General features: G+C 38.0%; 33 protein-coding genes (2 of these 33 cut by a window edge). 11 read left to right on the top strand and 22 right to left on the bottom strand.

The window, feature by feature from the left end:
* The 6 genes from Q4534_RS16405 to Q4534_RS16380 all read left to right on the top strand — a co-directional run.
* Positions 1 to 3062, top strand: the 3' portion of a protein-coding gene (locus Q4534_RS16405; RefSeq protein WP_303614231.1) for a TonB-dependent receptor. The gene continues 334 nt to the left of window position 1, outside the view; 3062 of the gene's 3396 nt are visible here — the last part of the coding sequence; its start codon lies beyond the left edge, outside the window; its stop codon occupies positions 3060 to 3062.
* Positions 3063 to 3100: 38 nt separating this feature from the next.
* Positions 3101 to 4876, top strand: a complete 1776-nt coding sequence (locus Q4534_RS16400; protein WP_303614230.1) for a RagB/SusD family nutrient uptake outer membrane protein — start codon at positions 3101 to 3103, stop codon at positions 4874 to 4876.
* Positions 4877 to 6029: 1153 nt separating this feature from the next.
* The gene (locus Q4534_RS16395) at positions 6030 to 8675 is read left to right on the top strand and encodes a PQQ-dependent sugar dehydrogenase (RefSeq protein WP_303614229.1); all 2646 of its coding nucleotides are present in this window, start codon (positions 6030 to 6032) and stop codon (positions 8673 to 8675) included.
* Between the two features lie 24 nt (positions 8676 to 8699).
* The gene (locus Q4534_RS16390) at positions 8700 to 10229 is read left to right on the top strand and encodes a BNR-4 repeat-containing protein (protein ID WP_303614228.1); all 1530 of its coding nucleotides are present in this window, start codon (positions 8700 to 8702) and stop codon (positions 10227 to 10229) included.
* A gap of 296 nt (positions 10230 to 10525) precedes the next feature.
* Positions 10526 to 11815, top strand: coding sequence for an exo-alpha-sialidase (locus tag Q4534_RS16385; RefSeq protein ID WP_303614227.1), 1290 nt, complete (start codon positions 10526 to 10528; stop codon positions 11813 to 11815).
* A gap of 151 nt (positions 11816 to 11966) precedes the next feature.
* Complete coding sequence (locus Q4534_RS16380) at positions 11967 to 13112, top strand: sialidase family protein (protein WP_303614226.1); 1146 nt, start codon at positions 11967 to 11969, stop codon at positions 13110 to 13112.
* Positions 13113 to 13402: 290 nt separating this feature from the next.
* Here the strand turns inward: Q4534_RS16380 and Q4534_RS16375 are convergent, their stop codons facing one another.
* The 5 genes from Q4534_RS16375 to Q4534_RS16355 form a co-directional block, all read right to left on the bottom strand.
* Positions 13403 to 15085 (bottom strand): sulfatase, encoded by a 1683-nt coding sequence (locus Q4534_RS16375; protein WP_303614225.1) that lies wholly within the window; start codon positions 15083 to 15085, stop codon positions 13403 to 13405.
* A 10-nt stretch (positions 15086 to 15095) separates the two neighbouring features.
* Positions 15096 to 16805 carry a RagB/SusD family nutrient uptake outer membrane protein gene (locus Q4534_RS16370; protein ID WP_303614224.1) on the bottom strand — a complete coding sequence of 570 codons (1710 nt, stop codon included), beginning with the start codon at positions 16803 to 16805 and terminating at the stop codon, positions 15096 to 15098.
* A gap of 13 nt (positions 16806 to 16818) precedes the next feature.
* Positions 16819 to 19716 (bottom strand): TonB-dependent receptor, encoded by a 2898-nt coding sequence (locus Q4534_RS16365; protein WP_303614223.1) that lies wholly within the window; start codon positions 19714 to 19716, stop codon positions 16819 to 16821.
* 352 nt (positions 19717 to 20068) lie between these two features.
* A complete protein-coding gene (locus tag Q4534_RS16360) occupies positions 20069 to 20683 on the bottom strand; it encodes an RNA polymerase sigma factor (RefSeq protein ID WP_303614222.1) in 615 nt (204 codons plus the stop codon).
* A 468-nt stretch (positions 20684 to 21151) separates the two neighbouring features.
* Positions 21152 to 24103 carry an FAD-binding and (Fe-S)-binding domain-containing protein gene (locus tag Q4534_RS16355; RefSeq protein WP_303614221.1) on the bottom strand — a complete coding sequence of 984 codons (2952 nt, stop codon included), beginning with the start codon at positions 24101 to 24103 and terminating at the stop codon, positions 21152 to 21154.
* 132 nt (positions 24104 to 24235) lie between these two features.
* Here Q4534_RS16355 and Q4534_RS16350 point away from each other — a divergent pair, with 132 nt between their 5' ends.
* From Q4534_RS16350 to Q4534_RS16340, 3 genes are read left to right on the top strand one after another with little or no spacing between them, the layout of a single operon-like run.
* The gene (locus Q4534_RS16350) at positions 24236 to 25207 is read left to right on the top strand and encodes a phosphotransferase (protein WP_303614220.1); all 972 of its coding nucleotides are present in this window, start codon (positions 24236 to 24238) and stop codon (positions 25205 to 25207) included.
* Complete coding sequence (locus Q4534_RS16345) at positions 25194 to 26462, top strand: ADP-ribosylglycohydrolase family protein (protein ID WP_303614219.1); 1269 nt, start codon at positions 25194 to 25196, stop codon at positions 26460 to 26462. The genes Q4534_RS16350 and Q4534_RS16345 overlap by 14 nt, the downstream gene beginning before the upstream one ends.
* 43 nt (positions 26463 to 26505) lie before the next feature.
* Positions 26506 to 27381, top strand: coding sequence for a bile acid:sodium symporter family protein (locus tag Q4534_RS16340; protein WP_303614218.1), 876 nt, complete (start codon positions 26506 to 26508; stop codon positions 27379 to 27381).
* 55 nt (positions 27382 to 27436) lie between these two features.
* Here the strand turns inward: Q4534_RS16340 and Q4534_RS16335 are convergent, their stop codons facing one another.
* From Q4534_RS16335 to Q4534_RS16255, 17 genes are all read right to left on the bottom strand, one after another.
* Positions 27437 to 27685 (bottom strand): hypothetical protein, encoded by a 249-nt coding sequence (locus Q4534_RS16335; RefSeq protein WP_303614217.1) that lies wholly within the window; start codon positions 27683 to 27685, stop codon positions 27437 to 27439.
* A gap of 417 nt (positions 27686 to 28102) precedes the next feature.
* On the bottom strand, positions 28103 to 28870 hold the full coding sequence (locus Q4534_RS16330) for a sterol desaturase family protein (RefSeq protein WP_303614216.1): 768 nt from the start codon (positions 28868 to 28870) through the stop codon (positions 28103 to 28105).
* 4 nt (positions 28871 to 28874) lie between these two features.
* The gene (locus Q4534_RS16325) at positions 28875 to 29594 is read right to left on the bottom strand and encodes a hypothetical protein (RefSeq protein WP_303614215.1); all 720 of its coding nucleotides are present in this window, start codon (positions 29592 to 29594) and stop codon (positions 28875 to 28877) included.
* A gap of 91 nt (positions 29595 to 29685) precedes the next feature.
* Positions 29686 to 30273 (bottom strand): Crp/Fnr family transcriptional regulator, encoded by a 588-nt coding sequence (locus Q4534_RS16320; RefSeq protein ID WP_303614214.1) that lies wholly within the window; start codon positions 30271 to 30273, stop codon positions 29686 to 29688.
* Between the two features lie 102 nt (positions 30274 to 30375).
* Positions 30376 to 31011, bottom strand: a complete 636-nt coding sequence (locus Q4534_RS16315) for an MOSC domain-containing protein (protein WP_303614213.1) — start codon at positions 31009 to 31011, stop codon at positions 30376 to 30378.
* Positions 31012 to 31072: 61 nt separating this feature from the next.
* Positions 31073 to 31678: a DapH/DapD/GlmU-related protein gene (locus Q4534_RS16310; RefSeq protein ID WP_303614212.1), complete on the bottom strand. Its 606-nt coding sequence runs from the start codon at positions 31676 to 31678 to the stop codon at positions 31073 to 31075.
* Complete coding sequence (locus Q4534_RS16305) at positions 31675 to 32097, bottom strand: VOC family protein (RefSeq protein WP_303614211.1); 423 nt, start codon at positions 32095 to 32097, stop codon at positions 31675 to 31677. The genes Q4534_RS16310 and Q4534_RS16305 overlap by 4 nt, the downstream gene beginning before the upstream one ends.
* Before the next feature lie 102 nt (positions 32098 to 32199).
* Positions 32200 to 34125 (bottom strand): glycoside hydrolase family 97 protein, encoded by a 1926-nt coding sequence (locus Q4534_RS16300; RefSeq protein ID WP_303614210.1) that lies wholly within the window; start codon positions 34123 to 34125, stop codon positions 32200 to 32202.
* A 192-nt stretch (positions 34126 to 34317) separates the two neighbouring features.
* A complete protein-coding gene (locus Q4534_RS16295) occupies positions 34318 to 35181 on the bottom strand; it encodes a GDSL-type esterase/lipase family protein (protein WP_303614209.1) in 864 nt (287 codons plus the stop codon).
* A gap of 328 nt (positions 35182 to 35509) precedes the next feature.
* On the bottom strand, positions 35510 to 37066 hold the full coding sequence (locus Q4534_RS16290; protein WP_303614208.1) for a RagB/SusD family nutrient uptake outer membrane protein: 1557 nt from the start codon (positions 37064 to 37066) through the stop codon (positions 35510 to 35512).
* 17 nt (positions 37067 to 37083) lie between these two features.
* On the bottom strand, positions 37084 to 40203 hold the full coding sequence (locus tag Q4534_RS16285) for a TonB-dependent receptor (protein WP_303614207.1): 3120 nt from the start codon (positions 40201 to 40203) through the stop codon (positions 37084 to 37086).
* Positions 40204 to 40970: 767 nt separating this feature from the next.
* A complete protein-coding gene (locus Q4534_RS16280; protein WP_303614206.1) occupies positions 40971 to 41378 on the bottom strand; it encodes a GNAT family N-acetyltransferase in 408 nt (135 codons plus the stop codon).
* A gap of 177 nt (positions 41379 to 41555) precedes the next feature.
* On the bottom strand, positions 41556 to 43157 hold the full coding sequence (locus Q4534_RS16275) for a RagB/SusD family nutrient uptake outer membrane protein (RefSeq protein ID WP_303614205.1): 1602 nt from the start codon (positions 43155 to 43157) through the stop codon (positions 41556 to 41558).
* 10 nt (positions 43158 to 43167) lie between these two features.
* Positions 43168 to 46074 (bottom strand): SusC/RagA family TonB-linked outer membrane protein, encoded by a 2907-nt coding sequence (locus Q4534_RS16270; RefSeq protein ID WP_303614204.1) that lies wholly within the window; start codon positions 46072 to 46074, stop codon positions 43168 to 43170.
* A 784-nt stretch (positions 46075 to 46858) separates the two neighbouring features.
* Positions 46859 to 48136: a M14 family zinc carboxypeptidase gene (locus Q4534_RS16265; RefSeq protein ID WP_303614203.1), complete on the bottom strand. Its 1278-nt coding sequence runs from the start codon at positions 48134 to 48136 to the stop codon at positions 46859 to 46861.
* 91 nt (positions 48137 to 48227) lie between these two features.
* A complete protein-coding gene (locus tag Q4534_RS16260) occupies positions 48228 to 49667 on the bottom strand; it encodes a DUF1501 domain-containing protein (protein ID WP_303614202.1) in 1440 nt (479 codons plus the stop codon).
* Positions 49668 to 49671: 4 nt separating this feature from the next.
* A complete protein-coding gene (locus Q4534_RS16255; RefSeq protein ID WP_303614201.1) occupies positions 49672 to 52533 on the bottom strand; it encodes a PSD1 and planctomycete cytochrome C domain-containing protein in 2862 nt (953 codons plus the stop codon).
* Between the two features lie 851 nt (positions 52534 to 53384).
* Here Q4534_RS16255 and Q4534_RS16250 point away from each other — a divergent pair.
* Positions 53385 to 56507: a SusC/RagA family TonB-linked outer membrane protein gene (locus tag Q4534_RS16250; RefSeq protein ID WP_303614200.1), complete on the top strand. Its 3123-nt coding sequence runs from the start codon at positions 53385 to 53387 to the stop codon at positions 56505 to 56507.
* Between the two features lie 24 nt (positions 56508 to 56531).
* Positions 56532 to 57671 carry the 5' portion of a RagB/SusD family nutrient uptake outer membrane protein gene (locus tag Q4534_RS16245; RefSeq protein WP_303614199.1) on the top strand. It continues 705 nt past the right edge of the window, so 1140 of the gene's 1845 nt are visible here — the first part of the coding sequence; the start codon lies at positions 56532 to 56534; its stop codon lies off the right edge, out of view.

Below are 57671 nucleotides of genomic sequence, written 5' to 3'. Positions count from 1 at the left end.
ACCATGGCATAGATGTACTAAAGAAGGAAGGCAAAGGGAAAGTATTAATTTCAAGTCCTGACCCCATTACCATAAGCGGAACAGTCACTGACGAAAATGGCCAGCCCATTCCGGGCGTCACAGTATCTGTTCCGGGCTCCTCTATAGGTACAGCCACCGACATTGACGGGAAATATTCATTATCTCTTCCTGAAGCGTCTACACTGGTATTTTCATTTATAGGTTTCCAGACCCAGACCGTTGAGGTTGGAAATCAGCGTATCGTGGATATTGTTTTAAATGAAGATATGGCTTCATTAGGTGAAGTCGTTGTCGTTGGTTATGGCTCAGTCAAAAAAAGTGATTTGACAGGGTCAATTGCTTCAATTAAATCTGAAGAAATCAAGGGGCTACCTGTTAGGTCAATTGCTGAATCCATCCAAGGTAGGGTGGCCGGTGTTATGGTTAATAAGAGTAGCGGAAGACCGGGTTCAGGATCGGAAATAATCATTAGAGGTGTAGGGTCTATCAATGGTTTAAGCCCTCTATTTGTTGTTGACGGTGTGATTTCAGGTAACTCACCAACTTTCAATCCTCGTGATGTAGAATCAATTGAAATTATAAAGGATGCCAGTGCAGCTGCAATATATGGTGCTCGAGCTGCCGGTGGAGTAGTTTTGGTGACCACCAAAAGAGGATCTTTTGGTCAGAAAAATAAAATTCAATTCACATCAAATACCGGAGTAAGAAAAATTTCTAATTCGTATAAAATGTTAGAAACTGATGATTACATAAGGGCACGTAATGGAATTGGAGATGATTACGATTTATGGGATGATGCTGATCTCCCAAACACCAATTGGTTTGACGAATTATTTGAAACAGGGATTGAACAGTCTTATCTACTTTCCTTGAGTGGTGGAAGTGAAAAAATAAAATACTACCTGTCTAGTGGCTATGAAAAAGAAGAAGGAATACAAAAAGGCAACTATTGGGAAAGGTATTCAATTCGACTAAATGCAGATTATGCAGTGGCCAAAAATGTAACTTTAGGTCATCAACTATATTTAGCTAAAGTGCAACAGGATCCCTATACCATGGCTTTACCTTGGAGGACTTTACCATACATGGATGTCTATAATGATGATGGGACTTTTGCCGCTGTACCTCCTGTAGTTGAATTCTCAGGGGGAAACCCTATTGCAGAACTGGGGTATCGGCATTACAAAAGCAGGAATCTTTCCGTCAATAGTATTTTCTATTTGAATTGGGAAATAATTCCCGGTTTAAATTTTAGAACAACAGGTTCGGGCTCCTTTGGTTCTGGATATAATGACAATTTTAGTGAAGCAAACCTGCTGAGAAGAGCCCAAACAAATGAAAACTACACTAAATCTTTAAATTATTCTGAGTCATATATTTTAAATTCAACATTAACCTATGAACGTGTATTTGGTGAAAAACACGATTTTAAAATCATGGGTGGTTATGAAGTTAGAAACTCTCATGGAGCCAGCCTTGCTTCTCAGGCGACAGGTTTTCCTGTAAGGGTTGCAGAGTCTTTCGCCTTATCCACTAATAATAACAAGACAGCAAGTGGAGGACTATCTTATGGTAGTTTTTTATCTCAATTTGGAAGGCTAAATTATATGTATGATAGTAAATATATTTTAACTGCAAATGTCAGGAGAGATGGATCTCCTAAATTTGGTCCTCAAAACAGATGGGGTGTATTTCCGTCTGTTTCTGCAGGGTGGAAAATAAATGAAGAGCGATTCTTCAATACCAGTTTCTTTGACCTACTGAAGCCAAGAATCAGCTGGGGAATACTCGGTAATGATAGTGCTCTTGGAAACTTCTTGTATCAACCCTCCTACCAGCAGGTTACCATGCATAGTTTCGATGAAATTGGCAGTGTCGGGGGATTTAATTCCATAAGAGTAGTTAATGAAAATATCAAATGGGAAGAGATTCATTCCACAGATATAGGTATTGACATTGCTATCCTGAATGGTAAGGTTACATTCAATGCTGATTACTATTGGAGGAATACCAAAGACATGATCTATAATTTATCCATCCCTTTATCTTCGGGTATTGGAGGAGTCAATAGAAATCCTAGTTTGATGCCGGTAAATATAGGAAGTATTTTGAATCAAGGATGGGAAATAAGTTCTCAATATCGAAATACCTTAGGTGATTTTAATTTTTCATTAGGTGCAAATCTATCCCATAATGAGAATAAGGTACTTGATCTGGGCTTGCCGACAGCCTATATCTATAGCGGGGGGGCTTGGCCGCTTAGTTCAAATTCAAGGCCTTTTATTACAGAAAATGGTCAACCTGTAGGACAATTGTACGGTTTTATTGCCGATGGGATCATTCAAAGCCAAGAAGAAATTGATGGACTGAATCAGACTGCCTCTGAAATTGCAGGTCAAACTGCATTCTATAACCATCAATATACAGGACCCGGAGACCTTAGGTTTCGTGATCTTGATGGTGATGGAAGGATTACCGCAGAAGATAGGACAGTAATAGGAAATCCTTGGCCTAAATTCCAATACGGATTTAACTTATATATGGAGTGGAAAAATTTTGACTTGAATGCTACAATTATAGGAATTGCCGGAAGAGATGTAATGAATGATGTAAAAGCCTTTGAACAAAACTTTCAGCAGGACTTCCAATCAACTTATGATATTTTTAATGCTTCCTATTTTTTAGGAAATGAATTAACGGATCAACCAAGATTAGGGCTTTTCGATCCTTCAGGTTCAGGTGCTTATATAGAAGACCCTAGTAAGAATTATAGGTATTATTCAACTTATTTGGTAGAGGATGGATCTTACATGAAGATCAAAAACATTTCCATCGGTTATACTTTTCCAAAATCAATTCTTAATAGTGTAGGCATGGATAACCTGAGAATATATTTATCCGGTCAAAACCTATTTACCTTCACCAAATTCACCGGACTCGATCCTGAATTTTCCAATGATGTCAAGAATCATGGACAATATAATACATCTACCTATCCTCAGACCCAGTTGATTTCATTTGGATTGGAATTAGGTCTGTAAGTAATAATTAGATTTTATAAATATTAAATCAATAAGATATGAAATATTTTAATAAAAGATATTGGTTACTAGTAATGCTAATCTCTTGCTCACTATTTGGATGTCAGGATTATCTGGAACTTGAAGACAATACTTCAATTTCCGCAGGTTCTTTCCCAACTACGCTGGAGCATGTAGATTTATTAGTAGCCTCAACTTATGGAGTACAGCATGATTGGGGATTTTTAGGTCACTATTGGCATGGATACGGAATTTTTTGTTTTGACCATACCATTGATTTTCAATGGAAAGGGACAGAAAGCTGGATCGGTATGAGCATTGGAATGGCAGAATTAGGTGATTCAAAACTCGTCAATGAATGGCGAGACTTGTACAGAGGGATTTATTATTCTAATAGTGCTTTGGAAGGTATTAGAAGCTATCGCAGTATTGCTCCAGAGTCAGAATTTGAACGATTGGACCAGTATGAAGGAGAAGCATTGTTTATGAGGGGATTCTATTTGTGGCACCTTCAGGTCTTTTACGGTCAACCCAATTTAGATGGAATGGGAGTTCCGGTGATAACCGAAGTACCAGGTTCTCTTGAATCAATGTCTGTGGGAAGGTCATCTACGATGGAAACCTACCAGGCCATGATTGAAGATTTTAAGAATGCTTCCATTCTATTAGAAGGTCAATTGGATAATCATCGGGCCACAGAATGGTCTGCCAAAGCAGCTTTGGCCAAAGTTTATTTATTTGCAGAAAAATACGATAGTGCAAAAGAAGTTTTGGAGGACTGTATCAACAATAGCGGTAAGTCTCTGGTCCCTTTTGATCATTACAAAAATATGTTTAATGGTGATACTCAGTACGAATATAATTCAGAATCATTTTATGAGGTAGGAAACCGAGCTGAGCCGGAAAAAACGAATAATAACGGATCAAGAGTACAAAATACCGGCTCCTCGGTGACGATTCTTTATACTCCTTTTTATATAGATAGTAATAATGAGAGAAGTGCCATGGGTTATAGCAATCAGTATACCCATGACAAGAATTTAAAGCGTTTTGGCTATAATGATCCGGCCCCATTAACGCAAATTGAAGAGGTTAATGGAGAGTATAAGCTATTAGACAGTTATGTCAGCCAACAGATGGATCGTAGAGCTAATGCTGGTAGGCAGGCTGATGGTCCTGATCCACGTCTCTACGTATCTACTTTACAACCTTTCTTTGATTCAGTAAAAGTTTCTGGTGTAGAATATCCTGTAGCACAAGCAGAGTTTGGAAAATGGTGGCAGATGTCCCCTACCACAGGAATTGACCCAGACACATTCTACGGCTGGCCATTGAAGAAAAATCAATTTCTTGGTGGTACCATATGGGAAACTAGGGCAGTAAATGGAGCCAACTTCTATTTTATCCGATTACCGGATATTTATTTGATGTATGCTGAAGTGATTAAAGATTCAAACCCGACTCTTGCTTTAGAATATATTAATAAAGTTCATAGGAGAGCTTACGGGTATGATCCGGACAGCCCTTCTCCTGTTGATTATGTAAGTTTAACTGACAATACCTTGGCGCCGGCGGACGATCATTTGTCAAATAACCCCCTCTTGTATGAAAGGTGGGCGGAGTTTTTTGGTGAAGCAAAATGGTGGGAAGATATCCGTAGATTACGTCTAGGTGATGAAGAATCTGATTTTTATAAGTCTGTTGCCTCTGGAAGGCAGATTGTTTGGCGAGACGAACATTATGCAATGCCCATTCCTCCTCTGGAGTTTGAATCAAATACAAGTGATGAATTGATACAAAACCCAGGTTACTAAGGCTTGCAAAATTCCAAAACTAACACTGTTCCTAAGCATTTGCCTAAAATGGCGATGCTTAGGAACAGGTTAGTTTAAAATACAATCCTTTTACCCCGCTTTAATGATTTCACTCAATCGCTATTCATTGAATTTAACTTACTTTCAACAACATAGCATTACAAAAAAAATAAAATGTTAAAGTTATATTTATAAATTATGCTAATCTATACTTTAAAAACCAAATAATATATCGCACTAATCGATATATTATTTGGTTTAAACCTGTTCATTAGGTCGAATAATGACCAACTGAAATGTAAAACCCAAAATGCCTGAAAAAAGGAACTCACCGAATTATATAAGCAAGAAGAAGCTTAATTCTTCAGTAACCTATTCACTATTGTCTTTGGTAACTACTGAAAGAAAAATAGTTATTCAAGCGAATAAATCTCCATTAATCTTTAATCACGAATCCTATTTCGGGATACCTTTTACCTATAATTTTAGCATTATTTCAGACCCAGTTTTGCTAAAAAAAACCTTGCTGAATGTATTTGTAGGGCTGAGGGAAAGAAAAATAAACTTTAGAATAACGAACGCCATAAAGTTCTACCTCTTCTAGAAATGTATCTAAGCTATATCTGTTTGCCTATAAAAATTTAGAGCTCCAAATGCTACTAAGAGTGTCATTCGAAGACAGGTTTTGCGATAAGGTTGGTAGTGAGTGGTGTAAACACAAGAAAATATAACTTCTTGGGGTCTAAATCAAAATTTGGCTATGGTGAACCTCTCAGCCGAGAAGCAGGGTTGAAAATAACAACAAAGGGACTGCTTTTGAAGTGATTTCATGACGTAATAGAAGGTGATCAATTCCATATTTCGGGTTAATCTCAGCAAGATAAAGGCAGGAGACACTTCATAAATGATTGGGTTATAGAAAAAACAGAATTATGATATTATCGGAATGACTTGGAATGGATAAAAGAGGCTGTAACAACTTTCCTTAAAGACTATTCCAAGTGATGAATTTGATTTATATGATGTTATTAATTTAAGTGTTCACGACCCGGATAATGAGTAATATTTAAGTTGCATAAATCAAATTAATAGTTCAACACCCATTTTTTCTTTATTACTTATCATTAATGATGAATTAATTACTTATAAAAAAATGAAATATATAAATCTTTTCTTATGCCTTATCGCATTGCTTTCTTTTCAGTGCGGTTCACCTAACTCCTACCATGATGAAAAAAAACCAGATATTAACCGGTTCGAAATTGAACTAGTAGCAGAAAATCTCAATCAACCTATGTCCATGGATGTATTGACTGATGGCCGGATTCTGATTGTCGAAAAAGATGGTGCTGTCAAGGTTTTTGATCCCAATTCACAAATTGTAAGTACCGTTGCTCAAATACCGGTAAACAAAAGGTTTAATCAACCATTTACCACTTCAGGTAAGAAATACGATGCCGATGATGGGATGCATGGTGTTGTTTTAGACCCTGATTTTGACAACAATAAATTTGTATACATGTATTATTCACCTGAAGGTGAAAATGCTAAAAGTGTATTGGCAAGGTACACTTGGAAAGAAAATTCTTTGGATTTGAATTCGGGAAAAATCCTACTTGAATGGTCTACGCAAAGAGAAAGGTGCTGCCATTGGGGAGGAGGAATGATATTCGACAAAGAGGGCAATCTACTTATTGCAATTGGTGATAACTCAGGTTTTAATATTAATGATAAAGATGGGGATTCGCGTAGGACTTCCGGAAACTCTAATGACCTAAGAGGATCAATTCTTCGCATAAAACCTGAAGCAGATGGAACCTACTCCATTCCAGAGGGAAATTTATTTTCTAAAGATATGGAAAAAACCAGACCGGAAATCTATATTATGGGTGTCAGAAACCCTTGGAGGCTAACCTTGGACAGTAAAACCGGCTGGTTATACTGGGGAGAAGTTGGACCAAGTACAGATGAATTTAATCGCGCGAAAGAGGCAGGTTATTTTGGATGGCCTTATTTTATAGCCAACAATCAAAAAAATACTGCGATAAAAACTGAATATGATACAATACAAATTGTAAACAATTCTCAATACAATACAGGATTAGTGGAATTGCCTGCTAACCCAATCCCCTCAATTGCTTGGTATGATCGAAATCCATCAGAGTTATTTCCCATTCCGGGAAGCGGAAGCCTTAGTGCTGTCGGGGGACCATTTTATCGAAAAGCGGATTATAAAAATGCTGAAAGATCTTATCCTGCATATTATGACGGCAAATGGTCTGTTACCGACTATGTTAGGGGATGGATTATGGTCATTGAAGTAGATGATGAAGGCAACTATAATTCTATGGAAGAATTTATGCCGGGAGGTACATTTACAGGGATTAATGATATGGACTTTGCTCCCAATGGGGACTTGTATGTTTTGCAGTATGGGCATGACTCTTATGCACCATACGCAAAAGATGCTAAACTATTTAAGATAAAGTACAATGATGGTAATCGCGAACCTATAGCAAAAGCATCAGCTGATAAAATTTCAGGATCTGTTCCACTGAAAGGAAGGTTACTGACCGAAGGTACAATCGATTATGACAATAATATTAGCCATTATAACTGGGTACTAAGCTCAAAAAGTGCAGCACCCATCGAATTTAGTGAACAAAATCCGGATATAAATATTGAGGTTGCCGGAGTGTACCAAGCTATTCTTACCGTCACTGATGAAGAAGGGGCTATCGACCGAGACACCATTGAAATCACAGCAGGCAATGAACCACCCAAAGTATCAATTGAATTTCCTGAATCTAATAGCAGTTTCTATTTCCCTGGTGATGAAGTTAAATATTCGATAAATATTAGTGATGAAGAAAATCAACAAATCGATAATTCAAAAATTAAAATATGGGCAGATTATCTTCCTGAAGGATTTGAATTACAAAACTTTATAACCAAATTAAAGAACTCACCTATTCAATTCTCAGCAAAATCAATATTGGGTAAGCAGCTTATCAATCAAAATAACTGTACACAATGTCATCGTTTAAATCAAAAAGCTGTTGGTCCTTCATTTAATGAAATTTCAAATCATTACAAGGGCAAAGAAGATGTCTATGCACAATTATCCGAGAAGATTATGGGCGGAACTAAAGGGAAATGGGGCCAAGCTGAAATGCCAGCTAACCCTGCTGTAAGTTTAATAGAGGCTAATGCAATTGTTGATTATATATTAAATTCAACTAACACAACTGAAGATATAACCAGCTTGCCACAAAGTGGTACCTTGAAGGTTACAAATAACGATGATGCGGGATACCTTATTTTTAAAGCAAGCTATACAGACGATGGATGGGGGGAAATATCCCCGTTGAAAACTACCACAGTGGTAGGGTTAAAAAACCCAAGAGTTTTCGTTTCAAGTTATGACAGCACGTCAAACATGCGTTTATATACCCCCCACTTTAAACAGCCTAACCATTTAATCCCAAATGGTAAAACTTCCTTTATTGGATTAAATGATACAGATTTAACTTGTATCACCAAGTTAGGTCTAGATATAATAAATTTCACTAAAATAGAAAAATCAAATTGGAAAATATCACTAATAGCAAACTCTCCAAATGGCGAAATTATAGGTTCATCAATGCTTGACAAATTAAACGAAGATGTTGATAAATTTATTAAAATCCCTATCAAATCAACGATAGGAAAGAAGGATTTATTTATTGTAATTGAAAACAATAACTACCAAAAAGGTATGGAAGTGTTTGAAATAAGAAGCGTCAAGTTTTTCAAATAAAATAAACAATAAAAGCCTAATAACATGTTATTAAATTTAAGACCAAAAAGTACTTTCTATAAAAGTATATTTATATTTCATTTATCTATATTATTTTTTATAGGTGGCTTGAATGCTCAAGAAGAAAAGGTTCAATCTGAAAGTAAATTCCTTGACAATCAAAAGTTAGATGGTTATCGTGGAATTTGGTGGTTTCATCGTCCCATGGAAGATCGCCCTCAATCGCCAAGCTATGGTTCTACTGACTTCAAATACTCCGGCCCCCTTTCTTTTGCTTGGCCACATACTGTAGCTCCAATGGCAGTATATGCTCCTGAAGTGAACAAAACTTTCTTCGTATATGGAGGAGATTCAGGTCCGGAGAATAGATATTTACTAGCTATGGTTTCCTACTATGATCACGATAAACATCGTGTACCAAAACCTACTGTGGTTAGAGATCAACGGGGTGTTGATGATCCTCATGACAATCCAAGTATAACGATAGATGATGAAGGCTACTTATGGGTCTTTGTAGCCGGAAGAGCAAGGCATAGACCAGGTCAGATCTTCCGAAGTAATGAGCCCTATTCTATAGATTCTTTCGAACTAATTATTGAGCGAGAACAAACTTATTCACAAATATGGAGAGTTCCTGAAAAAGGCTTCTTTCATCTTTTCACTTTATATACAGGTGGTAGAGAACTTTATTTCGAGACCAATAAAACCGGTAAAGATTGGAAACCAGAACCCGCTAAACAACTTCAAAAAATAGTTGGATTTGGGGGACATTATCAGGTCAGTAGAGTCAAGGGTGATACAATTGGTACGGCCTTCAATTACCACCCGGAAGGAAATGTTGATAGACGTACTAACTTATACTACCTACAGACCACTGATTTTGGAAAAACATGGACTACTGCCGATGGCACTCCGGTTCAAATTCCTCTTGATGACCGTAATAACCCTGCTTTGATTAATGATTATGAAGCTCAAGGTAAAAATGTATATCCCAATCAACTTTTGTTTGACAAAGAAGGGCGACCAGTTATATTGTACATTACATCCTTTGGCGCTGCTCCTGTGCCTCAGAACGCACCTCGGGCATGGAAAATTAGAAGGTGGACAGGTGAAAAATGGGTTTCACAATATGTGACAGTCTCGGATCACGCTTATGACGAAGGTGCTTTTTATATTCATGATGATAGATGGACTCTAATTGCTCCAGCAGTACCAGGTCCACAGCCGGGTTATAATGGTGGAGAAATTGGGATTTTTGAAACAACCGACCCAGGCAATCCGGACAATGATTTTTGGCAATTGAAAAGGCAAGTTACACGTAACAGTCCATTTAATCATGGATATGTACGTAGACCACATAATCCAAAAGATCCATTTTTTGCCATGTGGGCAGATTCAGACCCTAAAAAAAGCTCCATTTCCCGAATCTTTTTTACTAATTCCAGAGGTGATAGAGTTTACATGCTGCCATATGAAATGGATGAAGATTTTGCTGAACCAATTTTGTTGAACCCTCCTACTCCACCTGAAGGAAAAGATACTTTTAAATACTAAGGACTGTTTAAACCTAAAGTAGATTTAATTACCGTAGACTCCTTATTTTACAGAAATGAGGGTCTACGGTTTTTTTGAGCTACGATGTCCCACTCTATTATTATTTTAATACTAGAAGGAAATAGTTCAATAAAACTCGATTTAACAATAAGGACTCAATGGAATCTAATAATGAATTAAACTTCTAGCATATTAATGTTCCGATAATCTATAAACAGAATAGGGACACCTGTGTATTTTTACTTGATTATTACATAAAACATTTACTTATTACTTTTATAAAACCCCCAATTACAATGACGCTTAATAACTATAAAGAAAATAAGGAACCTGCCAATCGAAGAAAATTCATCAAAAACTCTCTTATCGGTGGCATTACATTTTTAAGTTTACCCATCAATCTCATGGGTTTACAACTGTCAAATGACCCTGTAAAGTATAAACTAAACCTTCAAAGCCCAACAAGATATTTTGACGGTGAAAACTGCTTTGTTCACCCTAGAGCCGGTATAATACCTTTAGCAGGAAAGGGGGGGAACCCTAGGGTGGTTATGACTATGACTAGCCAAGATCTTTCCGGAAGTGATGTATTCAAAGCGGCATACGGCATGCAAACCGATGACTTAGGGAAAACATGGACCAACCCCATGGAGCTAAAGGCGCTTGAGCCACGTTATGAAATTATAGATGGGGTAAGGCGCCCCGTTGCAATAAGTGATTTTTGGCCGGCCTGGCATAAAAAGTCCAAAACATTATTGGGTACCGGACATACAGTAGTTTATACACCGGATTGGAAGGTCTCCAATCCCCGACCACGTGATACCTCCTATTCAATTTATGAGCCTGATTATGGCTGGTCAAACTGGAATAAGCTGGAAATGCCTGCACTTGAAAAGTTCGAAGATTGTGGTGCTGGAAGTGTACAACGGTACGACAAATCGGACGGAACTATCTTGCTACCTGTCTATTATCGTTCCCCTGGTAATGGAACAACTAGTTCAGTCACTGTAATCCGCTGTACTTTCTACAATAAAAAACTGCAATTCCTTGAACAAGGAAATGAATTACATATTGATGTGCCTAGGGGTTATGGAGAACCATCACTTACCCATTTTAAAGGTAATTACTATCTGACCTTACGAAACGATAAGCAAGGATATGTCACCAAAGGTGTGGACGGCCTTAATTTTGAAGAGCCCAAACCATGGACCTTTGATGATGGAGAGGCATTGGGGAATTACAATACCCAGCAACATTGGGTGACTCATAGTGATGGGCTTTTTCTAGTTTATACCCGTAGAGGAGCAGATAATGACCATGTTTTCCGCCACCGTGCCCCTTTATTTATGGCTCAGGTGGATCCCAACAGTTTAAGCGTTATTCGAAAAACAGAAAAAATATTGGTACCTGAACGTGGTGCAAGGCTGGGTAATTTTGGAATTACTGATATTAGTCCAAATGAAACATGGGTCACCGTATCCGAATGGATGCAGCCGAGTGGTGTAGAAAAACATGGGAGTGATGGAAGTATATTTATTGCCCGTATTCATTGGGATCAGCCCAATAAATTATTTGAAATATTGTAATCGATTGAATAAAGGTTCATGTGGTTAATATTAACTTTTTATTGATTTCCCTGAGAAAGCAAATCCAATTAAACCAAATTCTTTGCTATAGGAATTTAAATTAAAGAATTGCTACCATGCCTAGCCATTATAAGCCTCTAAGAATAATCCTATGAAAAATTTTATATTGATAATATTGGGATTACTTTTCCTATCATTTATTTGCATCACCAACTCTTGGGGCCAAGCAGGGAAGGATGAATATACTTTTTACACCTCTCCTTCTAAGCAATTTTTAGCTGGTAATGATCATGTTAGCGAAGGTTTCCTTGCTCCATTAAATAATGGAAAAATACTTTTGTTATTTAGACTTGACCCAGGCATTGAAGGCGACCATGTGGGTACTAATGCATATATCGCAAAAATCACCTATGATCCGGAGAAAGACAGTTGGAGCAAGGTAGAAACAGTGTATAACAGTCACCAATACGATGATCGCAATATTCACGGTGGAGTTACTAAGGAAGGCAAAATCGTCGCCTTTTTTCGGAGGTTTGATGGAAACCAAACAGAAGGCCGATATTTTATTTACAGTGATGACCATGGTATTTCTTGGACTGAACCTCAGCAATCACAGGCTTGGACTGATCCTGAACTAAGCAATTTAGAAGGCATTTGGAGTACAGGCCAAATGTTTTACAATCCTGACATCAACCAATATGCGATGGTAGGTTGTAGAAGATTTATAACCTTTAGCCAGGACGGTTCATCTTGGGAATCCTACAATCAGATCACAGATAATGAAGACTTTAAATTAACGGAAGTTGCCGGCGCTTGGTGTGGAGATAATAGAATAGTAGCCTTAATCCGAGACGATAAGCGCTCGCACGGCCATCCTTTGGTGCAAGTAGAAAGTTACGACAATGGGCAATCTTGGACTGAGCCTGTCGCCACCAACATACCCCCTAATTTACACTGGGGTGCTGCACCCCAATTGATATATGATCAGAACCGGGATATGCTAATAGCCCTTACCAGCGACCGTTATTCTAGGCCTGACGAACAAAACAGTCTGTTTATCTACTCCGCTAGCCCCAATGATATAATGGGTAGCCCTGAAGGATGGAAACTACAACATGAACTACGGCGCCCTTGGGCCGGATTAAAGCAGGAAGGTCTCTTAAACCAAAATTTTTATGGTTACCCCACAATTGCTCAAATTAGCGAACAAGAATATTTGGTTGTTTTTACAGAAAGAGCGGTTTTGGAAGGAACAGAGCATGCTAATTTATACTACTTTAGGTTTATTATTCAATGAGTCAAAAAATTCCAGAAGTTAATCCACCAATGAAAAGTGAAAAGCAAATTCAATTGTTTGAAGGGAAACCAATCCAAGAAAATGGTCGGTTTAGGTGACTAAATACAACCTGCGAAAAAGCTGCAGAAATGAAAATAACTTGCCTTTCCTTCAAATACATTTATTTTAATTTATTAATTCAGATCAAATAATTAACCTTAACCAAGTAGACACAAATAGACCCTCTACTTTGCTAGTAAAGGGTCTATTAATAATGCAATACAAGATAATTTCGTTTTCTTGATCTCAGTTTATTTTAACTGACTCCCGGGAATTGGTTCGGGAAATTCTCGCATTGGGCTATATCTAATATAGGAATCAAAAACTTCAGGATCAGGCCCCTCTACTCGGGGATCAGCAGATTCCTTCAATTCATCCAATAAAGCCAATTGCATTTCTTCTTTTACCGGTGCATAATCCGGCTCATCTGCCAAATTATTTAAACAATAAGGATCATTTTTTATATCAAACAACTGTACCTCAGGGTTTTTGGCAAAAGCTGCATCGAAAAAGGGCTTAATGGATGGATCCGTATAATTTTCTATAATAAATGATTTGGTAGGAGAATCATCCACATCTGTAAACGCCCATTCAGAATGACTGATGCCATCTTCGTCTATCCCATACATGGGTAGCAATTCATTTTCATCCTCAGGATTTACTCTTTGAGGGGCACCTGCAGGCCAGCGATCCGGTTTCATGTTCCATACCAATAAATAGTCTTCACTTCTAATTGATCGTTGTGGATAGCCCCAATTGAGGTACCTGGAAGAAGAATGCCTTTCTCGCCCTGAAAATGCATACTTTTTGGTAGGATTAATGGTTCCCTGTTTATCAGATTCCAATAGAGGGCGAATGCTTTTTCCTGTAATGGGTAACATCCCTTCACTTCCGGTTTCTGTCAAATCCAAAATCGTTGGTGCTATGTCTACAAAACCAATAGGATCACTCACAATTCTACCTCCCGGGAATTGTTTGGGATACCTTACGGCAAAGGGCACATGGATACCATAATCATAGCTATTTGCTTTTGCCCTTGGGAATGGCATGCCATTGTCTGCCGTGACGATAATGATCGTGTTTTCAAGTTCTCCTATCTCCTCCAAATAATTGATCATGGAATCCAAATGGCTGTCATACCATTCAATCTCAACTGCATAATCTAGCATATCTCCACGCACAACGTCATTATCCGGGAAGAATGCAGGTACTTCCACATCGGACAATTTTTTATTGGTTCTTTTCCACGAATCTTTTTCATAGGCACGGTGCGGTTCGGTAGCCCCAAACCAAAAGAAAAAGGGCTTGTCGGCTCTTTCCTTTTCCATGAAAAATTTAAAATTCTCGAAATAATTAGTGGTGCTTATTTTGTTTGCAGGCCTTATATCTCCAGGACCTTCTTCATATCTTATTTTACTGTGCTCTATCCCTGCTGCATCCGTTTCCCTCCAAAGAGAATCATTTTCATTTCGAGCATAGCGGAAAGGAGACACTCCCTTACCTGTTCTTCCAGTTTTATAACCATTCGCCTCCAATACATCTACGAAGGGAACGTGCTTTTTAAGCCAAGGAGCCGCATGCTGACCAGAGGACTCATTTTGCCAATGATGCCTACCTGTAATGATACTGCTCCTTGAAGGAGCACAACCCGGAGAACCGGCCATCGCATTGGTAAAGTACACTCCCTCTTTCGCAACTCTATCAAAAGCGGGGGTATTTACAAATTTACTACCTTCAAAACTGGTATGATAAAATGACTGGTCGTCACTTATCACAAATAATATATTGGGGGGCTTAGTATTTGATTCTTTATTGTCTGTACCACAGCCTGTCAATAAAAAGACAAAAATACCGCCTAATATCATTAGCTGATTGTTTAAACCATTTGTTTGGCAGCCCCTAATTAGGGCTGCCAAATAATTTTCCTTTTTCATATATATCTATTTAATCTGCTTCATATCCCGGATTTTGGCTTAGTTCAGCCCCAATATTTCTTTCTATTTCCGAATAAGGAATAGGAAACAAATTATGATAAAGTTGAACATCCAGTCCAAAATTAGTTACATCAGGCCTTCCATTACAATACTTATTGGTACGCTCATACAAAAGGCCCAAGCGGTTTAAAGTAAGCCTTCTTTTTTCTTCCACCCCAAGCTCACGCATTCTTTCATCCAAAATATAATCAATATTTACTTCAGATGGTAAAACCAACTTGGCTTTGGCACGCGATCGCACAATATTGATGTCATTTGCTGCCTCTGTTAGCTGGCTATTTCCAAGATAAGCTTCTGCACGCAATAAATAGGTCTCAGCCAAACGAATATGGTATTGATCACTATAAGTAGTCCCTGCTGTAGATGAATTTAAGGTTTTAAGCTCAGGATCTGCATACAATTCAGCAGGATGCTGCCCAGGAGTGGTAACTTTGGATTGATAAGGATAAAAATACCTTATGGTATCATCCAGACTTTGTCGGAATAATTCCATGTGTTCGGAAATTTTCTGCCCGTACCATTCAGATTCCGGATTGTTAAACAAAACATCCCTAACGAAATTGTATTCAGAGTTACGCATGTCGTTCCAATCGTATTCCCAAACCCCATAATTAAAATGATCGGTTCCTCTAAACCTACCTATACCTCGACCACCTGTATAATCCGATACACCAAGGGGTAGAAAAGGTGCAACACCTGAAGGATCCCTCACGATAAAGCTCCATGGCCTTGGTGAGTGATCACGCTCCAATTGAGGGCCTCTCTTGGCTGAAGAAGAAATGACTCCGCCGGGTATATCCACCTCATATTGCCAAACCCAGATCCCCTCTGTATTGCCAACACTTCTATTTTGATTGTACCTTCTAAATAAATCCCAATAGACATCCCCTGGCTCATTAGACAAAGAACCAAATCTCTCCGTCATTAATGCTGTATTGGGATCATCTATTACCATGGAAGCGGCATCAATGGCATCCGACCAGTTTTCTAAAGACACATAAACTTCAGCCAAAATATGATAAGCGGCCAAGTTACTCACCTCACCATCTTGAACTTCTGCAATACCGGGTAAATTGTTGGCTGCAAAAGCCAAATCACTTGCCGCCTGTTCATATACCTCAACCCTGCTAGCCCTTACATAATCAGTTTTAGGAGAACTTACCTCCTCCAATTCAAGTGGTACACCTCCATATAAATGAGCCAAATTCCTGTAGGACAAGCCGCGAAACAATTTGGCTTTAGCCTCAATGCTCGTTTTTTCTTCCGAGCTCATTGTCGCCCCTTCTAGTCTACTTAATATAATATTGGCTCCGGAAATCACCTTATAGTATTGCTGCCAATGGAACTCAGCTACTACATTCGTAGGTATAAGGGTCGCCTTATAAGATCCAAACCTAACATTAAGCTGGTTGGCTCCATTGTATCCCAAATCTGTACCATAAATATAATCCAATGGACGGTGTTCTCCATTGGAAAGTATCTCTCTGGACTGGTCATACAAGGAATAAACCGCTGCATTAAAATCAGAGTAGGTAATGTATGAATTTTCGGGACTGGCAAAGTCCAAAGGCACTTCTTCGAGTATTGCCGATTCATCACAAGCCTGGATACCTAACAGTAACAAGCTTAAAAAAACGAAATTGTATTTAATATTTTTCATGGCTAAATTCAAATTAAAAACTAACATCCAGACCTATAGAATACCCCTTCATAACTGGTAAACCGGATGGTTCAAGTCCACTTCCTGTCTCAGGATCCCATCCTTCCCAACTTGTCCATGTGGCTAAGTTTTTTCCACTTACAAAGAATTTTACTCCTTGAAGTCCAAGTTTATCTACAACCAAGGAGTTATTCAGTTTATAGGCAAGGGTCACATCCTGAAGACGAACAAAACTCCTGTCTCCATAATACTGATACTCAATTCCTGCTACCTGATCCTGACCTCTGTACCTGGCATTGGGATTGGCAGGAGTCCAATAATCATAGTCTACAAACATATTATTTCTTCTGGCATTGTCAGACTGACCAAAATTTGGATTGTTTAGTCCCAAATATCCATTTTTCCCACCTTGAATTGAGTTGATAAAAAACCTAAAGGTAAAATCCTTATAGTTGAACTCATTCATCAATCCAAAATTATAAGCAGGTTCTTCTCTCCCTCTGATTACCCGATCCAATGCATCAATGGTACCGTCATCATTTTGATCCACTATACGATGGGTTCCCACAAAAAATCCTGAAGGAGCTTCCTCTCCCAACTGGATAATTCCAGCAGACTCATAATTGTAAATAGAGTTGATAGACTCGCCAATAAAAAGGCCACTACCAATCAGGTCATCTTCTTTTCCATCACCATCAGCGTCTTGACCCAACAATGAAACAATTCTGTTTCTGTTGGAGGCGATATTAAAACTCGCATTCCATTTGAAATCTCCTTTTTCTATAACTTCCCCTCTTAATACAAACTCTATCCCCCTATTGGCAATTTCTCCAACATTGGTTGAAATGCTTGAAAAACCGGTTACTTCAGGAATATTTATATTATATAGCAAATCATTGGTGGTATTCTGGTAGTAATCTAAAGTACCAGTAAATCGATCCTGCAAGAATGAAAAGTCAAAACCAAAATTAAATCCTGTGGTCGTTTCCCATGCCAGGTTTGAGTTTGCCAAAGTATTTACGGTCTGACCAAAGACTGTGCTTCCCCCATTTCCAAATACATAAGCAGGATAGATAGAAACCCTTGCCAAAGAAGAATAACGGCTGGTTAGGTTTCCATTGGCCCCATAAGAGCCTCTGAATTTTAGGTAATTTAAAACCGATTCCTTCATAAAACCCTCTTCACTAATTACCCATCCTAAACCCAATGAGGGGAAAATTCCAAACTTATTGTTTTTTGAAAATCCTGAGAAACCATCCCTACGAACAGTTGCTGTGATCATGTATTTGTCACTGAAATCGTAATTCGCTCTCACCGTCTGGTATACATAGCTTTCATCCCATGCAGTAGAATTTATCAACTGAAGTTGGCCCAAACTTAAATCATTGTAACCTAAGCTTAAATTAGAATAATTGGTACCATTGGCTTGGGTGCTCTCATACTTCAATTCCCTGCGTCCAACCACCATTGTCAAATCAATATTGTGATTATTATTAAAACTTTTTCGATAGGTTAAAATATTGTCAAGGGTCCAGTCATAAGCATTGTAATTTCTTTTGAATGCCTCACCGGCAGCACCAGCCCCATAGACATTACTCCTGTAATGCCTTCTCCAGCTATAATTGTTTCCGAAATTCACACGGTATTTCAAACCCTCGATAAAAGGAATTTCTAAATCCATATAAACATTGGCAAATAAATTATTATTCTTATCAAAATCATTGGACAAAGGGCTTAAAAACGGGTTAGCACGAATGGCACCATCAGGATTAAGAATTACATTACCTTCTTCATCATAGGGGGTAACCAAAGGTGGCATGGTGGTAATCTGACTTAAGGCAGGTATTTCACCCGAATTATCAGCAAAGGAGCCGAAAGTTTGAACCCCAAACCTAAACCAATCCAATATTTGGTGGTCAAGGTTAATTCTAGCTGTTACTCTTTCATATTGATCATTCATGATATAACCTTTTTGCTTGGTATATCCTGTAGAAATAAAATAGGAAGTAGCCTCTGATGCTCCCCTTACACTTAAGTTATGATTGTTGATAAAACCTGTCTGAGTAGCAGCATCCCACCAATCAAAATCCGTCCCATTCTCATAGCCCGCATATACTGCAGGCTCAAACAAGGCTGCGACATCATAATCAGGGTTAGGCTGGGTATAATCAGGGGCTAAATATGCCTGAGGCCAATCTTGGTCCCTAACTTTTTGTAGGAAACCTTCCCTATCCATTAATTCAGGCCTGCTTGTAGGGGATTGGGTGGTTACTGTACCCGTGTAGTTAAAAACTGGTTTCTGCTCCATTTTACCACCCTTGGTGGTAATCATGATCACACCATTTGCTGCTTGTGCACCAAAAATGGCCATACTACTGGCATCCTTTAGAACATCAATAGATTCTATGTCTGCAGGGTTTAAATCTGCCAAATTGCCGGTAAATATTATTCCATCCACCACGATCAAAACATTTTGATTTCCGCTTAATGTGGTCCTGCCACGTACCGAAATGGAGGGGTTTTGGCCTGCCCTATTTACTTGTCCAACATTTAATCCCGGAACAGAGCCTTGAAGCGACTGGGCAATATTAACATTAGGAGATTCTCTAAAAGCTTCTATATCAGCCCTTACAACAGACCCTGTAACATCACGCTTCTTTTGGGTACCATATCCGACCACAACTACTTCCTCTAGGGATGTATCGTCCAGCTCCATTAAAATATTAATCGGGGTTTGGTTCCCAACTTCTATTCTTTTCGTGGTGTAGCCTATAAATGAAACAACAAGCGTAGCCCCTACGGGAACGTCTAACGAAAACTTTCCATCTATATCTGAAACTGTTCCTTGCGTGCTATTGGCCAATGTAATGGTAGCGCCCGGCATAGGGTCTCCATTTTCATCTGTGATCACTCCTGTAATTTCAAGGGGGGCTTTACCTTTAAATGCCCGGGCTCGGAAAAAGCGAGCAAATAAATCGGATTTATGACCTGTAGGGTCAATGATAGTGCAAATAGCATGAAAAGGATTTTCCTGCTATTGAGTACATTTTTATTCATTTTGGTAATAATTTTGGGTTAGATAAAATATTATTATGTTATAAAATTTGAAATTTATTTACATAGGCGATTATTTAATTATAATTTTTAATAAAATATTGAGTTAATTTTTTTTCTAAAACACTCCGAACAATTTGACTTGGATAAGACCTTATATATAGTTCCAAAAAAGAGTCAAAACAGCTATTCGAATAGGATTTCTTTATTCAGAAAACTTGAAAAATAATTGCTAGAGCGGTATTGAAAAATAGGGACACAATGTATTTCTTTAGGTTGCCTATTGCTTTCCAGGCGAGGGTATACACTGATCGGAGATTAATTCCCATAAATTTTGAAACTTCTTGATAAGACAACTGCTCAAAAAAAAGGAGGTTGATTACCTCCTTCTGTCTCGTTGGTAACCTGTCCAATCCTTCAGCTAGTTTAATTTGTAAGCCACGTTCCTGTTGGACACTAATCAACTCACTTTCAATGGATTCAATAGCAAATGAATTGTCCAACGAATCATTCCAATTGACTGAGTTTTTTTTTATTTTATTGCGATTTTCTTTGTATATCTTGTGAGAAAGTGCCCTTAAAAGATAGGCCTTCACATGATCGGCCTTTCCCAAAGATTGGTGATATTTCCATAAATCAATAAAAACTTCTTGGATGCAATCCTGTAGGAAGTCTTCATTTTTGGTAAGGGCTTGGCCATAGCTAAAAAGTGTGGCAGCAAATAATCTATAGAGACCCTCCAATCCTGAACGGTGGCCCTGCATTAGTAGGTCCCAATAATAATTGGGTTCCATGGAGGGAGTGTTTCTTCTTAAAGGGTTCATTTTGGGATTTGAATAATATTGTTTTCAATTATAGCCAAAAAATAATTTTCATACAAGGGGTATTATGACAATGGTATTAGTAAAGGCTATTTGGTATCAGCCAATAAAATCTATTAATAATACAAAATACTATCAGTACTTAAAGGGGAATCTATCCATAAAAAATACAGACCAGCTTATGGAAATAAATAAATATTGCTTTTGGGCTTAAACCTTAATTAAATATGCATAATTCTTCCTAAAGCCCTAAGAAGCAATAGCGTATTTATACAGCAGAAACTTTGACTTAAGCGAATTTAAAAACAGGATTGTTACTCTCCTTAAATAATTGAAAAAGCACCTCTAAAAGGATAAGCCCTATTAACCAAAAAAATAAAAGCCTTCATCCCATCCTCTTAATTTGATAGGCCTGTAAATTCACTAAAAAATAGCCGAACATAAAAATGTTCGGCTATAAATAATTTAGTATCAATCTCTTAACCCTGCGGCATCAAATAGAATTTCAACCGGGTGATTTGCTTTTTTGCCGGTTCCATCGGCAATCTGATGCCTACAGCTTGTACCGGGTGCAGCAATCAAATCTTCACTGCCTGCCTCCCTTACTGCAGGGAATAGCACCATTTCCCCAATCTGCATACTTAGCTTATAATGCTCCTTTTCATACCCAAAAGAACCGGCCATTCCACAACAACCGGATGGAATTACTGCCACTTCATAATTTTCCGGCAATTCTAGAATTTTCTTAGAATAATTGACCGATGACAAAGCCTTTTGGTGACAGTGACCATGTAATTTTATTTTCCTAGGTTCTTTGGTAAAACTCCCTGAATCTATATTTCCAGCCAAAGCTTCCTTGGCCAAAAACTCATCCACTAGTTCACAATGGAATTTTAAAGATTTGGCTCTCTCTTTGTATTCAGGACTTACCAGTCTGGGATATTCATCCCTAAAGCTTAGAATGGCTGATGGCTCCACACCTAACAAAGGACTTTCTGCCTTTACAATAGCTGAGAAAATTTCAACATTTTTGTTCGCCATTTTTTGTGCATGGTCAAGCAAGCCCTTAGACATGGCTCCTCTCCCACTTTCCACATGATCTACCATCTGCACTTCATAACCTAAATGTCTTAGCAATTTTATGGCTTTAATTCCTGTAGCAGTATCATTGTGGTTGGTAAATTCATCACAGAAAAAATAAACAGATTTAATAATCGGTTTACCCGTCAATTTTGAATAATTTCTCTTGTACCATTTACGAAGGGATTGAGCACTCAAAGCAGGCAAATGTCTTTCCGGAGCTACCCCAAGAATATTTTTCATTAAGCCCCCGGTAAGCCCGTTGCTCAGAAAGAAATTAGCTATTCCCGGTACCATACTACCCATTTCATTCAATGAATTGATATGCGTAAAGGCTTTGGAACGCAAAGGGACAGGGTTAGATTTAAAATATTGGTATTGAAATTCTGCCTTCAATGTGGCCATGTCCACATTGGAAGGACATTCAGAAGTACAACCTTTACAAGAAAGGCAAAGATCCATGACTTCCTTTATTTCCGGATGGTCAAAAGGATTTTCCTTTTCACTTTTGGTCAAAAACTCGCGCAATGTATTGGCCCTTCCTCTGGTAGTATCTTTTTCATAACGGGTGGCCTGATAACTGGGACACATGGTACCTCCACCGGAATTAGGGAGTTTTCTACAATCCCCGGAGCCATTGCATTTCTCAGCCATCGGAAGTATCCCTCCTACCTGACTAAAGTCAAATTTCGTTTTGTGTTCTAGCTTAGGCAAATCAGGCTCATACCTAAGAGAAGAGTTCATCGGTGGCGCATCTACAATTTTCCCCGGATTGAAAATTCCTTTGGGATCCCATTTGGCTTTTACTCGCTTAAAAAGGTCATAGTTTTCTTGACCAACCATTAATGGAATAAATGCAGCCCTCAACCTCCCGTCTCCATGTTCGCCACTAAGTGAACCATTGTATTTTTTCACCAGTTTGGCACTGGCTTCACTTATCTTATAAAATTCATCGACATCTTTAGACTTTTTTAGGTCAAGAATGGGTCTTAAGTGTATTTCCCCTGCACCTGCATGGGCGTAATAAACAGACTGTTGACCAAATTCAGCAATCAACTCTGCAAATTCATCAATATAATCTGCCAAGTCATCAATATCCACTGCTGTATCCTCAATACAGGCTACCGCCTTTTTATCCCCAGGAATATTTGCCAATAAGCCCAAACCGGCACTTCTTAAGTTCCACGCACTGCTGGTTCTATCAGGGCCAATGATTGGATAAGCATACCCCAGCTCTACCTTTTTTAAGGCATCTATAAATGCGGCGCCTTGAGCATTTGCTTCTTCAATGGTTTTCCCTCTAAACTCCACCATTAAAATGGCCATAGGGTCACCTTCAACAAAATCCCTGTTTTTGCTCTGTTCTACATTCTCTTTGGTGCAATCCAAGATCTTTTTATCCATCAACTCTACAGCTGTCGGCTTTTCATTCATGGCCACCTGAGCAGCTTTCATGCTGTCATGAATGCTCGTAAAATGGGCGGCAACCACAATATCATAAGGGTCAGGCAGTGGGTCAAGATGAATTTTAATCTCGGTAGTTATTGCCAAGGTACCTTCAGAGCCACATAATAATTTACAGAAGTCAAACGGTGCATCTTTATCAGAAAAAATCTGCGACTCCAATAAGTAATCCAAGGCATAACCCGTATTTCTTCTATGGATTGTTGATTTAGGGAAATTGTCCCTAATGTTATTTTGTATTTCCGGTTGGCTTAATTCTTCTCGAACATGGCGATATAATTCTCCCTCAAGACTCTCTTCCTTACACTTAAGTTCAAACTCATCCGTTGTCATAGATTTGAAAACAGCTTCGCTTCCATCACTTAACAAAACCTTAAGTTCAAGCACATGCTCCCTAGTACTTCCATAGACAATGGAGGTGGTGCCACAGCTATTGTTTCCCACCATACCACCCACCATTGCACGGGTGGCTGTACTGGTAATTGGGCTAAAGAAATATCCGTATTCTTTGAGGTAATTATTTAATTCGTTTCTAACAACACCGGGTTGCACCCTTACCCATCCTTCTTCCTTATTGAACTCAATGATTTTGTTGAGATACTTCGAAACATCCACCACTATTCCATCCCCTACACATTGTCCGGCCAAGGAGGTTCCTGCAGTCCTTGGAATCAATGAGAGGTTATTGGAATTGGCAAAATCAATCAGTTTTTTGATATCAGTATTGCTTTTCGGTAAGGCCACGGCCGTTGGCAGGGCCCTATACACTGAGGCATCAGTGGCATACAATGTCCTCATCAAACTATCGTAATGCAGTTCCCCATCCAATTCACGCGCTAATTGGCTCAAATGTGGATTGTCTATGGTTGTTTTACTCATGGCCCAAAAATAAAACAGTTAAAGCTAGAAAAGAACTCAGGGGATAGTTTTTATTTAAGGAAAATAACCTTTATTCCAATTTTGGTTTCTATTTAAGAAAATACAAGGTAATTTTCTGAAAAAACAAATGTAATGTTAATCGAAGCGCCTCTTGATTCCACCCAAATTGACTACTTGAAAAATCTTGGAATTCTTTCTTCCAATGAAGAAGTGACCGATTCATTCAAGGCCGGCGAAGGAAATATGAATGTCACCCTGACAATAAAGACTAATAAAAGGTCAATTGTCTTGAAGCAATCCAGGCCTTTTGTAGCCAAATATCCGCAAGTTCCTGCTCCACAGAGCAGAATAGAAATTGAATACAAATACTATAAAATTATCAGCCCCGATAATTTACTGGCTTGTTTTTCCCCCAAAGTGCTGGGCTACGATAAAGAAGGCTGGCTTTTAGTATTGGAGCATCTGAACAATGGCGGCGATTACTTAGGTGTGTATCAATCCAAATCAATCCTTGGAGAAAATGTATTAGATTTATTGCTCAGTTACCTGAAGAAATTGCATCAACTCCCTGTTCTTGAATTTCCTGACAACATGGAAATGAGAAAATTAAATCACCAACACATTTTTATTTTACCTTTCCAGCCGGATAATGGTTTTAACTTAGATGATGTTCAATATGGCTTACAAGCCTTGTCTGAAAGGGTGAAAAAACATTCTACTCTAAAAGCCAAAATAAATCATTTGGGTGAAAAGTATTTAAGCAAAGGAAAAGCCCTTATCCATGGTGATTTCTACCCGGGAAGTTGGTTTTCAACGGACAGCGGTTTGAAAGTCATAGATACTGAATTTGCATTTTTGGGAGATCCTGAATTTGATTTAGGTGTAATGTTGGCCCATCTCAAAATGGCAAGGGTACCCGATGAATCAATTCAAAAGGTAATTCAAGACTATCCCTTGGAAAATGAATTAATGGCTTCTTATACAGGAGTGGAAATATTACGGCGGCTATTTGGGTTGGCACAACTTCCCCTGTCATTATCTTTGGCCGAGAAAGAAGAATTAACCAACTATGCCATAAATTTGATCATGAATGAAAAAATTTAATTTGATTTTTTTAATTTTCTTTGGCCTCTTAATCCTTTCCTGTGAGCAAAGAAAAAAGCCTGAAGTAGAGGCATTACCACCAGTATCCCCGCTAAGCCAAACTGAGCTATCCGATAAAATAAAAGGACTTTTGGTGGGCAGTGCAATAGGAGATGCAATGGGTGCTCCTACAGAAATGTGGCCGAGAGAAGATATTCAACATACTTATGGTTGGGTAAATGGACTGGATTCCATGGTTCGGGAAGTTTCACCCGAAGGAATTTGGCTGGCCAACCTTCCCGGAGGAGGCACCACTGATGACACCAGGTGGAAATCCCTGATGGTAGATTATTTGGCAAAAAATGAGGGCAACACTCTGGAGGCAGATTCATTTGCAAAACATATCATTCAGGTTTATGAAGCCTATTTTAGTGGTTTGAAAGCCTTAAAACCTGAACAAACCTCGGCATTGGAAAGGATAAATCTGAAAGTTTTGTGGTTGCAAGAATGGTATAAAGTATCTCTTGCCTATAGGGAAAACAATTTAGAGGCATACCATAATGCATTAGGGAAATTTTATGGCGGAGAAATGGTTTGTGCCGGATTACTATATTCACAAGCAATAGGGTTAATGTATCCCGGAAGAGCGGAGGAGGCCTACAAAAAGGCATTTGAACTGAGCATCTTTGATTTAGGTCTTGCCAAGGACATTGGCTCACTTTCCGCAGCGATGACAGCTGCGGCGATGACAGCACATGGGGATCAAAATAAGGTTTTGGACGTTTTGAGGGAAGTTGATCCTGAAGGTTATTTTTCCAGTCGATTGGTAGGCCGAAGTAGCTACCGGGTGTTGGAATTGGCCAGAGCCATTGTAGCCGAAGCCAAAGACAGTACTCTGGTAGACGAGAAATTACCAAAAGAGAACAAAATCCCCAATGCTTCCATCCAACGGGCTTATGAATTACTCGATCAAAACCAACAAGACATGCCTTTCCATGCTGCCGAGATTCACTTACAAGTATTGACAGCCATGCTGTTCAATGATTTTAAATTTGCAGAAACCCTTATTTTTCTAACCAATTACGGACGAGACAATGATACCACAGCAGCCATAGCAGGAGCAATTTTAGGGGCTTTCCATGGTTATGAAAAACTCCCCAAAGACATGCGAGAAAAAGTGCTTAAAGTGAATAAAAGTCATTTAGGTATTGATATTGAAGAAATGGCGGACAAACACTATAAAACCATACAATCTCTGTACATATGGCCTAATTGATTAATTTTTAGTATTATTATATCTACAACCCAAAATAACAATTATGGAAAGTAATGTATTTACTGCAGTATTTTTACCCCTGGCCCTTGCCTTTATCATGCTCGGCATGGGACTTACCCTCAGTATAAAGGATTTTAAAAACATCTTCATTTCTCCCAAAGCCATCAGTTTAGGGCTTTTTTGCCAACTTATCATGTTGCCGGTTTTAGGTTTTCTACTCATTCTAGCCTTTGGTCTGGAAGGGTCGATGGCCGTCGGCATAATGATTATTGCAAGTTGCCCGGGAGGGCCCACTTCCAATATGATCACTCATCTATGTAAGGGAGACACTGCACTTTCTATCAGTCTAACCGCCTTGAGTTCCGTAATCACCATTGTCACTATTCCTTTGTACATCAATTACGCTATCATTTATTTTGGTGAAGAAGGGACCGTTGCTTTACCGGTTTTGCAGACCATAATCCAGATCACCGGAGTAACCATTATACCGGTTGCCATCGGCATGTTTTTAAAACATAAATTTCCTGCACTTTCACAGAAAGCGGATAAAACAGTTCGCATCGCTTCCATTGTATTCTTTGTGGTGATCGTTGGTGGGGCAATTTTCAAAGAAAAGGACAATATTTTAGGCTTTTTTGCCGAGGCAGGTCCGGTAACAGTTATCCTCAACATACTTACTTTTGGTTTGGCCTGGTTAATTGCCAAAGGGTTTGGATTGCCACTGAAGCAGCAGGTTTCCATAAGCATCGAGTCTGGCATTCAAAATGGCACTTTGGGAATCATGATAGCTGCTACACTTTTACAAAATTCGGCCATGGTTATTCCTGTAGTGATATACAGTTTGATCATGTTTATTGCCTCCATTTTAATTGTAGTATTTCTTAGCAACAATGAAGAACCCGCCTTAGTAAACAATTAAAAGTTTAAAAAAAGAACTAACGTCCTTGGTTTTAAGAGCCGGGGACTTTTTTTGATTAGGAAAATAAACCTTCAAAGAAATTTATAATCATTGGCCCCGTTGGTAACGTAAAAGTTAGCGGCAATAAAATCGTCACCAATTTTATCCACCATTTCTTTTTTGAAAGCAAAACAAGAATAACCCCTATTGGGTATAAAATAAGGCTTAGGAATAGAAAGAACATTGTCCATGAAAAATAACTGGCCAAAAGTATGGCAACAAGGCCTCCAATGTAGAAAGCATTGCGTTTTTTTAATTCTTCCATAATGTAAATTTTAGTGTTCTGATAATAATTGCAGGCTAATCAAACTGAAATTTGTTAGGGCTAATCCACTGTTTAGTTGAATCAGTGGATTTCTGGATAGGTAGGGGAAAAGCGCCCACCAATAGATTTTAATTCTATAATTATTTCTAATATAACAAGTAAATATTTGTAAATAATAATTTAAAAGAATTTTATTTTGACCCCACTATAATAAACCACCCTCCTCTGAATTATTGAAAAAATGACCATTTTAGTTGATGTCAACTACTTTACTGGTAAGAAATGCTTGAATAATAAAAAACAACGTTTCCATAAGGCAAGGAATAATTTTACTTTAAAATCAAGCTGTATGAAAATTGAGTCTAGCAACAAAACAAAAGAAACCTGCCGCCTTTTATGCTGCAGGCTTCTATCCTACTATTGGCCAAACCTTCTTTTTTGTATCCGATCATAATTTATCCTATAATTTGGATTTTCCGTCTTTAATAACCTGTCCCAAAACCTAAAATACAAACCATAATTCCCCTTAGGTTTTGCATGATGAAGATTATGGTAAGTTGAGCTAATAAGAACTTCAAATAAAAGAGAATTCCTGAACCATTTTGGTGCAATTTCATATCCTAAATGCCCATAAACATTGATACAAAAGGACAATAAACCAAAAAGAATCAATGACAAAGGATGCATGGGAATCAAGCACAAAATTAAAGGAACAGCCATGGCTTCGGTAATAGCTTCATAAATATGAAAAGAAAAGGAAGTCCATGGAGAAGGGTTTGTAGACTTATGGTGGGTTAAATGTATGCTCTTGAACAATTTAGGATGGTGGACAAACCTGTGCATCCAATAAAAATAGCTGTCATGTAGTATTAAGGCTAATAGTATGCTTAATGGTATCCACACAAAATGGTATTCATAAAAATTATTGTAAATCGCTACATAATCACGGAGTGGGGTAAATAAAAACAAAGCTATCACCAGACCAATCACAAAACTCGATTGCACGGAATGCAAAATTTCCCGGACGAAATCTTTATTTTTAGCAAGGCCCAACTGAATTTTGCTCTTAAAAAATCTATTGGGATAAAGCTTATAGAAAATCACAAAAGCCGTACCTGCAACCATAAAGTAGCGAATAATATTGCTCGCTATAGGAGTATAATAGTGAATGCTTAATCCTTCCATGGTTTTATTCGTTTATATTGATTTCATAATCATTCTCATTTACTGTTAATGTAACACTGCCATTTCCATTAAAAACAATGCTACCATTAAAAGAAAAGGGAATGTTTTGACTTAATCCTGATAGAACAAATGTTCCTCCACCAGAGGATATGCTGTAATTTGATTTATCGATCAGTACATCAGCCAAATCAACATTAAATTTACTCGATAAGCTTCTTGTTTTTAGGTTTGTGGTGATGCTTTGGGTTCCTTCCCTATTAAAAAAACCATTAAACAAGAGCGAAGAAGCTGATGGCTGTAATCCTGAAATGGCTATGGCAGTATTCGTAACATCACTGGAATTAATTCTTGATGTTGAATAACTGCCGACTGAACCGGCCTCAAAATCCACCATTTGCGGTACATTAAAACCATTGCAAGCCATCATATAGGACCAATCTATTGCATAATCTGCTAGTATAGGAGCCTCGTTATAATTATAATTGAAGGAGGTGTCGTATAAGGTGCCGCAAAGCTCATTTAAGGTGATATTTGTAGTCAATTCTTCAGAAAAGGTGCTAGTCATTTTATTTAGACCTCCAGTACTTTTTTGCAGGGAGCTTTCTATTAGCTCTACAGCTTCCTCTTCAGAGACTTCATTTTTGATTTCCATATCCTCCTCATTTGTACAAGAAATCAAGGATAGAATGACAATGGCTGCAACAATTGATTTTGAAAGTGTCATGATATTGGTTTTTAAGTTTAACAATGACACAAATCTATAACAGCCCTCAGGCTAAAGGCGTTAACAAAAGATAATTTATAAAATCGTAGGTTTAGTTTTTGGTAGCTATCCTTTTTCTAATCCTGCTGAGTGAAACGGGAGTAATGCCAAGAACATTGGCAATGTATTTATCCTGAACCCTATTGGTAATTCCCGGGTAGTCTTTTACAAACCTTAGGTACCTTTCTTCTGGCGTTAGCAAGACGAAAGACTCAACCCTCTCCATGGACTCTTTTAATAAACGCTGAAGCACATACTTTCTATTGGTCTCTAATTTCGGATGCCTTGAAACCAAATCCTGCAGTACATCATAATCAATAAAAAACACCTCTGTATTTTCCAATGCTTCATAAAAAAATCTGGAGGATTGGCTAAACAAAATCAAGTCTACATTCGCAACAACCTGATGTTCCGGGATTAATTTTAAGGTAATTTCTTCTCCTTTGTCATTGATGTTAAAACAACGAACCAAACCACTTTTAATATAGAAAACATCATTCCTTTTTGAGCCTTCATTTATGAGAAGTTCTTTCTTATTAAAAGAACTATTTTTTGCAGCCTTTAATAAAACCTGAATATCCTTTAAACTAAGCTCCTTACCAAACTTATAAATTTGTTTTAATCTGTTTAAATCTACCATTTAAGTAAAAGCTTATTGTACTTGAAATTCCTAGACTGAAGCTAAAAATAGAATATTCACACCATTAAAAATATTTCCATTATTTAGGCATTATTCTCACTACTATTTAATATAATTACTAAATAATATTCTCTTTTTAGGTGGAATTGCTTTGCTTTTGGCTGCAATTTTCAGCATTTCTTGGTTCTTTTCTTTTGCGAATACCAATTGAAATAAGGCTGATACGGTTAAACTGATTTCAGGCCGTTCTACCAAGATAAATTCGTCACCAATGTCAACATATCCTTCTTCTAGAATGCTTACATAAGTACCTCCAAAACCATGTTCAATAAATTGCTTCAACACTTTTTGGGTTCCAAATTTATGTCCCAATTTAAAACAGGGTTCTCTGTACTGGGAAATCTGGACCAAGGCATCCCCTACCTTATAAATGGCTCCCAAAAACACCTCTCTTTCATCAAACCCACTTACGGAAAGGTTTTCCCCAAACATGCCCCAAGACCAGTCAAGATCCGGGTACAAATCCTTCCAATACGGGTATTGTTCAGCAGAAAACAAATAACAGGCTTTATAATAACCTCCATGATTCAATCGATTGGAGACCTCATTGCCTAAAACATCGTTTTTCGTTAAATAAAGCGGTTTATTCGTAGGCTTTTTATAGATGCCAGTAGTTTCTTCTTTGCCTTTCCAAAGGAATGTCTTTGGTGTTCCAATATTCGTTGAGATTATTTTCATCGGCTGTTATTTCGGGAATTCACTATTTATAGAAGAAAAAGAAGTCTTGCCCCTTTTCTTTTTATCTAATTTGTTCAATTAATTCGAGTCTTTTAACAATACTGTTTACTCCTAAAATTGAGCCTGGAGACAATACTGCATTGGCACCAATTTTGGAATTGTCACCTACCAATGACCCAAATTTTTCTGTTTTTGTATCAATTAACTGTCCATTATACTTAATGAAAATCGTTTTATTTTGTCTTTCATTAAGGTGGTTGGCACAAATTGAACCAGCTTCAAAGTTAATGTTTTTGCCTATGATACTGTTTCCAATATAGTTGAAGTGGGCTATTGCTGAGTTGTCTAAAATAATAGATTGTTTGATTTCTGAACCCGGACCGATTTTAACAGATTTACCTAAATAAATTGGCCCTCTAAAGTAGGCGTTTGCTCCTATGAAGCAATTTTCTGAAATGATTACGCTACCTTTCAAAATCACACCTTGTTCTATGGTTGCCGTTTTATGTATTGCAATATTGTTTTCAATCCTATATTCAGATGACAAGTTGGATATTCGTTCATTAATTGTGTTTTCCAAGTCATTGATAAACTCCCAAGGCGCTTTGTTTATGCTTTGAGGAAAAATTAAATTAAACCCGTCAATGTACTCCCCAATATTTATCATAATTCGTAAAATTCGATTGGCAAATTGTCCGGATCGGCAATAAAAGTAAATTGCTTGTTGGTAAATTCATCTACTCGTACCTCTTCTACGGGTATGTCTTTGGCTTCCAAATAGGCAATGGTTGCTGTCAGATCTCTTACCCCAAAAGCAATATGTCTCAAACCTCTTGCTTCAGGCCTTGAGGGTCTTAATGGTGGGTTTGGAAACGAAAATAACTCGATTAAATAATGCCCGTTTAAGGAAAGGTCAAGTTTATAGGATTGTCGTTCTTCTCTGTAAATCTCTTTGTCTATAGTAAAGCCTAAAATATCTGTGTAAAACATTTTAGATTTTCTGTAGTCAGAACAAATTATTGCGATGTGGTGTAGTTTTTCGATTTTCACTATAGATCGGGCGTTGCTGAAGGAAATGAACCGCATAAAAAGAATTTTCTCCGAAGCTCCTTTTCATTGCTGCTAAAATACTAATTTAATGGATTTGGAAGTATTTGTGTCCACCGAAATCGATATTTCCCCAATTTGTTACTCTTCTTTATTCGATATTTTTTTTATATACATTACATGCCCACCGCCATTGCTCATTCGGACAACAAGTTTGGTGTTGGCATTAACAGGCATGCTGCGGATGGTATAGGATTCTTTATTGGACAGATAATCAGAATTCTCTGCATCCTCATAAAGTATTGCTTCGTATTTTTCTTTCTCCGACAAAAAACTTAAATCCAATGTTATGGAGCGTGCTTCTCTATTGGTCAATGAGCCTACAAACCAATCTTCCCCTGCTTTTCTGGCAACACTAACATAATTGTCCAACCCTGCATCTAGCACTTTAAAACTATCAAATTGCGCCGGCATTTTCCGAATACAATCAAACAAATCTTCTTTTTCCAAATAGGCTTCAGGACTATCAGGCAATACCATCCATCCGGAATAAATGGTTATTAGCTTAGCTACTTCCGCTACCACGGTACCGGGGATTTCCTCAAAGACCTTCGGCCTTCCTATATGTGCAGCATCGAGGTCAAACCATCCATTTGTAAAATCCAAGGGACCGGCAATCTGATTAATTAAAACCTGATTAACTGATGTTTCAGGATAATGGGAATATTTGGCATCTCCCTGTGCATGACCAAATTCTTTGGTAATTAGGTTGGGCCACGTTCTTCTATCTCCACTTGGGGGAATTGGATTATCATGAAAATTTACCATCAATTTATACTTGGCACAAAGCTCGACAATGGCTCTGGTATGCTTAACCTTCTCTTCGAGCCCCCCTTGCATAAAGCCGTATTTAACCCCAATGGCTCCCCATTCTGAAAATTGCTTCAAAACCCTCTCCAAACCAAACTTTTTAGCACCTACGTCATTTAAATAAAGGATAATTCCAATATTATTTGCAGTAGCATATCGCATACATTCTTCGATATCAACCCCATCTCGAGTGGTCGTAGGGTCAGAACTTTCACTAAACTCATCACCATACCAATCTGCATCAATTAGTAAGTACTGAATATTATTTGCACTAGCGAAATCAATCATTCTCTTATGCGATTCAGTATTTAGCTGGTATTCAAAACCATCGTCCGTCCTAAATCCCAAAACACGCCAATCCCACAAAGACTTGCCCCCCTTTATCCAAGAAGGGTCCGAAATTTTAATAGGTTCATTTAAATTCACTAGCAAATCTGATTCAACTAAATCTCCTGCCTTTTCTCCCAACATAAAAGCCCTCCAAGAGGTCTTAAAAGGTTTGTCCCGTTTAGAATAATTAATATTGAATTCAAGTGATTGATCCTTGGTGGAAGTAGCTATAGTAAAAGGAGCAAATTCAGTGATTTCAGCTTCATGTATGGCCATAAAACTATCGTCATTGAATTGCATTACCATAGGAATTTTAACCTCTCCTGCATTTTTTTCAGCGCTATTAATTGGGCCAACATTGTGCTTTTCACCATTGTATGCCCAATAGGTAAAGTCATTCCTGAAATTTAAGCCGGTTAATTCCTGATCAATTTTTATACTGTCTTGAATGGCTTCAGATGGGAATTCATACCGATAGGCAAAGCCTTTGTCATAGAGCCTAAATACAATTTCATAAAATTGAGGTGATTGCCCGGTGGTAGCAACTTGCCATTTGTACGCATTGTAATGGTTATTTACAGTCCTTTGTTTTCCTATTATTGTTTCCCAGGTTTCATCTACTTCAGTCTTTTTAAAGTCCCTAAACATTACATTTTCTGTAAGGCTTAAACCGTTTATTTTTAGACCTAAATTGGAGGACCTAAGAATGGTATCAGTACCATCAATTACAGTAAAAGCGCTGGAATTATTAAGATTTGAAATAATTACCTTAAGCTCCCCATTCGGCGAAACCAACTGAAAATCACTCTGTTTTGAGCAAGACGCTAAACTTAATAAAAACAATATTACGGAAATCTTAATTTTCATACGGGCTGCTATTTTCTTTAATGTGGTTAGGTTGTCTATTTGTAGAGGACTGGGATTTTAAACCATTATTGTATTTATTTTTTATGCTTGCGCACAGCTCTAGGTAGTAGTGATTTTCCAATTCCCATATGCTAGTTCTTTTGTAAGTCCAATGACATTTTCCAATTACTTTGCTAAAAATGCTTCCCTATTTTACTCAATAAAACCATCAATATATGGTTGTAGTGCTTCACCCCAAATTTGATAACCGGCCTCATTTGGATGACAAAAATCAAGGGTAAACTCTTTGGTAAGGATGCCATCTGAGGTCAGCATTTTAGAAGAAATATCCAGCAATGTTACCCCTTTATCTTTGGCAAATTGCTTCAGTAATTGGTTTGTTTCATTGATTAATAACCTACGTGAATTATCCGGCATTTCTTCACGTGGCATAATTTCCATCAATACAATTTTTGCCTTTGGTGTTTTAGACCGAACACTATTGTAAATAGCAACAATCCCCTCAAAAATTTCAGCAGCTGTGTTTTTGCGGGCATTGTTGGTTTCACTGGTATTGTTGGTTCCGATATGGATAACCACCAACTTTGGGGCTAGCCCATCCATCTCCCCGTTATTTAGGCGCCAAAGTACATTTTGAGTTCTATCCCATCCAAAGCCTAAATTGAGGACACGGCGGTTTTGAAAAGTTGCCTCCCACGAATGTGGTCCATTTGCCACTCTTGATGTACCGTCAGCATTTTTTAAGGGAGGAAAACTACCTCCCCAAAAATGGGTTATAGAGTTTCCAATAAGCACAATTTCGGGATCAAGCGCATCCTTTGTGCTAAGCACATCTTTATGGCGCTCCCACCAATCGTAACTGTCATCTTCAAGCTTTGGAACCGGTATTATGGCAGTATTACTGGTTTTTTCACTGCTATCAGCCTCCACATCAGTGTTCTTCTGCTTACAGCCCAAAACTGAAAGGAAGATACAGGCAAAATAAAGGATGCTTCTAACTGGTTTCATCTCAAATAATCTAAAGGGAACTATTGAGGCTCCACTAATAATTTTCATAATCGCTAATTTGAAAGCAAATTAAGCAAAAGCTACCCAATTACCTTAAGGTAGGCCTTTAAACCCAAAATATGCAATAGACAATTTATTTCATAATTCGGGGTTAAGGCAATTCAAAGTTTCACAATCTTAACCTAACTTTTGGTTTTGATTAAAACTTTGATTCTTCGGGAACATTTTGAAAGATTCCGGTTATTTTTCCATGAATTTGGTCACTGTTTAGTTCCTTCTTTAGTGTTCTCATAATAGGTAGAAATAAAAAACCACAAACGAATCGTTTGCGGTTTTTTATTACACTATTATTCAACTTGTTCTATTCAGATGCTCTCTAATAGTTAGGGTTTTGTGTGATATTATCATTGATCTCCATTTCAACTTGAGGGATAGGCCATAAATAATCTCGATCAGCTCTGAAAGTTCTGGTCAATCCACTGGTTATGGTTTCCCATTCTCCACTGGCAGTATTGAGGTAATACAGCCCTTCCACCGTGCCTACTTTTTCCTCACCAATCTTCCATCTGTTCATGTCATACAACCTTAATCCTTCAAAGGCTAACTCTACAGCTCTTTCATCCCTAATAATAGCCCTTAATTCTTCTTGAGATTTACCTGAAGTGATGGCAGGCATTTCCACAGTTGGTCTTTGCCTTACCTCATTGATGGCATCATAAACGGAATCATCAATTTCACCCAACTCAATTTTTGATTCTGCATACATGAGCAAAACATCTGCATAGCGAATCAAGATCATATTGATAGATCCGGTATTGGGATTGCCACCATCTGCTGCATAATCTACCCATTTTTTCAAATTGTATCCATTTACGGTAGAAAACTCTGAGGACCTCACCCTATCAGCCGTTGGACTATCCGGTAGGGAGTTGAAGGTACTTGTACCTATGGGCTGGCCTGTATAATAGGTGGTGTAATCCCAGCGAGGATCGATGTTTTCAAAAGGATCGTCGGGATTCATAGGTCCTTTATATCCGTATTTCAAAAACAGGTTGTGCACAGGCTCTACTACAGACCCTCCACCAATCGAAGCAGCTGCATAAGAAAAGGCATTGTAGGTATCCCCTCCCACAGCATATTGTCGGTCAAAAATTACTTCCGAAGAATTTTGGCCGGCATATTGAAACAGGGCCTCATAATCAGGGTATAACTCGTAAATCCCTAAATCCATCACTGCCTTGGCAGCGTCTCGGGCCACAGCATACCTTTCATTTCTATAGGCTACCCGGGCTTTTAATGCTATTGCTGCACCAAGGGTGGCTCTTCCTATCTCCTGAGAATAACTCAGTGGCAATTGATTTCCTTGAATAATTTGGTCCAATTCGGCAATAACAAAATCAACTACCTCAGATTTTGATGTTCTTCCGACATGGTCTGTAATTTCTAAGGGATCTAAAATTAAGGGAACATCCCCCCAAAGACTGCTTAGCTGGGTATAGAAGAAAGCCCGCAAAAATCTGGCTTCTGCTTCGTAACGAGCGAGTAAATCCTCATCTCCTTGCTCTATCCTGCCAATGTTCGCCAACACATTATTGGCGCGCTGTACACCACGGTAATACCTGTCCCACTGGGAGCCAATTGCCGCATTAACCGGATCAAATGTTCCCATACTCACATCATGAAATGAACCCGGACCTGATGGAGCTCTAAAGCCAATATCAGTGACCGCATCAAGTTCCTTGACCATTGCCTGCCCGTCCAATTCTGCATAAATCCCATTTACTGCGAGATTAGCGTCCTTTTCTTGTTGCCAATAAATTAGTTCCGAAACCTGTCCGGGTGGGATCAGATCAAGACCTTCATCACAACCAAACAGACTAAAAGCCAAATAAGCCAGCCCTATATATTTTATTGTTTTATTTAATAATTTCATCGCTTTTCTATTTTAAATTAAAAGGTGACGTTTACTCCACCACTGAAAAGTTTGCTGTGCGGGAAGAATTGGCTTCTTCCTCTTGGTGTCTCCGGATCAAAGAGCTCTGTCTCTGTAAATGTCAACATGTTTTCTCCCGATACATACACCCTAAAATTGGCCACTACATTTTGAGGAATGGTATAGCCCAATTGGAAATTCTTTAACCTAAGATAACTGGTGTTTTGTAACCAAAAATCTGCTTCCATTAAGTTGGCGGAGTTACCGGACCTTACCATTGGCCAAGTACCATTAGGATTTCTTTCCGGATGATAGGCTTCTCTGGCCATGGTCACAGGAATAAAATTGGTGTAATTTGGTCCTTCCATCAATGCGCCATCCAAAGAATGTTGCTGACGAAGTACTCCTTGCCAAAACATAGAAAAGTCAAAACCTTTATAAGAGGCATTGAAACGAACACCAAATTCATATCGAGGATCTTCATTGCCCATGATGTACTGGTCTCCTGCGGGGTAGAGGGATTGAGAAATAACCCCATCACCATTTAAGTCTTCATAAATGATATCTCCTATGGTGACTGTAGGGAAAATGGTAGCCGGATAATTGTCCAAATCTTCTTGGGTTTTATATATTCCAGGGGACTTTAATCCTCTTAAAGAATTAATGGACTCACCCTCTGTCCAAACAGTAAACTTGTCTGGAAAAAATGGTCCTGTTCCTTTTAAATCTTCTATCTTATTGACTACATCCGAGAAATTAATGCCTACAGAATACTGAAACCCACTCTCTGAGGCCGGAGAACCATGATAATTGACTGCCAATTCCCAACCCTTATTGGATACAGCGGCTGCATTTTGTACAGGGGGGTCATATCCTATGGTTCTTGGTATAGGCAATTCTATTAGTATATCATCGGTATACTTGTAAAAGTACTCGGCAATTACTTCTATCCTATCATCCATAAATCCCATATCCAAACCTATATTAGACATGGTGGTGGTTTCCCAGGTAATGTCCGGATTACCCGCACTGGTGATGGCAGTTCCGGGTACCAGGTTATTATTGAACTGATAGCCTGTACCCAAGTTGTAAGTATTCAGGTACCTGTACAAACCTATGCTTTGGTTACCCAATTGGCCCCAAGATCCTCTCAACCTTAGATCGCTGAATAGGCTTCCATCTTTGAGAAAGTCTTCTTCTGAAATTCTCCATCCGGCTGAAAAAGAAGGAAATACCCCCCAACGTTTGCCTTCACCGAATCTAGACGATCCATCATACCGAACATTTGCTTGAAACATGTACCTGTCATCAAAACTGTAATTCGCTCTACCAAAAAATGACCGAAGTCTCCATTCCTGAGAATACCCTCCCGTTCTTTGGTTTTGAACATCTCCTGCATTGATATCTCTCAGGTCATTGCTGAAAAAATTATCCCTATAGGCTGTTATTTGCTTAAATCGATTGTATATTTCTTCATAGCCTGCAGTACCCTGAATACTGTGTTTGTCAAAGGTTTGATCATAATTTAAATACAATCGCTGACTCAATTCTCGCTGATTATCTTGACTTTCGGTAAGTTGGGAAGTAGCAAACCAACCTCCTACATTCACCAGTTCACCTGTTACGTAATTTCTCATTCCCGCCAAACTGTTTTGGAAAATAAAACCATCGGTTGACTCTGTATTTAGGGTAACGTTTCCTTCAAGAGACAATGCCTCATTGATGGTGTAGGCAAAACCCAACTGACCAAAAACATCGTCACTGACCCTACTTGTTTCACCCTCTTGAACCATTGCTCGAGCATTCCATTGGCCGGAAACCAGGTCGTAGGTTCCATCAGGATACTCCATCACAATGTTTCTATTGATATGCAATAAAGCCTGAGTGATTCGCTGCCCTGTAAATCCGGGACCACTAAACCCTCTATTTCTATACATCAAGTTGGTTTTAATGGTGAGCTTATCACTGGCATACATGTCAGAATTAATCCGCATGGTTACTTGCTTGTTATTAAAGTTCTGTAATATCCCATCGGTATCAGAATAATTTACAGAGGCGAAAATCCTACCAGATTTACCCCCGCTGGAAAGTGAAACAGAGTGTCTTTGCTGGAATGCATTGGGATTAAAAATACCTCCTTCATAATCTGCAAATGGGTACTCTAAGGGATTGGTTCCTGCAGCCACATTTTCTATATAGGTTTCACTGTATGTAGGGCTGGCCCCTACATTCGCCTGAGCCTCATTTTCCAATCGCATCCATGTAACGGGATCTGTAGGCTCCGGGAAAAAGTTAGGGTTTTGCCATCCTACAAAGTTATTATAACTGATTTTCACTTCCCCTTCTTCTCCTCTTTTGGTAGTTACCAAAATCACACCATTAGCTGCTCTAGACCCATAAATTGCTGAGGATGCAGCATCCTTTAAAACCGTAATAGATGCTATATTTGTTGGTTCTACTGTGCTAAGAGACTGTTCTACCCCATCTACTAGAATCAATGGATTGGAATTATTCAGAGTCCCCACCCCTCTAATTCTGATACTGGTACTTTCATCACCCGGAGCACCACCGTTGTTTTGAATGGTTAAGCCCGGAGTGGTACCTTGGAGCGCAGAAGCCGTATTGACCACAGGCCGTCTGGCAAGGTCCTCCCCTGAAACTGTACTTACGGCTCCGGTAACATTGGCTCTTTTCTGTGTACCAAAACCTACCACAACCACTTCATCCAATGAAGAAGTAGCTTCTACTAAGGTAACATCAATAATAGAACGGTCACCAATCATAACCCGCTGGCTTTCAAAACCAATAAATGAAAAAACCAATTCAGATTCTTCCGGAACGGTTAACGAATATTTCCCGTCCAAATCAGTTGCTGTACCAATAGTGGTACCCGGTAAAGAAATAGTTGCTCCCGGAATAGGCTCTCCGTTTTCATCCGTAACTGTTCCGGTAATGGTAACATCCACCCTAAATATCTCTACTAATGAATTTATTTCAAATGTTTCAATAAGGGCTCGATTTTCTTCATAAATGGTATTGGCATACCCTTTATGGATGTTGGGGTAAAACAGCTGAATAGCCATAAGGAATATCAATATTTTAATTGACAAATACCCCTTGAGTAGTCGTTTTTTCATAGCTTTGCAAACTTTAGTGTTGTTTTATAAACTGCATTAAATCAGATCAAATGGATGAACCTGAGAAACTTACCCATAGATCTAATATTTTTACTAAAAGCCATCCTTAAAAAGATGGCTTTTTTATTTTTTGAGGCTTTTTACATATAAATTTATTTTAGTTATGAATCGAAAATCCCCTGTTATAATTTAGAGAGGTAGTTTCATAAATTAGTTGGGTCGAGGGACAATTGAAAAAAGAATGATAAAATCCGACGTATAATGCGGATTTAAAACCAATTGGTAAGGTTGATTTCTTTAATTTTCTATTCCTAAAAAATAAATTAATTCTATCGAATCAATTTATTTTAAACTTATAATGGAAGAAATATAACCTTTAGAACAATATATCGAATTGCTATAATTTATTGAATCATATTTCGCTAATCAGAACAACTGTATTAAATTAAATAAAATTTCAGTTTAATCCAATACTAAAGAATAATTCATCAAATAAATCTTGACTTTTTATAAAAAAGAAGGTAAAAGATGATAATAACACCTTAAGTTGACATAATTATAGTCAAGAATTTAAAAAAATAAAAAAAAATTAACATTAAAAAATATATTTTAAATAATATAAATCTAATGGTAAACCATCAAGGGTAATAATATGACCTAAAAAATCAGCATTGGGATATGGGACTTAAATTTTGACAAACCACTCCATTTCCCCAACCTTGGTTAAAAAATGATCGACTTCTTCACTCTCAAAATTAGTTGATTTCTTAATGATCCTCTCCTTGATAAATCCACATGGCTCGGGTATCGCCTGCCAACCTAAATCCGGATTTTTCATAAAACCCAACTGAGTTCCCATCTGCTGTTAACATATGCATATGAAAGTGTATATATTTTTTTTTAAGGTTTGCGATAATATTTTGCCCAATCCCTCTATTTTGATAGTCCGGATGAACCAATAAATGAGGATAATATACGACCAGGTAACCATCAGAAATTGCATTTCCAATGCCCACTAGTTTTTCTCCCTCCCAAGCTGAAACCAATGTATGGGAATTTAAGAGTGCTTTTTTCAATTGTTTGGGTTTATCCGCAGCAGTCCACTTATTCGCTAGGTAAAGTGCTACGATCTGTTTTTCATCTATTTCCCGTGTTTCTGAATAAGAAATTTCCATAATTTACTTTTAGGTAGCTAGAAGGTTAGAGATTTAATTGCATAGGTATTACCCTATGATAGAGTCCGCTGATCAACTCATAAAGATCATTCGATAATTTACAAATTAAAATCGCTATCAAATAAAAAGGCCTACTTAATAAGTAGGCCTTTTATTACCAAAGAAATAAATCATTTACTAATAACCTGGATTTTGAGTTAATCCCGGTTCTACTCTTAAACTGTTTTCATGAAAGGGCCAACGGTAATTATGCGGTTGGAAAGAACGGTCTTCAATCTTTAGAGAAACCATTTCTCCATTTTCCATACGCGTATGTCCCAAGGCAGGCTGATTTAATACCTCTTCAGCTATTTCCCATCGAATTATATCCTCATACCTGAGTCCCTCTCCTGCAAATTCGATTCTTCTTTCATTTCTGATCAAGTTGATCCAATCATCTTGACTAAAATCACTGTATTCAGCACCAGTAACATCGGCTATGGTCATGTCCAAACCAGCCCTCTGTCTAATCATATTGATGCTTTCCAACGCTAAATCATCAATGTCATTCAACATGATTTTAGCTTCTGCATAAGTTAACAACACTTCAGCATAACGTAACAAGCCAAAATCGAAATTCCCTCCAGACCTAAATGCGTCAGCTTCAGAGACAAATTTCTTAAACCAGAACCCCGACTTACTTGCTCTCTGATTTTCAAAAAACATTGGATTATTGGTATTGTAGATATCAATTGGTTCACCGTAAAATGTATCACCATGCCCCATTATACTTGATTCATATCTTGGATCTCTATTTAAGTTAGGATCTAGTAAATACTCTTCTTCAGTATGGAGGGGGCAATTTGAGATAGGCCTACCTTGGAGGGTCCAATATGAATCTACCAATGCTTTTAATGGTACTACATACGATTGACCATTCCCTGTACGATAATGTGGACCTAAATCTCGAAATGAATTGGTAGCACTATTGTTATGGCTTTGCATATCAAAGTGCATGATAAATTCATTGTTTGTTGAGGCCCCTTCATACTGGAAAAGCTCTTCATAATTTGAATACAATGCATATTTTTCACTGTCCATTATCTCTTTAGCTAATTGGGCAGCCAATTCATAACGACCATTATACAATGCATACCTCATGGTCAACGCCTTGAATGAATATTTATTGAACATATACTTGTCTGAGGTGTACTCATCGGCGGGTAAACGTGAGGCAATGTCATCAGCCAAAGGAAAAAGCTGGTTCAAAATTTCTTCCTTAGGAGTAGTAGGCTGAAGTGCATCTACCAAATCAGCAGGCTGTAAATGAAAAGGAACATCACCCCATCTGAAAGTAAGCTTAAAATAATGCCAAACTCGAAGTGCTTCTAAAATGGCCTTATATTTCGTTCTTACAGCCTCATCCTCTACATAGGGTATATCTGCATTTTCTACAAAAGTATTTAGCCTACCTAAATGCTTCATTTGTAACTCGTAATAAAAAAGAAATGCTGAGGTAGTACTATTGATGTTTCCATTAGCTATTCTTTGGTGATGATGCCCATCTACTCTACTGTATGCATTATCAGATTTACCTTCCTCCATGTAAAATAGAGTCTGATGAGAACTTGGATGAGTAAAAACATCCAAATAACTACTATAAACTACCCTACGTAAATCTTCTTCATCATTAAAGAATTCTACAAATGAGGTTGCTGTTGGATCCGTTTTATCAAGAAATTCCACACACCCTGTTAGGCTAAGTCCAATTATTGCGAATATTATTAGTATTTTTCTCATGGTTTCCTTCTTAATTTATAGTGGCTTTAACTCCCAAACTAAAAGTTGCCATCCTTGGATAATTACCATTCCCTCCATCTCTTTCCGGTTCTAAACCTTCCCACTTAGTAAAAGTAATTGCATCCTGAGCATTAAAATATATCCTTACGCTGTTGATATTGCGTCCAATTTTGGGAACAGTATAGCCTAATTGTAACATTTTCACCCTAAAGAAAGCTGCATTGCTAAGCCAAACATCACTAAGTAAAGCATTCGGACTAGAACCTGTCCAAACCCTTGGGAAACGGCTATCCGTTGTTTCCGGGGTCCATCTGTTATTCATGTAATATTCTCTTGGAGCACCAAGGTTATTATTAACACCATCCATTAAAACCGGATAACCTTCCATCCCATTTAATCTACCTAACCTTTTACCTACTCCCTGTCCGAGAAAGTTAAAATCCCAACGGCGGAATCTTAAATTGAAATTAATGGAATAGTTTAAGTGAGGAAAAGGATCTCCGAGATTAATTTTATCTTCATCATTAATAACACCATCACCATTTTTATCCTTATACTTAATATCACCAGGATAAGTATTGGGTAATTTTGCTTCAGTGCCGTCTACTTCCTCCCAAGTCTGGAAGTATCCGTCACTTTCGTAACCAAAATAGTTATCTATTGCTATTCCTTCATACCAAATTTTATCTTGATTACTTTTAAAAATTAAGGTATCCGAACGATTATAACCTGCTTTAAGCACACGGTTTTGGTTATCGAAGAAGATTCCACCAATACTATAATCTACCTCTCCGACCTTATCAGCATAATTAGCAGAAAACTCCCAACCTTTATTCTCTACTTCACCAATATTCACAGAAGAAGTTAAATAATAAGAACCTGTCAATGGTGGGACCGGAAAGTCAGAGTATATTAAGTCATAAGAAAATTTATGATAGTATTCAGCCGTCAAATTTAGCTTATTATTAAAAGTAGTCAGGTCCAAGCCAAAATTAGATTGTCTTTGTTTTTCCCAACTAAAATCAGGGTTCGGTACGCGCATGGTCCAACCCCAAGTATTAACTACTTCCTGCCACAAATAAGGGTCGACATTTTCATTACCGATTAACCCGTAAGATGCCCTAAATTTTAAATTATTCACAACCCCAGAACTTATTAAGCCATTCATAAATGACTCATTGTGAACATTCCACGCAAAAGCACCGGATGGAAAGAATCCCCATCTATTGTTAGGTGCGAATTTACTTGAACCATCCCCTCTGGCTGTTACTTCTATTAAGTACCGACTATCATAAGAATAATTTAATTTTGTAAAAAAGGAAGATTTAGAAAACTCTCTATAATCTGTGTAAGTATTGTTCATTATCTCCGCACCACCCAATAAGTAAATCTTATCTTGACCTTGTCTAAGTTCCTTTTCATAATTTATCAATGCTCTTGCAGTAACCTGGCTTTGGCTTACTCCTTGACTAGCACCAACTGAGTTACTCCAAATATTTACAGGCTTGCCATCACCATCAAAAAACTTATAGGTCAACCTCTTGTACTTATTAGCAGACTTATTTATCATATAAGATACATTCCCCTCTACACTTAAGTTTTTATTAATAAAATACTTAGGTCTAAGGTTAATAGTACTTCTATCATGCAAAGCATTCCAGGACCCTCCATGCTCAATTGAAGCAAGCGGATTGATATTATTATGAAGAATATAATTATTCTCTAATTCTGATTCATAGAATATGGGCTGGGTAGGATTCATCCTCCAAGCAAGCTGATAAAGACCATGACCATCGTTATTGGCTTGAAGTCTGTCAACTTGTAATCTATGTGCATAAAAATCAGCAAGCAGGACAAATTTATCTGCTATATTAATATTGGTATTGAATCGAGCGGAAAACTTATTGGAACCTTCCAATTCATTCATCCCGTTTTCATCAATATAGCCTAACATTAAATTGAAGGTACCAACTCCTCCTCCTCCTGAAATACTGGCAGAAGTATTGTGGGAATAGGATTGACGTTGCATGATCTCATCAAGCCAGTTGACATTTGTATAATTTCCACTTTCTGCTGCTGTTATGTCTGTATCAGAAAACAATAGAGATTGGCCTTGATACCCTCTTGCTTCATTGTTGAGTTTCATATAATCTGAAGCTCCCACAAAATCCGGTAAATCTATGGGATTATGAAGTGCCCCCCAAGAATGTAAGTTTACCTTAAACTGACCGGTTGTACCCCGATCCGTTTCGATAATAATCACCCCATTCGCTCCTCTTGAACCATAAAGTGCAGCCGATGCTGCATCCTTTAATACCGTAATATTTTTAACTTGATTCGGATCAATATCTGTAAGAGATTGCTCCATTCCATCAATGATAACCAAAGGACCGGCATTTTGTAAAGTACTAATACCCCTGATTGATATAGACCCAGGCACACTACCGGGAAGGTTATTACCTTGCATAAGTGTAACACCAGGAATGGTTCCACTAAATGCTTCTTCCAATTTAAAAATAGGACGGCTTTTTACTAAATCCATGTCAAGCTGCTCAACAGAAGAAGCCAAATGCTGTCTTTCAACCTCACTAAAACCAACTACCACCACTTCATTTAAATCTACACTTGATTCTTGAAGAGTTACATCAATGGTATTTTTTCCTTCAGTACTAATTTCCTGACCATTAAACCCAATCATATTAAAGATTAAGGTAACCTCTCCGGGAACTGAAATACTATATGTACCATCCAAATCAGTAGTTGTTCCTGCAGTAGACCCTTTAATTAACACCAATACAGAAGGTATAGGCTCTCCCGTTTCATCAGTAACTGTTCCTGTGATACTACGCTGTTGCGCCAAAATCGTAAAGACTGGCAAAACAAATAACATCAGTAGGATAATTCTACTTTTAAACATATTTAAAATTTTAATAATTGTAAAATATTTAACAAATAATTGAATTTTTATTAAAAATAAACTTTTAAAATATTCCTTAGGCAAATAATTCTTGACTGAACCCAAAAATTATTTAATTCAATACAGAATAAATTACCTCATATTTTACCCCCTTTCTTGATTTAATTTTAATTTTTTACTTAAACTCATCATTTTTATCACATTATTTTAAAAAAGAAAGTTAAATATAGTTATTATTTATTCATTACAAAATCTAGTTATAATTTTTATTAGTAAAATAATACTAGATTAATATTTACTAGTTATAAATAGAATTTTTAACTGGTATTGCTATTTAATTCCGTATAACTAAAAATCTTAGATCAGGTAATGCTAATAGAATCATCTAAAAAAATTCAATCATGCTGGAAATCAGCAACATATAATTAATGGATTACTTAAAGTCCTAAATTATATCAGTCGTGAAAATTTTGGTTTTTTATAAAATGATAATCTCCTTAAGCGCAAACAAAAAATCAATCCCTAATGAGATTAATGAGTAGTAGCTAAAAAATAAATCATGAAACAAATACTCAACCTTTGTTACAGTTTCTTAGGTGATTATACATAATAGAAGGCAAAGTTGCCTCAATAAAAAAAGCCTGAATCCTAATATTACCGTTAATTAACATTGATGGAAAAGTAGATCAAATACTCATCAAAAATTAATAAATACTTCTACAAAAGGGAATAAAAGTGCCTGAATTTTTCTTAAGCACTACAAGCAATTTAACTTTTAGAAATGTTAAAAATCCACATACTCCGAAAGAGCAAATATCAAATCTTTCCCAAATAGACGGGCTTTTTCTTGGGTCACCACCTGACCATTATTGATACCAAAAGGAAACTCTAAAGTGCTTGTCATTATCAAGCCCTCATCAAAAAATCCTGAAGCCCACTTACTGAAAGAATAGCCTTGTTCATAATTGCTTCCTTTATTCCAAGCAGTCCCAAAGGCAAGAAAACCAGTTTTGCTATCCATTTTTAATGGTCCTTTTTGGCTTTTAATCAGTGTATTAACAAACTTTTCTTGGGCCGCCGAAATCCGCTGGTCTTCATTCCCTACAAAATATACCCATTCATTATTTTCTCCTTTGATCCAAGGATTGTGAAGATCTATCCCTATCCATGGCAAACCTGCCAACCATTCTGGAATATCCTCTCTTATAGCCTTTGTACTCGTATAAATACTCTCTCCGGAATAGTCCCGATTATGATCCCTAGGACTGCGGTTCTTACCTTGATCTCCTTGTTCAACCCCATCCTTATCCAAAAATGGGACGATCATAATCTCTGCATTTTCTAGCAAGAGCCTCATGGACGCATCTGCTGACAATAAAGCCTCAACCATCCCCTCTATAATATAATTACTCATCATTTCTCCGGCATGTGCTCTGGCTGTAAACAATACCTTGAACTTCGGTTTGGTCTTGAAATCACTTATCAGTAACTGCTCAACTTCTCTTCCCGCTCTCGTGATGCTTAGCACGGACTTTTTTATATATGGGGATGAATTGTATTTCAACATAAACGTGTCGAAGTTTTTCTGTGTATAAGCCATACCCATACTTAACCTAACAGGTTTTCCATCACCCGAAAAATTAAAACTAAAAAGGTCAGATCCAAGGTGGTTCTCCTGATCAATCCATTGCCATTTATATCCACCATCAGTACTGTAAGCCGCTCCCATATTGGTCAAAACATTGGGCTTGGTGGCTTTAAAAAACCATTTTTTATGGGAAGTGTTTTTTACGGTAAAACACCAGTAAAACCATTCACTAGGAGTATCTCTAAGATCAGGCCTAAAAAAAATGGTATCCCCTAAAATCTTTTCAATAATAACATTCCCTCCCGGAAAATCACTATCTATTGTTGGGGTATTAGCTGTTCTATTGGCAAAATTCAGCTTGTTCGTGGTCCCGACTCTTAAAGGATTCTTCAACTCCTCTTGGCTAAGTAGCTCATGGGAGACAAACAGGATGGTGGTAAAAAAAAGAATAGGAATCAATTTATTCAATAACATAAAAGACAAGGCTTAGGTGATTTTCGTATAAAAAGGTTTTCATTGTGGTTTAAAATATATGAAAATTTAAACCGATAAGTTACTACTTTGATTAAGCAAGAATATCTTTCACCACATTTCCATGAACATCGGTTAATCTAAAATCTCTTCCTCCAAAATGATAGGTCAATTGTTTATGATCCACTCCCAACAAAGATAGTATGGTGGCATGAAGATCGTGAATGGTGACAGGGTTTTCCACTACACGATATCCATATTCATCTGTTTGTCCATAAATTGTACCTTTCTTTATTCCGGCACCGGCCATCCACATGCTAAAAGCTGAAGGGTTATGATCTCTACCATCTGAACCCTGAGCAAAAGGTGTCCTTCCAAACTCCCCGGTCCACACCACTAAGGTTTCTTCTAAAAGCCCCCTTGATTTTAGGTCTTTTAATAGTCCGGCGATCGGTTGATCCACCGCATGAGCATTTCGTTCATGCCCATCTTTTAGGCTTTGATGCTGGTCCCATCGATCTATGCCACTCATATATGGACAGGTAAGTTCCACAAATCTTACCCCTCTTTCCACCAGCCTTCTGGCCATCAAACATTGGGCACCATAATTCCTGGTATTCAAATCTTCATCGAATAGTCCGTATAGCTTTTGTGTGGCTTTACTTTCTGCAGAAAATTCTGTCAATTCGGGTACAGAAGACTGCATATGGTAAGCCAATTCATAATTTTTTATTGCTGCCTCAATTTCACTTGAACTCCCCTCCTCCCTGGCATCCATCTCATGAATAAAATCCAACTTTTGCTTTTGGTACTTTGCAGAAGTACTGTCGGGCTTGATATTTGCCACTGGTATATTACCTGTTTTCATAATAGATGCCTGATAGTCTGCAGGCAGAAACCCATTTTTAAAATTATCAACCCCTCCCGGTGGAATCAAGCCTCCATCCAGCACTACATATCCCGGTAAATTGCTGTTTTCTGTCCCTAAGCCGTAGTTTACCCAAGCTCCCATACTCGGCCTTCCCTGCAAACCACTTCCTGTATGAAGAAAATAATTGGCATTGGTATGTTCCGGAAAATCTGAAACCATGGATCGGATCAAAGCCAAATCATCCGCACAACTGGCGATATGGGGAAACAATTCACTTACCGCCAAACCGGATTCACCGTACTGCTTAAAATCCCAAGGGCTTTGAAGAATTTTACCATTGTTATTAAACTGGGTGGCGTCAATCTTGAATTTAGGGTCCATGCCATTTTCCTTGGCAAGTCTAGGTTTTGGGTCAAAAGAATCTACTTGTGATACGCCTCCATCCATGTATAAAAAGATCACATTCTTTGCCTTTGGAAGGAAATTTGGTGCTTTGGCCAACTGACTTAGCAAGGCTTGTGACTCTCGGTCTGTGGACTTACAAGCACTCCCTAAGCTACCCACCATACCCATAAGAGCCAAGGACCCAAATCCACAGCTGCTCATTTTCAACATCTCCCGCCTACTTAAGGTCCTATTAAAAAAAGGCTTGTGATAATTCATGGGGTTACATTAAATAAATAAATGATTTCATATTGAATAAAGCATGGCAATATTCTTTCCATGCCAAAATATTTAGCGCTTTATCCGATTCCGCATTTTCGGCCAATTGAATTTTGGTTTTATTGACAAAACCCAGTCCCTTACTTATTTCATCGGGTGAAGGAAGTCTAGCAAAAGCTCTCAAATAAGCATCATTGATCCTATCTTCATCTTCCATCAAATTCTTATTATTCAATAGTTGATTCGCCATATGATTCGCCTGTTCAGTAATAAATGGATCATTCATTAAAAACAAAGATTGAGCCGGGACATTGGTGACATCTCGCTTGCCGAAGGTGGTAAAGGGCGTTGGTCGGTCAAAGGCTGTCATCATGCGGTCGAGGAAATTTCTTCTGACTTCTAGGTAAACGGACCTTCTCCCGTTTCCATCCAAAGGCCCGGAATCACCGGGTCTCCCCCTCCCCTGCATAAATTCAGTCAAATGGACAGGTACCGGCTTACCAAACATGGTGCTATCCAATGTACCGGCTGCTTTTAAAACCGCATCCCTGATACTTTCTGCCTCAAGTCTCCTGACAGAATAACGGCTCAGGTATAAATTGTCAGGATCTAAAGACATGCTGCCTCCGGAAGTACTCCTTTGAAAGGCTTGTGTAAGCACCATATTTTTTATCATCGTCTTTATGGACCATGAATTTTTAACAAAAGCTAAGGCCAAATAATCCAATAATTCGGGATGGGTAGGTAACTTCCCTTGAAGACCAAAATTATCCACTGTTTCTACCAGACCTTTACCGAAAACATGGTGCCAAATTCTATTCACCATTACCCTAGAAGTAAGTGGGTTGTCCGCTGCCAGCATCATCTCAACCATTTGCTGCCTCCCACTCCCATCTCCTTGGTAAGGCTTTTGCTCTTCAAATATTCCCGAAAGAAAAATTCTAGGAACTTTTTCATTACTGGGATCCGAATGATTGCCACGAATAAAAATGTTGCTTTCTCCACCAAAACCCTCTGTCACTCCTTGAATAAAAACACTGTCTTTTACCAGTCTTCCAAGGGAATCACACTTCATTTTTAAGGCAAGTGCAGATGGGAAATCCTTTTTCAATTTCCCTTTTGTTAATTCTCGGTTGAGGAAGGCAATTTCTTTAGCAGAACTTTTCCCGGTCACCCAATGGTTTACCACCTTGGAAATAGAAAGATTGGCTTCAGTGTCTTTTAGGTCAGGAGTTTGCCATGCTTCGTCAAAGGATATCACATATTCAGCCTCTATATATGCATCGGCTTTCTGGGTATATTGATGCCTGACAAAGGATCCAGGTAAAATTTCAATATATACCTTACGTCCTTTCCAGGCACTTAGGTCAAAAGTATAGTTTTGCCAAGCTTCATCATCCACTTTTTGATCCAATCCACCATAAATAGGATAACTTATCAATTGAAAATTTTCCATAACTATGCGGATACTGGCACCTTTACCCCTAGCGCTAATACCAATGAAATTCTTGTCTACCGTAAAATCCGGAGACCTCAAAGCTCCCCAAATGCCTCTCCCAAATTGTTGACTAGAGGCAAATCCCGGCGATAAAGCTTTTAAGGTACTTGTAGAAGAAGAAAAAATAGGCTCTCCTAAGGTCGTATTTGCCCCAAAAGCCAAACCATCTGCTTTCCACCCTTGAAAATCAAGCCCTCTAAAATCAGCAATTATATTTATATCTTTAGCTGATTCAGGAACTGAACTAATATTTACAAGCCGGACAGGTATACTATCTTCCTCCAAAGGCCCAGTCCATTCATTGGCTACTAAGGATTTAATTTTTCTCTTTAGTTCAGCAGCCTTAGAAACAGTATTGAATTTTATTTTACCATTCCCGACCGGCAAAGGACTGAACCTGGTACTTCCTAACATTCCATAAAGACCATAATAATCTGCTGTAGGAATAGGGTCAAATTTATGGTCATGACATTTGGCACATGCCACTGTCAATCCTTGAAAGCTTTTTCCCACCACATCTATCATATTATCTATCCTGTCTGCCTCATCCTTTTTGATATCTACCGGACTATGGGTTCCCTCACTCATTGTAAAAAACATGGTACCTAAGGCAGACTCATTCTCCCCTGAAACGGGGTTTTCTCGGGGACTGGAAAGCATATCTCCCATAAGTTGTTCTTTCAACAATTGATCGTAAGGGACACCTTGATTAAAAGCCCGAATCAAATAATCCCTAAATCTCCAAGCTCCTTGAATTTGATAATCAAACTCATGACCTTTGGTCTCTGCATACCTCACCACATCCATCCAATGGCTGGCCCATTTTTCTCCAAAAGCAGGATGATTAAGGTATTCATCAACCAAGTCCATATAAGCTTCTGGGCACTCATCGGCTACAAACTGCTTCACCCTTTCCACATCAGGAGGAAGGCCTGTTAGGACAAATGACAACCTTCGTATCAACTGGTATTTATCTGCTTTCTCACTTGACTCCAAGCCCTTTTCGCTAATCTTTTCTTGGATCAAAGCATCAATTTGCTCAAAAAAGTCTGCCTTAACCACTTTCTTATTGGTTTCAGCTGGCATAAATGCCCAATGAGGTTCATATTCTGCTCCTTCTTTTATCCATTTTTTTATAAGAGCCACCTCATAATCCGATAATTTTTGTTTTAATGAGGGTGGTGGCATGACTACTTCCGGATTATCACTTGTAATCCGTTCAATCAAAGCGCTTTTGTGAACAGCAGAAGGGACGATGGCTGTTTTGCCACTTTCCAAGAGCATGGTCGCTCCCTCCTTGAGATCTAAACGCAGACCTGCCTCTCTGCTACTAGGATCAGGCCCATGACAGAGGTAACATTTCTGCACAAGGATCGGTTTTATATGAAAATTAAAATCTACTTGGGCAGGTAATGCTTGCTTACCTTCTTGTTTACAGGACGGTAAACAGAAAAAGACTAGCATTGCAAAAAATACAGGCAACAAAAAGAAATAACCCCGCCAATTGAGCATTAACATTCCGAATATTATTTAGACTTTTAAATTATTTTGAGTCAATAACCTTCAATTTACTTTTTTTTACAAATACATCAATGGCAAATGATGGAAATTGCATATTAATAGGGAATTCTTAAGTATTTGTCATAAAAAAAGAAAGGTTTTAAATTAAAAGCAGTGTTTCCAAAGCCTTTATATGGAAATGAATTCCTGCTCTAACTGGTCCTAAGTTTCTATTTACAATTCGGTTTTAGCCTTTGCCTTAAACCGGAATAAGTCCTTCCCTCTCTTAAGAGAAATGGTTAGGTATTTAAACCCCAAAGTAAATTGATCAAGATAGCGAATAAGTAGTTAATAATTGAATTATTATATTAAAATTCAACCTCATTATAATTTCATTTTAATATAATTAATTTATTTTAGTTTAAAATTACTTTTAAAAATATTTACAATATAATTTTTATTCTTTTACATTAATTTTTATGAATATTACAATATTCAAACTATAAAATAATAATTGCTTTTTAAAATAAAAATTCGCCAAATTTAAATATTATCCAAATAATTTTTCCTTAATCGGTTACGTACATCATTTTATTAAGAAATGAAACCGATTGCATAATAAATTTAGATTTACTATAATTGAATATTATATAGATTTTTTTATAATCAAAAATTCTATATTCTCTTTAAAATTTTCTATTAACTCTAACCCAAAAAAGATGAAAAATTTATTACAAAATCAATTTTTCAGAGTATCAGAATTGAAAATTCTGATACTCTGTTTCTTGTTGCTGTACACTGCTGTTGGGTATACTGCTGAATTAACCAAAAGTGAATTTGAAGCGGATGTAACGATTACAGGCCGGGTGACAGACGAGACTGGTGAGGGAATTCCCGGTGTCACTGTTTTAATTGAGGGCCAAGGTTCTGGAACTGTAACCGACATAGATGGAACTTATACTATCAATGCCCCGGAGGATGCTCAATTGACTTTTTCATATGTGGGTTTCGAGTCCCAAACAGTTGCCATTGGCAATCAATCCGAGATCAATATAACCTTGATTATGGATACTGCATCCTTAGATGAAGTTGTTGTCATAGGATATGGTACTGCTAGAAAGAGAGACCTCACAGGTGCAGTCTCCTCAGTAACGGCATCTAAACTTGAGAATGAGAATCCGAATTCCATCCAAGATGTTCTAAGAGGCAATATTGCCGGACTAAATGTAGGCTTAAGTACCTCTGCAAAAGGAGGAGGAAGTCTTGAAGTTCGGGGAAGAACATCTCTAAATGCAGGATCTAGTCCTCTTTTAGTTCTTGACGGAGCAATATACTACGGGCAACTGTCTGATATTAACCCAAATGACATAGAAAGCATAGATGTATTAAAAGATGCAAGTTCAGCAGCTGTTTTTGGAGCAAAAGCAGCTAATGGAGTAGTTTTGATCAATACAAAAAAAGGGGAATTAGGCAAAACACAGATTAAAATCAATTCCAACTGGGGATTGGCTACCATGGCTAAAAATGAACCTGTTTATGGCCCTCAAGGATTCTTGGATTGGCGACAGGATGTAATGGAAAGTATTAATGCAGGAGGTTTTGAACCTTATAGGTTTTCCAACCCCAATACCCTACCTGATAATATTTCTTTGGACACTTGGCTAGACTATGATGGTTCAGAAGGAGATCCCGAAACTGTTTGGTTACAACGTTTGAACATGCAACCTCTAGAAATTGCCAATTATAAATTAGGAGAAAGTGTCAATTGGTACAATATGATGTTTCAAAACGGGTTAAGACAAGACCATACCGTGAGTCTATCCGCGAGGAATGAAGATTTTAAATATTATTGGTCCATGGGTTACTTGGACAATGAAGGCATTATAGTCGGTGACAAATTTACCACTATCCGAAGTAGATTCAATATTGAAGGAAATGTAAATGACTGGCTAACAGTGGGTATGAACACACAGTTTGCAGATAGAGATGAGAGTCAGATTCCTGTCAGCTGGGGAAACATGGTGAATTTATCTCCTTGGGCCGAACCCTTTTTAGAAGATGGGGAAAGTCTTAGATTTATGCCTAACGAAGAGGGTAGTGGTGGCAGACATCCATATTATACACCCCAATATACAGACAGGCTACAAAAAGAAACCACAATCAATGCTACTTTATTTGCTGCCATCGAATTGCCTTTCGGAATTAAATTTAGAACGAATTTCACTCCTCGTTATGAATTTTATGAACGTTACAACCATGAGATGGCTGCCCACCAAAGCTTTGAAAACATGGGTGGTAGGGCCAGTAGGCAACAAAGAAAGGTTTATTTCTGGCAAGTAGACAACATTCTAAGCTGGAATAAAAACTTCAACAACAAGCATAATTTTGATGTAACCCTTCTCGCCAACGCAGAAAAGTATCAAAGTTGGGACAATACCATGACCAATGTGGGATTTGAACCCCATGACCGACTGGGCTACCATAATATAGGTGCTGGTATTAATGCCATCATTTCCAGTAATGACCAATACCATACAGCAGACGCACTTATGGGCAGGTTAATTTATACCTTATCCGATAAATATATCACCACGCTTTCAGTTAGGAGAGATGGGTATTCCGCCTTTGGTCAAAGCAATCCTAGGGCAACTTTTACATCGGCAGCCTTCGGATGGGTTTTTACAGATGAAGACTTTGTAAATATCCCATGGCTAGATTACGGTAAATTAAGGGCCTCTTGGGGTGTCAATGGCAACAGAGATATTGGTAGATATGCAGCCCTTTCAGATTTGTCAACCGGTAAATATTTTTACCAAAGGCCAAGTGGTGAATTGTATTTTGTGAGTCAACTGTATGTAAACACCATGCAGAACTCCAATTTAAAATGGGAAAAAACCACCTCTACAAACCTTGGTCTTGATTTTTCTTTGTTTAATAGCATTTTGGATGGCACCATTGAGGTCTATGACATGTCAACGACGGATCTCTTGGTTCAAAGATCACTTCCAGATATACTAGGATTTAATTTTGTCTATGACAATTTAGGTGAAGTAAGAAACCGTGGTTTTGAAATAAGTTTGAATAGTCAGCTTTTGCAAAGATCAAACCTAACCTGGAGAGCAAACCTAAATTTTCAGATGAATCGCAACAAGATAATTAGTCTCTATGGTGATTTGGATGAAAATGGAGAAGAATTGGACGACATCGAAAACCGTTGGTTTATTGACCATCCTATTGATGCAATTTGGGATTATAAAACAGATGGCATATGGCAAACCCCTGAAGCAGACCAAGCAGCTGATTACGGTGTAAAGCCCGGAGATTTTAAGATTGAAGATGTAAATGAAGATGGTCTTTATACCAATGCTGATAGGGAATTTCTAGGCTTTACCGAGCCCCGTTCCAGATGGAGTTTAAGAAATGAATTTAAGCTATGGAAAAACTTTGATGTGTCGTTTATGATGTATGCTTATTTAGGCCATATGGGTACTTTCAACCAAAGAAAAAATAGACAAGGATTCCTAGACCGATCTAACTCCTATATTTTACCTTATTGGACAGAGGAGAACCCAAACAATGAATGGGCCAGACTTTACTCAAGTGAAGGCGGAGCCGGGGGCTTCAACGTTTATCAAAGCAGGTCTTTCGTTCGCTTAGAAAATATTTCCTTAGCTTATACAGTCCCTCGTGATTTAGTGGAAAGGGCCAAAATAGAAAATTTACGATTTTATATGAATGTGAGAAATGTAGGCTTTTATGCTACAGAGTTTAATTTTTGGGACCCTGAATCTGCCGGCCCCACACCAAGAATTTTTACTCTTGGAATTGATTTGACTTTGTAAACCCTACTATTAAAGACAGAAATTATGAATCTTAAAATAAAAAAACTGAATTTTTACCTAGGGCTAATGGCCACTGGTTTAATGCTTAGTACAAGTTCCTGTGATGAAGGTTGGCTTGACCCAAAACCACTATCCTTTTATGCACCTGAAAACACCTTCAATTCATCGAGCGGGCTTTGGAGTGCATTGGTGGCTTGTGAACGAAACATGAGACATGAGTACACAGGAGATGGCTCTCCAATCCTCACAGAGCATATCTTTACGGAGGTAGCTGTGGAAGGAACTACAGATAAGTCCGGTCCTGCTCAGGATTTGAACCTATTAATTACGCCTGATGCAAACCTAAACTCAGCCAATTACAATCGGATTGGCTGGTACTGGTACGAAGGATTTAAAGGAATAAAATATGCCAATACCGTAATATCTAGAATTGATGACCCCACAGATTATGAATCGGAAGAAGAAAGAAATCATATTTTGGGTACTGCTTATTTTCATAGGGCATTAAGATACTATAGGCTTACCAATCAATTTGGAGACGTGCCATTAATTCTTGAAGAAATACTCGAACCAAGATTGGATTTTTATTCAACAAAAAGAGAAGTAATCCTTCGCAAAATCAAAGAAGACTTAGAGTGGGCTGAACCTTGGGTACCTTCAATAATGGATAAAGGTCAGGTACCTAAAGGGGCCATACAACACCTTCTTACTAAAGTAAACCTTGCTTTAGGTGAATTTGATGACGCCATTGCTTCAGCTTCTAGGTTAATCGATGGAGGCACCCACTCCTTAATGACTGAAAGATTTGGTTCAACAGGTAATGATCCTGAGAAAAATTTAATTTGGGACTTACATCGACCTGAAAACAAATCGGCCAATGTAAATACTGAAGCCATTTTAATGGTTATGGATAGAATCGATACTGAAGGGAATTCAGGAGGCATGTCTTCTATGCGTCAAGGTGTTCCGTTTTGGTTTACCAATATAAATACACCCAATGGAAACAGAGGGACGATTGACCAACCCGGAATCGAAATAGACCAAGTCACTAAATATGGAAGAGGGATTGGAAGATTAAGAGGAACTTGGTATCATCAAAGTATGATTTGGGATGACGAAAACGATCTCAGGCATGCTCCAGGAAACTGGATGGACATGACTGAT

The organism is Cyclobacterium sp. 1_MG-2023 (assembly GCF_030546805.1).
GTDB lineage: Bacteria > Bacteroidota > Bacteroidia > Cytophagales > Cyclobacteriaceae > Cyclobacterium.
This window is presented reverse-complemented; position numbering and strand designations above follow the sequence as displayed.

What these genes read in the sequence shown, in the direction of transcription:
- Q4534_RS16400 (WP_303614230.1), top strand. Translation starts at nt 3,101, where the DNA reads ATGAAATATTTTAATAAAAGATATTGGTTACTAGTAATGCTAATCTCT.
- Q4534_RS16395 (WP_303614229.1), top strand. Translation starts at nt 6,030, where the DNA reads ATGAAATATATAAATCTTTTCTTATGCCTTATCGCATTGCTTTCTTTT.
- Q4534_RS16390 (WP_303614228.1), top strand. Translation starts at nt 8,700, where the DNA reads ATGTTATTAAATTTAAGACCAAAAAGTACTTTCTATAAAAGTATATTT.
- Q4534_RS16385 (WP_303614227.1), top strand. Translation starts at nt 10,526, where the DNA reads ATGACGCTTAATAACTATAAAGAAAATAAGGAACCTGCCAATCGAAGA.
- Q4534_RS16380 (WP_303614226.1), top strand. Translation starts at nt 11,967, where the DNA reads ATGAAAAATTTTATATTGATAATATTGGGATTACTTTTCCTATCATTT.
- Q4534_RS16375 (WP_303614225.1), bottom strand. Translation starts at nt 15,085, where the DNA reads ATGAAAAAGGAAAATTATTTGGCAGCCCTAATTAGGGGCTGCCAAACA.
- Q4534_RS16370 (WP_303614224.1), bottom strand. Translation starts at nt 16,805, where the DNA reads ATGAAAAATATTAAATACAATTTCGTTTTTTTAAGCTTGTTACTGTTA.
- Q4534_RS16360 (WP_303614222.1), bottom strand. Translation starts at nt 20,683, where the DNA reads ATGAACCCTTTAAGAAGAAACACTCCCTCCATGGAACCCAATTATTAT.
- Q4534_RS16355 (WP_303614221.1), bottom strand. Translation starts at nt 24,103, where the DNA reads ATGAGTAAAACAACCATAGACAATCCACATTTGAGCCAATTAGCGCGT.
- Q4534_RS16350 (WP_303614220.1), top strand. Translation starts at nt 24,236, where the DNA reads ATGTTAATCGAAGCGCCTCTTGATTCCACCCAAATTGACTACTTGAAA.
- Q4534_RS16345 (WP_303614219.1), top strand. Translation starts at nt 25,194, where the DNA reads ATGAAAAAATTTAATTTGATTTTTTTAATTTTCTTTGGCCTCTTAATC.
- Q4534_RS16340 (WP_303614218.1), top strand. Translation starts at nt 26,506, where the DNA reads ATGGAAAGTAATGTATTTACTGCAGTATTTTTACCCCTGGCCCTTGCC.
- Q4534_RS16335 (WP_303614217.1), bottom strand. Translation starts at nt 27,685, where the DNA reads ATGGAAGAATTAAAAAAACGCAATGCTTTCTACATTGGAGGCCTTGTT.
- Q4534_RS16330 (WP_303614216.1), bottom strand. Translation starts at nt 28,870, where the DNA reads ATGGAAGGATTAAGCATTCACTATTATACTCCTATAGCGAGCAATATT.
- Q4534_RS16325 (WP_303614215.1), bottom strand. Translation starts at nt 29,594, where the DNA reads ATGACACTTTCAAAATCAATTGTTGCAGCCATTGTCATTCTATCCTTG.
- Q4534_RS16320 (WP_303614214.1), bottom strand. Translation starts at nt 30,273, where the DNA reads ATGGTAGATTTAAACAGATTAAAACAAATTTATAAGTTTGGTAAGGAG.
- Q4534_RS16315 (WP_303614213.1), bottom strand. Translation starts at nt 31,011, where the DNA reads ATGAAAATAATCTCAACGAATATTGGAACACCAAAGACATTCCTTTGG.
- Q4534_RS16310 (WP_303614212.1), bottom strand. Translation starts at nt 31,678, where the DNA reads ATGATAAATATTGGGGAGTACATTGACGGGTTTAATTTAATTTTTCCT.
- Q4534_RS16305 (WP_303614211.1), bottom strand. Translation starts at nt 32,097, where the DNA reads ATGCGGTTCATTTCCTTCAGCAACGCCCGATCTATAGTGAAAATCGAA.
- Q4534_RS16300 (WP_303614210.1), bottom strand. Translation starts at nt 34,125, where the DNA reads ATGAAAATTAAGATTTCCGTAATATTGTTTTTATTAAGTTTAGCGTCT.
- Q4534_RS16295 (WP_303614209.1), bottom strand. Translation starts at nt 35,181, where the DNA reads ATGAAAATTATTAGTGGAGCCTCAATAGTTCCCTTTAGATTATTTGAG.
- Q4534_RS16290 (WP_303614208.1), bottom strand. Translation starts at nt 37,066, where the DNA reads ATGAAATTATTAAATAAAACAATAAAATATATAGGGCTGGCTTATTTG.
- Q4534_RS16285 (WP_303614207.1), bottom strand. Translation starts at nt 40,203, where the DNA reads ATGAAAAAACGACTACTCAAGGGGTATTTGTCAATTAAAATATTGATA.
- Q4534_RS16280 (WP_303614206.1), bottom strand. Translation starts at nt 41,378, where the DNA reads ATGGAAATTTCTTATTCAGAAACACGGGAAATAGATGAAAAACAGATC.
- Q4534_RS16275 (WP_303614205.1), bottom strand. Translation starts at nt 43,157, where the DNA reads ATGAGAAAAATACTAATAATATTCGCAATAATTGGACTTAGCCTAACA.
- Q4534_RS16270 (WP_303614204.1), bottom strand. Translation starts at nt 46,074, where the DNA reads ATGTTTAAAAGTAGAATTATCCTACTGATGTTATTTGTTTTGCCAGTC.
- Q4534_RS16265 (WP_303614203.1), bottom strand. Translation starts at nt 48,136, where the DNA reads ATGTTATTGAATAAATTGATTCCTATTCTTTTTTTTACCACCATCCTG.
- Q4534_RS16260 (WP_303614202.1), bottom strand. Translation starts at nt 49,667, where the DNA reads ATGAATTATCACAAGCCTTTTTTTAATAGGACCTTAAGTAGGCGGGAG.
- Q4534_RS16250 (WP_303614200.1), top strand. Translation starts at nt 53,385, where the DNA reads ATGAAAAATTTATTACAAAATCAATTTTTCAGAGTATCAGAATTGAAA.